This window comes from Nocardia ninae NBRC 108245 (assembly GCF_007990755.1).
GTDB classification, from domain to species: domain Bacteria; phylum Actinomycetota; class Actinomycetes; order Mycobacteriales; family Mycobacteriaceae; genus Nocardia; species Nocardia ninae.
In genome coordinates this window covers 1-57,671 of the sequence record NZ_BJXA01000026.1, presented here as the reverse complement: position 1 = coordinate 57,671, position 57,671 = coordinate 1, and the positions used below count along the sequence as shown (strand labels likewise).

At 67.3% G+C, this 57,671-nt stretch carries 53 protein-coding genes (1 of these 53 running past the window's edge); 21 read left to right on the top strand and 32 right to left on the bottom strand.

The annotated features are described in order from the left end of the window. A protein-coding gene (locus tag NN4_RS20330) for an SAM-dependent methyltransferase (RefSeq protein WP_147133604.1) crosses the window boundary here: on the bottom strand, positions 1–143 show its 5' portion. 670 nt of this gene lie to the left of the window's left edge; 143 of the gene's 813 nt are visible here — the first part of the coding sequence; the start codon lies at positions 141–143; its stop codon lies off the left edge, out of view. 195 nt (positions 144–338) lie between these two features. On the opposite strand from NN4_RS20330, the gene NN4_RS20325 reads away from it, so the two are divergent. Continuing rightward, complete coding sequence (locus tag NN4_RS20325; protein ID WP_147133601.1) at positions 339–713, top strand: VOC family protein; 375 nt, start codon at positions 339–341, stop codon at positions 711–713. On the opposite strand, the gene NN4_RS20320 is transcribed toward NN4_RS20325, so the two are convergent. Together NN4_RS20320 and NN4_RS20315 are read right to left on the bottom strand one after the other, a co-directional pair. Then, positions 700–1,827 (bottom strand): glutamate--cysteine ligase 2, encoded by a 1,128-nt coding sequence (locus tag NN4_RS20320; protein ID WP_147133598.1) that lies wholly within the window; start codon positions 1,825–1,827, stop codon positions 700–702. The genes NN4_RS20325 and NN4_RS20320 overlap by 14 nt on opposite strands. Before the next feature lie 282 nt (positions 1,828–2,109). Then, positions 2,110–3,027, bottom strand: coding sequence for an AraC family transcriptional regulator (locus NN4_RS20315; RefSeq protein ID WP_147133595.1), 918 nt, complete (start codon positions 3,025–3,027; stop codon positions 2,110–2,112). A 131-nt stretch (positions 3,028–3,158) separates the two neighbouring features. Here NN4_RS20315 and NN4_RS20310 point away from each other — a divergent pair, with 131 nt between their 5' ends. From NN4_RS20310 to NN4_RS20295, 4 genes are all read left to right on the top strand, one after another. Continuing rightward, positions 3,159–4,013 carry an alpha/beta fold hydrolase gene (locus tag NN4_RS20310; protein WP_246180974.1) on the top strand — a complete coding sequence of 285 codons (855 nt, stop codon included), beginning with the start codon at positions 3,159–3,161 and terminating at the stop codon, positions 4,011–4,013. Between the two features lie 78 nt (positions 4,014–4,091). Then, a complete protein-coding gene (locus NN4_RS20305; protein WP_147133593.1) occupies positions 4,092–5,666 on the top strand; it encodes a Na+/H+ antiporter in 1,575 nt (524 codons plus the stop codon). Positions 5,667–5,843: 177 nt separating this feature from the next. Beyond that, the gene (locus NN4_RS20300) at positions 5,844–7,121 is read left to right on the top strand and encodes a YhgE/Pip domain-containing protein (RefSeq protein ID WP_186818531.1); all 1,278 of its coding nucleotides are present in this window, start codon (positions 5,844–5,846) and stop codon (positions 7,119–7,121) included. Positions 7,122–7,269: 148 nt separating this feature from the next. After that, the gene (locus NN4_RS20295) at positions 7,270–8,397 is read left to right on the top strand and encodes an acyl-CoA dehydrogenase family protein (protein WP_147133590.1); all 1,128 of its coding nucleotides are present in this window, start codon (positions 7,270–7,272) and stop codon (positions 8,395–8,397) included. Positions 8,398–8,526: 129 nt separating this feature from the next. Here NN4_RS20295 and NN4_RS20290 read toward each other — a convergent pair whose 3' ends face one another. Next, on the bottom strand, positions 8,527–10,350 hold the full coding sequence (locus NN4_RS20290) for a glycoside hydrolase (RefSeq protein WP_147133587.1): 1,824 nt from the start codon (positions 10,348–10,350) through the stop codon (positions 8,527–8,529). Between the two features lie 229 nt (positions 10,351–10,579). On the opposite strand from NN4_RS20290, the gene NN4_RS20285 reads away from it, so the two are divergent. From NN4_RS20285 to NN4_RS20275, 3 genes are all read left to right on the top strand, one after another. After that, entirely contained in the window at positions 10,580–11,251 is a 672-nt protein-coding gene (locus tag NN4_RS20285) for a response regulator transcription factor (protein ID WP_147133584.1), read from the top strand. Next, on the top strand, positions 11,248–12,618 hold the full coding sequence (locus NN4_RS20280; RefSeq protein WP_222595113.1) for a HAMP domain-containing sensor histidine kinase: 1,371 nt from the start codon (positions 11,248–11,250) through the stop codon (positions 12,616–12,618). The genes NN4_RS20285 and NN4_RS20280 overlap by 4 nt, the downstream gene beginning before the upstream one ends. 152 nt (positions 12,619–12,770) lie before the next feature. Beyond that, the gene (locus NN4_RS20275) at positions 12,771–13,616 is read left to right on the top strand and encodes a hypothetical protein (protein WP_147133581.1); all 846 of its coding nucleotides are present in this window, start codon (positions 12,771–12,773) and stop codon (positions 13,614–13,616) included. A 57-nt stretch (positions 13,617–13,673) separates the two neighbouring features. Here NN4_RS20275 and NN4_RS20270 read toward each other — a convergent pair whose 3' ends face one another. The 4 genes from NN4_RS20270 to NN4_RS20255 form a co-directional block, all read right to left on the bottom strand. Further along, entirely contained in the window at positions 13,674–14,084 is a 411-nt protein-coding gene (locus NN4_RS20270; protein ID WP_147133578.1) for an RNHCP domain-containing protein, read from the bottom strand. A 10-nt stretch (positions 14,085–14,094) separates the two neighbouring features. Next, entirely contained in the window at positions 14,095–14,469 is a 375-nt protein-coding gene (locus NN4_RS20265; RefSeq protein WP_147133575.1) for an RNHCP domain-containing protein, read from the bottom strand. Between the two features lie 368 nt (positions 14,470–14,837). Continuing rightward, positions 14,838–16,082 (bottom strand): MFS transporter, encoded by a 1,245-nt coding sequence (locus tag NN4_RS20260; protein ID WP_147133572.1) that lies wholly within the window; start codon positions 16,080–16,082, stop codon positions 14,838–14,840. After that, positions 16,082–16,723: a GntR family transcriptional regulator gene (locus NN4_RS20255; RefSeq protein WP_147133569.1), complete on the bottom strand. Its 642-nt coding sequence runs from the start codon at positions 16,721–16,723 to the stop codon at positions 16,082–16,084. The genes NN4_RS20260 and NN4_RS20255 overlap by 1 nt, the downstream gene beginning before the upstream one ends. Positions 16,724–17,135: 412 nt before the next feature. Here NN4_RS20255 and ald point away from each other — a divergent pair, with 412 nt between their 5' ends. Then, positions 17,136–18,242 (top strand): alanine dehydrogenase, encoded by a 1,107-nt coding sequence (gene ald, locus NN4_RS20250; RefSeq protein ID WP_107656112.1) that lies wholly within the window; start codon positions 17,136–17,138, stop codon positions 18,240–18,242. A 43-nt stretch (positions 18,243–18,285) separates the two neighbouring features. On the opposite strand, the gene NN4_RS20245 is transcribed toward ald, so the two are convergent. From NN4_RS20245 to pruA, 7 genes are all read right to left on the bottom strand, one after another. Further along, positions 18,286–18,810 (bottom strand): Lrp/AsnC family transcriptional regulator, encoded by a 525-nt coding sequence (locus tag NN4_RS20245; protein ID WP_107656113.1) that lies wholly within the window; start codon positions 18,808–18,810, stop codon positions 18,286–18,288. 80 nt (positions 18,811–18,890) lie between these two features. Continuing rightward, a complete protein-coding gene (locus NN4_RS20240; RefSeq protein ID WP_371865682.1) occupies positions 18,891–19,373 on the bottom strand; it encodes a pyridoxamine 5'-phosphate oxidase family protein in 483 nt (160 codons plus the stop codon). A gap of 29 nt (positions 19,374–19,402) precedes the next feature. Further along, complete coding sequence (locus tag NN4_RS20235; protein ID WP_147133563.1) at positions 19,403–20,797, bottom strand: amidase; 1,395 nt, start codon at positions 20,795–20,797, stop codon at positions 19,403–19,405. Positions 20,798–20,992: 195 nt separating this feature from the next. Next, positions 20,993–21,787, bottom strand: a complete 795-nt coding sequence (locus NN4_RS20230) for an NAD-dependent epimerase/dehydratase family protein (RefSeq protein ID WP_186818529.1) — start codon at positions 21,785–21,787, stop codon at positions 20,993–20,995. 127 nt (positions 21,788–21,914) lie between these two features. Next, positions 21,915–23,351 (bottom strand): amino acid permease, encoded by a 1,437-nt coding sequence (locus tag NN4_RS20225; protein ID WP_147133559.1) that lies wholly within the window; start codon positions 23,349–23,351, stop codon positions 21,915–21,917. A gap of 165 nt (positions 23,352–23,516) precedes the next feature. Then, positions 23,517–24,485, bottom strand: coding sequence for a proline dehydrogenase family protein (locus NN4_RS20220; protein ID WP_147133556.1), 969 nt, complete (start codon positions 24,483–24,485; stop codon positions 23,517–23,519). Beyond that, a complete protein-coding gene (gene pruA / locus NN4_RS20215) occupies positions 24,485–26,122 on the bottom strand; it encodes an L-glutamate gamma-semialdehyde dehydrogenase (protein ID WP_147133552.1) in 1,638 nt (545 codons plus the stop codon). The genes NN4_RS20220 and pruA overlap by 1 nt, the downstream gene beginning before the upstream one ends. 127 nt (positions 26,123–26,249) lie before the next feature. Between pruA and NN4_RS20210 the strand changes: the two genes are divergently transcribed. Beyond that, entirely contained in the window at positions 26,250–27,509 is a 1,260-nt protein-coding gene (locus NN4_RS20210) for a PucR family transcriptional regulator (RefSeq protein WP_147133549.1), read from the top strand. Between the two features lie 111 nt (positions 27,510–27,620). Here the strand turns inward: NN4_RS20210 and NN4_RS20205 are convergent, their stop codons facing one another. Further along, entirely contained in the window at positions 27,621–27,920 is a 300-nt protein-coding gene (locus NN4_RS20205) for a hypothetical protein (RefSeq protein WP_147133545.1), read from the bottom strand. Positions 27,921–28,154: 234 nt separating this feature from the next. On the opposite strand from NN4_RS20205, the gene NN4_RS20200 reads away from it, so the two are divergent. Further along, positions 28,155–28,376 carry a hypothetical protein gene (locus tag NN4_RS20200; protein WP_147133542.1) on the top strand — a complete coding sequence of 74 codons (222 nt, stop codon included), beginning with the start codon at positions 28,155–28,157 and terminating at the stop codon, positions 28,374–28,376. A gap of 36 nt (positions 28,377–28,412) precedes the next feature. Here NN4_RS20200 and NN4_RS20195 read toward each other — a convergent pair whose 3' ends face one another. From NN4_RS20195 to NN4_RS20180, 4 genes are all read right to left on the bottom strand, one after another. After that, positions 28,413–29,081: a class I SAM-dependent methyltransferase gene (locus tag NN4_RS20195; protein ID WP_246180976.1), complete on the bottom strand. Its 669-nt coding sequence runs from the start codon at positions 29,079–29,081 to the stop codon at positions 28,413–28,415. A 373-nt stretch (positions 29,082–29,454) separates the two neighbouring features. Then, positions 29,455–30,852 carry an HNH endonuclease signature motif containing protein gene (locus NN4_RS20190; RefSeq protein WP_246180973.1) on the bottom strand — a complete coding sequence of 466 codons (1,398 nt, stop codon included), beginning with the start codon at positions 30,850–30,852 and terminating at the stop codon, positions 29,455–29,457. Between the two features lie 271 nt (positions 30,853–31,123). Beyond that, positions 31,124–32,128, bottom strand: coding sequence for an acyl-ACP desaturase (locus NN4_RS20185; protein WP_147133536.1), 1,005 nt, complete (start codon positions 32,126–32,128; stop codon positions 31,124–31,126). A gap of 153 nt (positions 32,129–32,281) precedes the next feature. Further along, a complete protein-coding gene (locus NN4_RS20180; protein WP_147133533.1) occupies positions 32,282–33,214 on the bottom strand; it encodes a LysR family transcriptional regulator in 933 nt (310 codons plus the stop codon). Positions 33,215–33,550: 336 nt separating this feature from the next. Between NN4_RS20180 and NN4_RS20175 the strand changes: the two genes are divergently transcribed. The 3 genes from NN4_RS20175 (at position 33,551) to NN4_RS20165 (ending at position 35,817) form a co-directional block, all read left to right on the top strand. Beyond that, on the top strand, positions 33,551–34,684 hold the full coding sequence (locus NN4_RS20175; RefSeq protein WP_147133529.1) for a BTAD domain-containing putative transcriptional regulator: 1,134 nt from the start codon (positions 33,551–33,553) through the stop codon (positions 34,682–34,684). A gap of 109 nt (positions 34,685–34,793) precedes the next feature. Continuing rightward, positions 34,794–35,498, top strand: coding sequence for a hypothetical protein (locus NN4_RS20170; protein WP_147133526.1), 705 nt, complete (start codon positions 34,794–34,796; stop codon positions 35,496–35,498). Positions 35,499–35,631: 133 nt separating this feature from the next. Further along, a complete protein-coding gene (locus NN4_RS20165; RefSeq protein WP_147133524.1) occupies positions 35,632–35,817 on the top strand; it encodes a hypothetical protein in 186 nt (61 codons plus the stop codon). Between the two features lie 790 nt (positions 35,818–36,607). Here the strand turns inward: NN4_RS20165 and NN4_RS20160 are convergent. The 7 genes from NN4_RS20160 to NN4_RS20130 form a co-directional block, all read right to left on the bottom strand. Further along, positions 36,608–37,336 (bottom strand): DUF998 domain-containing protein, encoded by a 729-nt coding sequence (locus NN4_RS20160; RefSeq protein ID WP_147133520.1) that lies wholly within the window; start codon positions 37,334–37,336, stop codon positions 36,608–36,610. After that, the gene (locus NN4_RS20155) at positions 37,333–38,505 is read right to left on the bottom strand and encodes a lipase family protein (RefSeq protein WP_246180972.1); all 1,173 of its coding nucleotides are present in this window, start codon (positions 38,503–38,505) and stop codon (positions 37,333–37,335) included. Before NN4_RS20155 ends, NN4_RS20160 begins: the two co-directional genes overlap by 4 nt. A 199-nt stretch (positions 38,506–38,704) precedes the next feature. Then, positions 38,705–39,517 (bottom strand): carbohydrate ABC transporter permease, encoded by an 813-nt coding sequence (locus tag NN4_RS20150; protein ID WP_147133513.1) that lies wholly within the window; start codon positions 39,515–39,517, stop codon positions 38,705–38,707. Continuing rightward, positions 39,507–40,466, bottom strand: coding sequence for a carbohydrate ABC transporter permease (locus NN4_RS20145; protein WP_147133510.1), 960 nt, complete (start codon positions 40,464–40,466; stop codon positions 39,507–39,509). Before NN4_RS20145 ends, NN4_RS20150 begins: the two co-directional genes overlap by 11 nt. A 3-nt stretch (positions 40,467–40,469) precedes the next feature. After that, the gene (locus NN4_RS20140; RefSeq protein ID WP_147133507.1) at positions 40,470–41,330 is read right to left on the bottom strand and encodes a metallophosphoesterase; all 861 of its coding nucleotides are present in this window, start codon (positions 41,328–41,330) and stop codon (positions 40,470–40,472) included. A 50-nt stretch (positions 41,331–41,380) separates the two neighbouring features. Next, complete coding sequence (locus NN4_RS20135; protein ID WP_147133504.1) at positions 41,381–42,754, bottom strand: ABC transporter substrate-binding protein; 1,374 nt, start codon at positions 42,752–42,754, stop codon at positions 41,381–41,383. A gap of 38 nt (positions 42,755–42,792) precedes the next feature. Continuing rightward, positions 42,793–43,926, bottom strand: coding sequence for an ABC transporter ATP-binding protein (locus NN4_RS20130; protein ID WP_147133501.1), 1,134 nt, complete (start codon positions 43,924–43,926; stop codon positions 42,793–42,795). 397 nt (positions 43,927–44,323) lie between these two features. On the opposite strand from NN4_RS20130, the gene NN4_RS20125 reads away from it, so the two are divergent. Next, entirely contained in the window at positions 44,324–45,877 is a 1,554-nt protein-coding gene (locus tag NN4_RS20125; protein ID WP_147133498.1) for a phytoene desaturase family protein, read from the top strand. A 2-nt stretch (positions 45,878–45,879) separates the two neighbouring features. On the opposite strand, the gene NN4_RS20120 is transcribed toward NN4_RS20125, so the two are convergent. Genes NN4_RS20120 through NN4_RS20110 form a run of 3 tightly spaced genes read right to left on the bottom strand, consistent with a single transcriptional unit; the run spans position 45,880 to position 47,771 of the window. Continuing rightward, a complete protein-coding gene (locus NN4_RS20120; protein WP_147133496.1) occupies positions 45,880–46,863 on the bottom strand; it encodes a zinc-binding dehydrogenase in 984 nt (327 codons plus the stop codon). A gap of 15 nt (positions 46,864–46,878) precedes the next feature. After that, entirely contained in the window at positions 46,879–47,301 is a 423-nt protein-coding gene (locus tag NN4_RS20115; RefSeq protein ID WP_107656149.1) for an organic hydroperoxide resistance protein, read from the bottom strand. A gap of 2 nt (positions 47,302–47,303) precedes the next feature. Further along, positions 47,304–47,771: a MarR family winged helix-turn-helix transcriptional regulator gene (locus NN4_RS20110; RefSeq protein WP_147133493.1), complete on the bottom strand. Its 468-nt coding sequence runs from the start codon at positions 47,769–47,771 to the stop codon at positions 47,304–47,306. Positions 47,772–48,022: 251 nt separating this feature from the next. Between NN4_RS20110 and NN4_RS20105 the strand changes: the two genes are divergently transcribed. After that, positions 48,023–48,823, top strand: a complete 801-nt coding sequence (locus NN4_RS20105; RefSeq protein ID WP_147133490.1) for an SAM-dependent methyltransferase — start codon at positions 48,023–48,025, stop codon at positions 48,821–48,823. On the opposite strand, the gene NN4_RS20100 is transcribed toward NN4_RS20105, so the two are convergent. After that, positions 48,820–49,602 carry an IclR family transcriptional regulator gene (locus NN4_RS20100; RefSeq protein ID WP_147133486.1) on the bottom strand — a complete coding sequence of 261 codons (783 nt, stop codon included), beginning with the start codon at positions 49,600–49,602 and terminating at the stop codon, positions 48,820–48,822. The two genes, NN4_RS20105 and NN4_RS20100, sit on opposite strands and share 4 nt — an antisense overlap. Before the next feature lie 87 nt (positions 49,603–49,689). Here NN4_RS20100 and hutH point away from each other — a divergent pair, with 87 nt between their 5' ends. The 5 genes from hutH (at position 49,690) to hutI (ending at position 56,648) form a co-directional block, all read left to right on the top strand. Next, complete coding sequence (gene hutH, locus NN4_RS20095; protein ID WP_147133483.1) at positions 49,690–51,249, top strand: histidine ammonia-lyase; 1,560 nt, start codon at positions 49,690–49,692, stop codon at positions 51,247–51,249. A 63-nt stretch (positions 51,250–51,312) separates the two neighbouring features. Next, positions 51,313–52,965 (top strand): urocanate hydratase, encoded by a 1,653-nt coding sequence (gene hutU, locus NN4_RS20090; protein ID WP_147133480.1) that lies wholly within the window; start codon positions 51,313–51,315, stop codon positions 52,963–52,965. Positions 52,966–53,002: 37 nt separating this feature from the next. Beyond that, the gene (locus NN4_RS20085; RefSeq protein ID WP_147133477.1) at positions 53,003–54,202 is read left to right on the top strand and encodes an allantoate amidohydrolase; all 1,200 of its coding nucleotides are present in this window, start codon (positions 53,003–53,005) and stop codon (positions 54,200–54,202) included. Further along, a complete protein-coding gene (locus NN4_RS20080) occupies positions 54,199–55,503 on the top strand; it encodes a formimidoylglutamate deiminase (RefSeq protein WP_147133474.1) in 1,305 nt (434 codons plus the stop codon). The genes NN4_RS20085 and NN4_RS20080 overlap by 4 nt, the downstream gene beginning before the upstream one ends. Further along, positions 55,491–56,648 (top strand): imidazolonepropionase, encoded by a 1,158-nt coding sequence (gene hutI / locus NN4_RS20075; RefSeq protein WP_147133471.1) that lies wholly within the window; start codon positions 55,491–55,493, stop codon positions 56,646–56,648. The genes NN4_RS20080 and hutI overlap by 13 nt, the downstream gene beginning before the upstream one ends. Before the next feature lie 256 nt (positions 56,649–56,904). Here hutI and NN4_RS20070 read toward each other — a convergent pair whose 3' ends face one another. After that, on the bottom strand, positions 56,905–57,342 hold the full coding sequence (locus tag NN4_RS20070; RefSeq protein WP_147133468.1) for a DoxX family protein: 438 nt from the start codon (positions 57,340–57,342) through the stop codon (positions 56,905–56,907). Between the last annotated feature and the right edge of the window lie 329 nt (positions 57,343–57,671).

Genomic DNA, 57,671 nt, shown 5'->3' with positions numbered 1-57,671 from the left:
GCCACCGAGCCGGGCAGGTTGTTCTTGAAGTGGTCGCCGATCGCGCGGTCGACGGCGAAGTTGTCCTTGCCGTCGAGCAGGTAGTCGTACACCCGGGCGATGCTCGGCTTGGATTGGTCGATCACGTGCGTCAGGTCGGTCATTTCGTGCCCCCTCGTCCGATGCTGTTGTCGGTCTCATCGTAGGAGTCCGGGTGCGGCGGGGTAAGGGCTTCGGCAGCGAATTGTATTTGACCACAACGTGTTTCATTCAGCGGCGGGTTGCGGGGGCATCGCCGGACGTTTGCTTGCCGGGGCGGCGGGTAGGCGATCAAGGTCCCGAATCCAAGGAGGTAACCCATGAGTTCAGACAGTTTCGTCGGTCGGCTGCGCAGTGTGGTGCTGGATTGCCCGGAGCCACGCAAGCTCGCGGAGTTCTATGTCGACCTGCTCGGCCTCGAACTGACCGACGACGAGGACGACTCGTGGGTCGTCACCGTCGACCAGGAAGGTAGGCGGATCGTTTTCCAGCGCTCGCCGGAGTACAAGCCGCCGCGGTTCCCGGATCCCGAAGCGTCGCAACAGATTCACTTCGATGTCTTGGTCGACGATATCGAGGTGGCGGAGCCGAAGGCGCTCGCGCTCGGCGCGAAACTGGTGCAGCCCAACGACGACGACCAGTTCCGCGTCTACGCCGACCCGGTGGGGCACATCTTCTGCCTCATGTGGCTGTAGCCCGCGGGGTTGAGCGGCAGCCTGCCAGGGTGGCCGACGCCAGTTCGGCCACCACATCGCCGACTTCGCGACGTTGACGAAAAGCGTTGAGCTGCCGCATCGCTCCGTTGCCTCGGGCCAGGACGGCGGTGAGGGAGTCGGTGACGAGCCTGCGGTCGCCGAGTTCGTCGAGTGCGGGGCCGACGTAGTCGACGAGCTCGGCGATGAGGTCGCGGGCGGGCACGATGCGGCCGCACATCGGGTCGAGCAGGTCGCCGTCGAGTCCGGTGCGGGCCGCCTTCCAGTAGGCCGCGCGCAGCATCTCCGCGCTGACTTCCGGCGCAGAACGGTGCTGGGCCAACGACATTCGCGCGGTCAGCACCGCCGCACGGACCAGCGTGGCGAGCAGAACGGTTTCCTCGGTCGTCGCGGGCACATCGCTGACCCGGATCTCCACGGTGGGGAAGGTGGACGAGGGGCGGACGTCCCAATAGACCATCTTCTTGTCGAGGATGCTGCCGCTGGACAGCATGATGGCGACCATGGCGTCGTAGTCGCGTGCCGACTCGAAATAGGGCGGTGGGCCCGCGCTCGGCCAGCGCCGCCACAGGATGCTGCGCCAACTGGCGAAGCCGGTGTCGGCGCCGCGATAGATGGCCGAATTGGCGGTGAGTGCCAGGAGCAGCGGCAGCCATGGCCGCAGGAAATTGCTGACCTGCAAGGCGGTATCGCGGTCGGGCACCGCCACGTGGACATGGCAGCCGCACAGTCCCTGCTCATGGGCGAGCATGCCGAAGGATTCGGCGATCCGCTGGTAGCGCGGAGTATCGGTGACCGGGAACTTGTTCGGGACGGTCGGCGGAATAGCGACCGCGAGCAGCAGTGCCCCGTTCTTCTCCGCGCAGGCGGCGACGCCGCAGCGCAGATCGCGCAGTTCCTTGGCCAGTTCGGCCGAGTCGGTGTGCACTCCGGTGCTGGTTTCTACCTGGCAGCGGGTGAGTTCGAGTTGCAGATCGATGCCGAGTTCGGCCGCGGTGTGTGCGACCTCGACGTTCTTCGCGGCGGGCGCACCGGTTTCGGGATCGGCGAGCAAGAACTCCTCTTCGACGCCGACTGTCGCCGCGGCTGCGTCCATGGCGGGGGAATACCCATCATTCGAGGTCGTACGCGTATCGCGGCGGTCGCGGAGAGCACCGCGAGACCGGGCGGTCTCGCGGGTCTCCGCAGCAGTACGTACTCGACTCGTCGGGTCAGATACCGATCACGTCTAGCATCAAACGAACCCAGTGGCTGACCATCCCGATAATCATCGGACTCTCCTTTCACCACCTCGCCGGAACTGCGTCGTAAGCACCAGATTGCCGCAGCGCGGCGCGCCCCAAACGGCGATCGACCGGACGTCCACCGGACAACTCGTTCACCGCGCTGTCAGCTTGCGCCAGCGTTGCGGGGCGTCGCCGTAGCGGCGGTGGAAGGCGCGGCTGAACGCGGCGTTGGAGGTGTAACCGACGTCGGCGGCGATGCGCGACACCGGGTCGGTAGTGGAGCGCAGCAGTTCGGCGGCGCGGTCGAGGCGGCGCTCGGTGACGTAGGCGGAGGGGGCTCGCCCGAGCAGCCGGGTGAAGCGTTCGGCGAAGGCCGAGCGGGACATGCGGGCGTCCCTGGCCAGCGTGGTGACGGTCCATGGCTTGCTCGGGTCGCGGTGGATGGCGGCCAGGACCGGGCCGAGCGCGGGGTCCATGGCCGCGGTGAGCCAGCCTGGTTCGGCGTCGTGGCCGGCGAACCAGGCGCGCAGGGTATGGATGAACAGCAGGTCGAGTACCCGCGAGATCATTACCGCGGCACCGGGATTCGGGTTGGTCACCTCGATGAGCAGCACCGGCAGAATGGCCGCGAGCCACGGCCGGTCGCCGGGATCGGCGGGAATGTGGATCGCCGGGGGCAGCACCGACAGCAGTGGGGCCGCGATGGCCTCCTGGACCGCGAATGTTCCGGTGACCCAGCGCGGCGCTTCAGGGTCGGCGAGTTCGGTGTCGAGGCGGAAGGTGTCGGAATCTTGCAGCGGTCGCGCGGTCGTGCCGGTGCCGACGTCGAGTGAATGGCCGTCGCCGCAGCCGAGCAGGACCAGGTCGCCCGGGCCGAGCAGGATCGGCGGGCGGTCGCCGACGCGCAGCCGGATGGTGCCACGTTCCACGATGTGCAGCAGGCGGATTCCGTCGGGGATGGTCACCTCGAAGGGCGGCGGTGGTGCGAAACGGACGACCGTGTCGCCGTGCAGCCGGACGGTCTCCAGGATCTCCGAGAGTGCATCGAGGTCCTCGGTCTGGGTGAACACGGTCGACACTCCTGGAGTTTCGGCAAACTATCTCGGCTTCTGAAGCATAGCTTTTGCCTGATTGTCCACCTACCGTGGAGCTTGCTCGCCGCGAGAGTCCGTAGTCCGGTTATCGAAGGGTTCGAAAAAGCATGCGTAACAACAGGTCCCGTGCTCGTGCGGCAGGTCGTGGCTGGCGCGGCACCGTACTGACGGTCGCCGCGCTCACGCTGGGTATGACCGCGACGGCGTGCACCGCCTCCGCCGAGAGCGACCCGAGTCCCGCGCCGAGCGCGAACAAGCCGGGTGTGCTGCTGGTGCACGGGGCGTTCGCCGACGGGTCGAGCTGGAGCAAGGTCGCCGCGCAGCTGCAGCGCGACGGGTATCAGGTGACGACGGCGGCGGTGCCGCTGCGCGGGCTCACCTACGACGCGGCCTACATTCGCAGCGTGCTGGACGGGTTGCCGGGCAAGACGATTCTGGTGGGTCACTCCTACGGCGGTGCCGTGATCACCAATGCCGCAACGGGTTCGGCGAAGGCGGCGGGCCTGGTGTACGTGGCGGCGTTCGCCCCGGATCAGGGCGAGCCGGTCGGTGCGCTGGACGCGAAGTTCGGCGGGCCGGCTACCAAAATCGGTGTACCGCATGAGTTTCCGCTGCCCGGCGGTGGAGTCGGTCAGGAGCTGACGGTCGCGCCGGACAAGTTCCACGACAACTTCGCGCAGGATCTGCCCGTGAGTGAGGCAGCGGTGCTGGCCGCGGCGCAGCGGCCGATCGCGGTGACCTCGTTCATGGAGCCGAGCGGGGTTCCGGCATGGAAGTCGCTGCCGAGCTGGGCGCTGGTGGCCAAGAACGATCGGATGATCCCGGCCGACGGGCAGCGGGAGATGGCCAAGCGGATGAACGCGACCACCGTCGAGCAGGCGGGCAGTCACGCGGTCGCGTTGTCGCAGCCTGCGGCGGTGACCGAGCTCATCGAGGCTGCGGCGGGCACCATCCAGCCCTGAGCGCGGGTGCGAACGCATCAGCGTTTCTCAGGGTGACGCACTCGCGTTTCTCAGGTCCGGTCAGCAGACTGCGTGGGCGTGAGTCATCTGGAGTTGCCGTTTCTCGTGCTGTTCGGCACGATCCTCGCCCAGCCGCTCGGTCGGCGGCTCGGCGTGGCCCCGGCCGTGCTGATGACGGTGTTCGGGTGTGTGCTTGCCCTGATCCCGGCGGTGCCCGATGTGCGGGTCGCGCCGGATCTCATTCTGCCGCTGCTGCTTCCGCCGCTGCTGTACGCGGCGGCTCGGCGCACCTCGTGGCGCACGTTCGCGCAGAACTGGAGTGCGATCGCCCTGCAGGCGTTCGGGCTGGTGATCGCCACCGCGGCCGTGGTTGCGGTGGTGGTGCATCTGTGGCACCCGGCGGTGCCGCTGGCCGTTGCGTTCGTGCTCGGCGCGCTGGTGGCGCCGCCGGACCCGGTGGCCGTCGGCGCGCTGGCCGGTCGGCTCGGGCTGCCGCGCAGGCTGGTCGCGGTGCTGGAGGGGGAGGGGCTGTTCAACGATGTCACCGCGATCGTGCTGTACGGGATCGCGGTGCAGGCGGTGGTCACCGGGCAGTTCTCCGCGTGGTCGGCGGCGCTGGACTTCGTGGTGTCGGCGGTGGTCGGTGTCGCGGTCGGGTTGGTGTTCGGCTGGGGTGGCAGTCGGCTGATGCGGCGGCTGGACGAGGCCGCGTGGCAGGTGGCGCTGGGTTTGGCGCTGCCGTTCGCGGCCTACCGGCTGGCCGAGGCCTGGGGTGGGTCGGCGGTGCTCGCGGTGCTGGTGTGCGCGCTGTATCTGACCGACGCGGCCAGCGACTTCGGTGACAGCGATTATCGGCTGGTCGGGGACTCGTTCTGGGCGATCATCGAAATGCTGGTCACCGGGATCGCTTTCGGGCTGATCGGACTGGAGTTGGCCACCGTGCTGCGCGATGTGGGGCCGGAGTGGCCGCGCTTCCTAGGGGTCTCCGGTGCGGTGATCGGCGCCGTCGTCGGGGTGCGGCTGGTGTGGTTGATGGGAACGTGGGCGGTGTTCGGTCGCTGGTGGCGGCGAAAGGAGGCGGACGAGCCGTATACCTGGCGGGAGACCATGGTCACCTGGTGGGCGGGGCAGCGCGGGGTGGCCACCGTGGCGTTGGCCTTGGCGGTGCCGTTGACCACCGAGTCCGGGGCGGCGTTCCCGTGGCGCAACGGAATTCTGTTCACCGCTTTCGCCTTGGTGCTGTTCACCTTGCTGATCCAGGGGCCGACGCTGTCGCTTGTGGTGCGTGCGACGGGAGTTCGGGTCGATACGGAGTCGGAGCGGTTGATGGAGCGGCAGCTGTGGACGCGGATCCTGCGTGCGGAGCTCACCCGGCTGCAACAAGTGGCGCACACCGAGGATCTGCCGGATGAGGTGTACGACCGGTTGCATGTAGGGATCGAAAGACGCTTGGCGCGCGCCGATCCCGAAGCGGCCGACGATGCGAAGGCGGCGGCCGAGGGTAGTTTCGGGCTGAACCGCAAGCTCGACCGGATCAACCAGGAGGTGCTGGCGGCGGGGCGGACCGAAGCGATGGCCGCGCGGCGGGAACCGGGGGTGCCGCCGGATCTGGTCGATCGGGTGATGCGGCGGCTCGATCTGCGCTCGCCGTAGCGGGATGATGCGACACGCGGACTTCGGCTGGTGGAGGCGTGTGGGCCGCCTTCGCATCGCTGTAGCAAACAGCCCGGCGAAGCTCCCGAACGTCGGCGCGGTCTGCTGCTACCGTCCGACACCGTGACTTCGGACAGCGTGGAAGCAGCCCGATCGGACCGTCGTCTCGGCCTGCGCATGTGGCTCCTGCCGGTGGCTGTGCTCGGCGTGTTCATGGCGCTGCTCGGCACGATGTATCTGGCATACGTGGTCGATCCGGAAGAGAACATGCACGACTTTCCGATCGCGCTGGTGAATCAGGACGTCGGCGACACGATCGGCGCGCCGGGGCAGGAGCGGCGGGTGGTCTTCGGCGATGAGGTCGCCGAAGGGCTGAAGAAGGCGGTGCCCGCGGACAAGATCGACCTGCAGATGGTCTCCGCCAATGAGGCGTCGCTGCGCATGCAGGACAACAAGGTGTACGGCACCATCCTGATTCCGAGCGACTTCAGCAAACGGCTGGGCATCCTCGGGGTCGGAAGCGTGATCCCCGGCGATATCGAGCGGCCGATCATCACGTTGCAGACCAATCCGCGCAGCGGCGCGTTCGTGACCGAGATCGTCACGCAGATCGGTACGCAGGCGCTCGATCAGGTGAACACGCAGGTCGGACAGCAACTGACCGAGCAGGTGCGGGCACAGTTGACGCCGCCACCCGGCGGGCCGCCCGCGCCCGAACTGAGTGGTGCCAGCCGGGTGGCGCTCGCCGAGCCGCTGCAGATCGTCACCGAACCGTTCCATCCGTTGCCCAGCGGCACGGGGCAGGGGCTCACGGCGTTCTTCTACGCGCTGCTGCTCCTGCTGGCCGGGCTGGTCGGCTCGATGACGATCCACACGATGATCGACGCGCAACTCGGCTTCGTACCCACCGAGTACGGGCCGTGGTTCGTGCATTTCCCGCCGACGCCGATCTCGCGTTTCCACACGCTGCTGATCAAGTGGGGCGTCATGGTGGTGACCGCGAATGTTGTTGCGGCGGTGTTCCTGCTCGTCGCGAAGGCGCTCGGCATGCCGCTCGATCATCCGCTCGGGCTTTTCCTATACAGCACGCTGGCCATCATCGCCGTCGGCGTCACCGGGCTGTCCGTGCTCGCGGCCGTCGGGTCGGCCGGCCTGCTGATCAACCTGATCTTGTTCATCATTCTCGGGCTGCCGTCCTCCGGCGGCACCGTGCCGATCGAGGCGACGCCGAAATACTTCAGCTGGCTGGCGTCTTTCGAGCCGATGCACCAGGTGTTCCTCGGGGTGCGCGCGATCCTCTACTTCGACGCGAGCGGTCCGGCGGGGCTCAGCAGGGGCGTCTGGATGTCGGCGCTCGGACTGGCCATCGGTCTCGTGCTCGGCGTGGTGATCACGCGGTGGTACGACTATAAAGGCCTGCGCCGCAGCGGAACCGGTCGTCCGGTCGCGGAGTAGCACGTCAGGCGGGGATTCCGGGCCGGCGCAGTGGTGGTGCCTGGCTTGTCCGTTCCTGCCTCGATGGGCGGGGGTTCTGCGTACCCTGGGTCGGCGAGTCGTCCGCCGACCGCAGGTCAGCCGAATCCCTTCGACCAGAGAGCGTTTCGTGACTACTGCCCAGTTTTCTTTTCCGGTCCGCGATGTCGAGCGCAAGGTGCTCGACCGAGTCGCCGAGTTGGCGGAGGGGTTTCGGGCCGTCGCGGCCGGGTACGACGAGCGGGCCGAGATCGCGGTGGCGCACCTGACGGCGCTACACGACGCGGATGTCGATCGGGCGGTATTACCGGAACACGTAGGCGGGCTCGGGCTGAGCTACTCGGCGTTCGGGCATGTGGTGTGCGTGCTCGCGAAGGCGGATCCGTCGACGGCGACGATCTGGACGATGCACGCGGGGGCCGGGGTCGCGCTCGCGGAGTTCACCGAGGAAACGCTCGGCTCGTTCTTCGCCGACGAGTTCCTCGCGGGCAAGCGCTTCGCCAACGCGCTGTCCGAACCCGCCAGTGGGAACCGGTTTCTCAATCCGCAGCAGGACGCTGTTCCGGTCGCGGGTGGTTGGTCGCTGACCGGGGCCAAGCGATTCGTCTCCGGGTGTGAGATCGCGGAGTACCTGCTGGTGAACGCGCGGGTCGACGACGTGCCCGCGTTCTTCGGGGTGGTGCCCGACGAGACGGTGTCGACCATCCCGATCTGGGACACCCTCGGTTTGCGGGCGACGCGCAGTCAGCTGTTGTCGTTCGACAACACGCTGCTGCGGGCCGAATATCGGGGCCGGGCACCAGGGTTCGGGGACTTCGCGGTGATTCCAGCTGGACTGCCCGCCATCTCGCTCGGCATCGCCGACGCGGCGCTGGACGCGCTGGTGGAGCACGCGCAGTCGCGGGTGATCCTCGGTAAGCCGCTGTCGCATCAGCAGTGGGTGCAGTACGAGGTCGCCGACGTGCAGACCAAACTGGCAGCGGCGCATGCGTTGTACGAGCGGGCGCTGCGGGAGGCCGACAACGGGATACCGAGTTTCTTCCCCAATCTGTCGCGGGCGAAGTATCTCGCCAACAAGGTCGCCGTGGATGTCGCGCAATTGGGTGTACGGGTGGGCGGTGCGTCGGGTTATCTCAAAAAGTCGCCTATCCAACGTCATCTGCGTGATGCGGAGGCGGGTCAGTTGATGGCGTACTCGACCGAGGTGATCGCCGGTGAGATCGGCAGGTCGGTGCTCGGCGTGGCGGACGGCGAGTAGCCGGGTGCGTGCGGAGACCCGGTGCCGGAGGAGCACCGGGTCTCGTGGCTTGCGCAGTTGTGTACCGCGGGTAGATATTTCGCGGGCGACCGGTTACTTCCGCCGGAGCCCAGTCGTGTCGCGGCGCAGTTATGTCCCAGGGCAGAGTCGCCTTGGTGTGGTGTCGGTCCTGAGCCGAGCGTCGACGCAACCTGCGGGAAGGTCTGCGTAGGTTTGCGTGCCGAAGTTGGCGGTGACCGTCATTGTGCCGTCACCGAATGTGCTGCGTTGCACCAGGTGATCTGCGGTGAGCCACTGGAAGTCGGTCATCGGCGCGGTGCCTGCTGTTTCGTGCAGCGGTGCGAAATACTTTTGCAAGCGGGCGATTTCGGTGCCGTGGGTGGTGAGTTGCTCCTGGTCCAGTACGAGGTTCAGCGGGGTGTTGTTCAAGATCGAAGTCAGTGCCCGCATCGTTTGTTGTTGCGGCAGTTTGTAGTACGGCAGTTCCCACCGGTCCAGGTTGATCACCGAGTCGTGCAGCACGGTTTCGTACAGCGGGACTCGGTAGGCGGGATCGAACATGGCCTTCGCGACCGCTGCGGGTAGTTCGGCGGGCTGGAAGAAGTTGCGTGGGGCACGCGCCGGGGCCCAGCCGCCCCAGGTTTCCTTGTCCCGCTCCGCCTTCCACAGCAGATCCGAGACCGGCGTCTGGGAGCCGTGGCTGTAGGCGAGCACTGTGCTCGCCCACGCGCCTGCCGACTCCGAGCCGAGCACCTGCTTGCGATCCTCGGCCAGGGCGCGCATGCGGGCCAGCCGGTTGGTGCGGTCCTGCTGCTGGTTCATCGGGTGGTCGGGGCTGTAGTCGTCGAAGAACTCGCCTGCGGCGTCGACGTCGAGGAAGTAGGTGTTCGCGCCGTTGGCTGTGATGCTCGCGTACCGGTCGTCGAGCAGGCGCGGATGCTGTGCCAGGGCTTGGGAACTGAGGTAGCAGCCGCGATTGCCGAAGCCGGTCTCCGGCTTGCCGTCCGCGTCGTGCACGCAGCCGGTCGGCCACATCGGGTCGGGCCAGCGGGAGCTCGGGTTGTCTGCGGTGGCCGGGTCTTGGGCGTTGGCGTACGAATCATAGGGTCCGGCAAGGTATCCGGCCTGCTTCGCGGCATCGATGGCGTCGCGGGTCATCGGGTCGTCGCCTGCGTCGTAGCCGAGCCACATGCGGGTCAGGCCGAGCTCGCGCATCTTGCGGATCGCGTCGGAGGTTCGGCCGTCGCCCCAGAGGTAGGCGTGGAAAGCGCCGAGCAGCTGGGAGATCGCGGGATTCTGCCGGATCTTGTCGGTCAGGGAACGGAACTGGCCGTGTTGCATGAGCCAGGCGCGGTAGTCCTTGGCTGCGGCGACCGGTGATGCGTCAGTCAGGGCGAAAGTGATTGTGTAGTCACGAGTATCGGCTCGGGCCGCGAAGTCGTGCTCGGCTGTTGCGCGGAGTCTCCCACCTACGGAGTTGACCGTCAGGGTGGTGCCGATGTCGGTGGGGGCGAGGTAGCTGACGCCGCGGTCACCGATGCGGTAGGCCCAGAACGGCATGGTCAGTCCGGAGGTCAGGTCGAGGGGGTTGTCGACGAGGGTGGCGTCGGGGGAGTTCCAGAACGGGTCGTCGACGGGGAGCGACAATCCCTCGCCGCGCGGGAGTTGGAGGGCGGCTGCGGCTGGGTCGGTGCCGGTGACCGGCCAGGCGAGGCGCTCGTCGCGGTCGCTGTACAGGACGACACGGAGGCGGCCGTCGGCGGCGTCGGCGGAGGCGGTCAAGCCCTTGTCGGGGTAGGTCCAGGTGGCCAGGTCGCCGGTGATCCGGATCGGACCCGCGGCGCCTAGGCCGGGTGCGCCTTCGGAGATGGCGATGCGCGCACCGTCGTCGACGAGTCCGGTGATCGCCAGTGATGCGGTGTCCACCTCTGCCTGGCCGCCGGCGATCGGCACGAGTACGTGGTCGCCGCGTTGCTGTGGGCGCGTGCTGTCGGGGGTTGCTGTCGCAGGCCGTGACGGTCAGGGCGGCGATCAGTAAAACGGTAGTCGAGGCGATACCTCGGTAGGTGCGTTCGATGCTCCGACGTCTCATGCCCGGCACGTTGCCGAAGCCGGATGAGAGTTCGATGAGACGACATGAGGGTCCCCGGCCTGCGCGGATCCGATCCGTAGTATCCGGAACATGCGCGTGTTGGTGGTGGACGACGAGGACGCGGTCCGGGCGGCGCTGGTGCGCGCGATGGACAGCGAGGGTTATCAGACCCGCGCTGCGGGGGACGGTGCGGCCGCGCTCGCCGAGATCCAGCGGTGGCAGCCGGAGGTGGTGCTGCTGGATGTGCTGATGCCGTTCATGGATGGGCTGACCGCGTGCAGGCAGTTGCGGGCGCGCGGGGATCGCACGCCGATCTTGATGCTCACCGCTCGTGATGCGGTCGCCGATCGGGTGGACGGGCTCGATGCCGGCGCGGACGACTATCTGGTCAAACCCTTCGACCTGGATGAACTACTGGCCAGGGTCCGCGCGTTGGTTCGGCGCACCTACCCCGAGGACGGTGCCGTGCTGTCCTGCGCTGATTTGGTGATGGACACCACTGCGCACGAGGTCCGCCGGGGCGCCCGGCTCGTGGAACTCAGCCGCACTGAGTTCGCGCTGCTGGAGGTGCTGTTGCGCAATGAAGGCCAGGCGTTGCCGCGGGAGATGCTCATCGAACGCGTCTGGGGGAGCGGGGTGGGCTCGACGTCGAATTCGCTCGAGGTCTACATACGGTATCTGCGGCGCAAGCTGGAGGCCGACAACGAACCCCGGCTGATCCACACCCTGCGCGGTATCGGCTATCGGCTGGCTCCGCCGTGAGGCTGCCCAGTTCGCTACGTGCCCGCGTCGCGTTGTTCTGCGTGGTCGCCATTGCGTGCGCGCTGGCGGGGATGGGGGTGGCGGCCTACGCCGTGGTCGTGCACGAACTCGACCGTTCGCTCGACCTCGGACTGCGCCGGGAAGCTACCCGCATCAGCCGCACGGTGGCCACCGACCCCGAGGTGGCCACCGCGTCCGGGCCGTGCCGGTATCTGACCGCCCCGAGCTGTGTACAGGTGGTCGGTGCGGACGGGCGGATCGAATCCGAGCACGACCCGAACCAGCCGCTGCCGGTCGATGCCGCTACCGCGGCGGTAGCGGCAGGCACGCGACCGGCGTACTTCAGCGATATCCGGCTGGCTGGGTATCCGCTCCGGATGTACACCGCGCCATTGCGTTCCGGTAGTGCGGTGCAGATCGCGCAGCGCGCTGATCCCGTGGATACGAGCCTTCGCCGCGTCGCCTACGCCCTGCTGGCCGCGGCGGCGGTCGGGATGTTGCTTGCCATCGGAGTCGGGTTCGCTGTCGCCCGTCGCGCTGTCGCGCCGGTCACCACGCTGACCAGGGCTGCCGAAAGGATCGCGCGGACCAGGGATCCGCGCCAGCACATCACCGTCACCGGACCCGGCGAATTGCGCAGCCTGGCAAGCAGTTTCAACACTATGCTCGACGAGCTGGATCAGGCGCTGACCGCCGAGCGGAACTCCCGTGCGGCCCAGCACCGTTTGATCGCCGACACTTCGCACGAACTGCGCACACCGCTGACGGCATTGCGCACCAATATCGATCTGCTGCGCCGGGCCGCTCGCCTCAGTGGTGGACAACTCGACGAAACAGTGTCCGCCTTGCGCATTCAGTCCGAGGAACTCTCCGGTCTGGTCACCGATCTGATCGACCTCGCGCGCGCCGACGACCCGGCCGCTGCGCCGGAATCCTTCGAGGATCTACGGCTCGACCTGCTGGTGGCGGACTGCCTGCGGACCGCTGAGCGGCACTGGCCGACACTGACATTCGAGGCCGAGCTCGAGCCCGTCACGATCGGCGGCGTGCACGCTCGGCTCGTCCGCGCCATCACCAACCTGCTCGACAATGCCGCCAAATTCAGTCCACCGCGAGGCGTTGTCCGCATTGTGTTGCGGCACAACGCATTGACTGTCCGCGACCACGGGCCGGGGATACCGCCGGAAGATTTCCCGCACATCTTCGATCGCTTCTATCGCTCCACCGCCGCGCGGGCGAAACCCGGACACGGTCTCGGCCTGGCCATTGTCCAACAGGTAGCGGCTCTGCACGGGGCCGATATCGCCGCCGAATCCGCTCCGGGCGGTGGCGCGCTCTTCCGGCTCACCTTTCCGTCGGCGGACTGACCCACCGGAGTATTTCCGTTCATTCGGAAATCCCCAGATTTGCCGCTGGCGTGCTGGGCTCGGAAGGAGAAATATAGGCGTGCAACCGCCAGCGGGAGCGGCGTTTCCGAGCCGGGCCGCGTCCGCTGTTCGCCACGAGATGGGAGCGGACTGTGCACGACGTCACCGATACCCCTGAAGCGCCGGCCGGTACGGCCGCGGATGAGCTCGCGGAGCGCTATACCTGGGAGATCGTCCATGATGGGGTGACCGTTGATTCGGGAGAGAGCCGACTAGGCGAACCACATCCGTTGACCGGGAGCACCGCGGGGCAGTACTACGAGGTCGCGTGCGGACTGTTCGAGCAAGCCTGCGACACGGTGGTGGAGGAACACCGGTACGAGGTGATGATGGCGCGCGTCGACGGGAACCCGGAACCGCGCCCGGTCACCGTGGTCACCGTGCTGCTGCGCTATGCCGACGGCAGCGTCGCGATATCCATGACGGCCCATCCGCGGCATCGGCCGATCACCGACAAGGACATGACCGAGTACCGCGAGTACCTGGAGTGGGCCGAAGAAGACCACCGGCGCTTTCTCCAGCGTAAAGCGCTGAGCGACGAAACCTTCGACCTCCCATGGGAATCCACCGAAGAGGAATGGGTTCCGGACGAAACGATCGATCAGACCGACCCGCGGCTGACTCGAATCGCCGAACTGGAAGGCGAAGCCGCCGACATTCGCGCCGAGGTCTTCGATCCCGACCACTGCCGCGAACTCCGATTCCGTGCCGAGGAGAAGCTGCGTGCGGCCCACGCCGCCGCAGTGGAGGCGGAGGCCGGCGGGGATGACGCGGCACTGGCCACGGCCGAGCGGGAAGTTCTCCGCCGCACCGAACGCCTCGCCCGGTGGACGACGCTGCTCGCCGAAACCACCGCCGCGTATCTGCAGGCCGCGGCGCTCGACGCGGAGGCCGCCCAGGTGCGGCGTGCGGTCCAAGCAGACAACGACGGCGAGTAGCCGGGCGTGCCGTGCTGTTCCGGTGCCTACCGGGCGATCGGCAGGCACCGGGCTGGTTCACAGCGCGAGCAGCGCTCGGCGGCCGATGCGTGGATCGGCCAACGGGCGCAATGCGATTCGCATCAGGGCGAGGGCGTTGTCGTCGCCTGCGATGCGGTTCGCTTTCAGGGCCCCGCAGGCGAGACACTGGTGGACCAGCTGCCATTCGCCGTTGTCGCGGGCGGACATGCTCACCGCCTCCATCCGGCCACGGCACTGCTCGGCCCGATCGCCGGGGACACGTCGGTCCACGTGGCGGCTGGACAGGCAGTGCGGGCAGTGGTTGCGGTGGGCGGTGCCCGGCGCGGTGACGGGCACCTCCATGCGGCAGCCGACGCAGCGGAACGCGTCACCGGATTCGCCTGCGCGACCGTGCAATACGTCCTTGGTGCGTTGTGGGCGGCGGACCGCCGGTTTCCTTCGTGGCATGCCGCACCCCCTACAGATCGCCGAAAACTTCGAGGGGGAACGGTGGTTCGGCGAGCGGGCGGACCGCCATGCGCATCAGGATGAGCTGGTTGTCGTCGCCGCACACGGGGTGCAGCGCCAGCTCGTGGCAGCGGGTGCAGCGGTGCACCACGGCCCATTCGCCGGTGCGCAGCACGGCAATCGACAGCGGCGCCATTCTGGCGCGGCAGTCGGAAGTGCCACCCTCGACGTGGTCGTGGGTGTGCCGTGAGTTGAGGCAGCTCGGGCAGTGGTTGCGCCAGCCGTTGTCCGGCGCGAGCGTGGCCACGACGAGGCCGCAACGCACGCAGGTGAAGGTGTCGGTACGCAGCGATGCGCTGGGACCGTGAGAGGTGTTGTCTGACACCCGGATTACTCCTTTGCTGAGGGCTTGATGCAGTTACAGCAGGAGCAGGCCGAGCGCGCCTCGGAAGTATTTAGCGGCGGTTGGCTGTGCGGGCGTGGGCGGAACCGGTACGGCTCGGCGCCACGCGGTGAGGCGCGCTCGGCGCGGTCCGGGTCATAAACACTCTTTCTTCCGTGGGCCGTCAGCCCGGGCAAAACCGATCTCTGGGGCGCTCTACCAGCGCGGCGGCAACCGTAGCAACGGGTCGGTCGCCGTCGCCACTGATTTTGCGGGCGGCCTCGCTGTCTTGTCGGCGATGGCAATGGCGATGGCGATTGCGGCCGACCGTCCGGCGACCGTGCGCGGCAACGGGGCGGGTATGGGCCAACCTATCGGGAGGTCGCCCGCGGTTCAGCGCGGTAGTTCCGGATGGCGAGCGTCAGGCTGCTTGCTGCCGCGAGCGCCGCCACGGCGAACATCGAGGGGTAGCCGAAGCCCAGCTGCTCGTGCAGGAACGACAGCAGGGCGGGCACGCCGAAGCCCAGATAGCTCACCGAGTAGAACACTGCGGTCAGTCCGGCGAGATCGGCTGGGGTGGCGATGCGTTCGATCTCCTGGAGTCCGGCGACCAGGCCGATGCCGTATCCCGCGCCGAGTACGACGGCCGTTGCCAGGGTCGCCCACAGCGTCAGTGCGGCGGAAGCCCAAGCCGCCGTGATCATTCCGCAGGTGACGAAGGCCAGTGAGACGACCGCCGCGCGTGCGGTGCCGGGTTTGTCGATCCGCCGGGCCACGGACTGGATCGCGAAACCGCAACTGAGCGTGATGACTCCGACGAGTGCCGAGAACGCGATCGGTGCGCCGTGGATATGCGGCGCCATCAAGGTGGGCATGACCGCGTACGCCGTGCCGGCGGAGGTGAACAACCACAGCGCGACCGGCAGTGCGACACAGCGGAATCTGCGGTGTCCGGCTGCGGGTACCTTCAGGTCATCGCGCAGGCGACCCGGGTTTTTCTGGGGGACTACCGTTTCCGGTACTTGCGCCACCCACAGTGCGGCGACCAGGCACAGCGCGACGTTGATCAGATAGGCGAGTGTGTTGGGCCACGGCGCCCACTGTGCGAGCACACCAGCGAATCCTGCGCCGACCGCGAAGCCGCCGGTGAGGCTCATGGCCGAGCGCCGCGCGCCGGTGCCGCCGGGCAGCGCGGGACCGAACGGTGGTTGCGCGAGTTCCTTCAGCCAGCTGCTGCCGACCGCCATGGCCAGTCCGAGCGCTATCCCGCACAGCACCCGGCCGGCGGAAAGTGCAGGCACAGAAGCGGATCCGAATGCCAGCAGTAGCGAGCCCGCCGCAGTGATCAGCGGGCCCGGACGCAGCAACGCGCGGCGGCCGTACCGGTCCGACAGCGGCCCGCCGATCAACAGTGCGGGGACGATGCCGAGGACGTAATAGAACAGCAGCAGATCCACCGTCGTGACGGGCAGGCCGTGGTTTTTGTACATCACCAGCAGCGGGGTGAATTCGTTGCCGCCCCAGGCGATGGCGAACATCGCGGCGGCGACACCCCACCACGCCTTCGTGGCGGGCTTGGTGAGGGTGGGCCGGAGCGCGGTGGTCAGCGTCGTCATCACAGCCCCCGTAGCTCTAGCTGGTGCACGCCGGAGAGGTGCTCGGCCAGTGCGGTGGCGAAGCGGTCGACCTCTCCGGTTTCGATCAGCCCGGCCAGGTGTGCGTGCTGCTCGATGATCCGGTCGATGTCGATCGGGCCGCGGCGTAGCGCGACGCTGTTCATTCGGCGCTGCCGTTCGCGCAATGAATCGTAGAAGCTCGCCAGCAGTGGGTTACCCGCAGCGATCACATACGAGCGATGGAAGTCGGTGTCCACCAGGGCGAACTGGTCGAGGTCGCCTGCCGCGGCCAGCTCGCGCTGCCGGTCGAGCGACGAACGGAACAGCGACGTCAGTGCCGTCCGGTCGGTGCCGGCCAGCGCACGGACTGCGGCCGCCTCGACGACATAGCGGGCGTAGGCGACGTGCTCGGCCTCGTCGGGCGGTATCGGTACCACCAGCGCGCCGCGCTTGGGGTAGAGCTTCATCCAGCCTTCGGTTTCCAGCCGCAGGAAGGCCTCGCGCACGGGTGTCCGCGACGTGCCGAGCTCGGCGGCTATCTCGCCTTCGCTGATGAGTTCGCCTCCGGACAAACCGCCGGTCAGGATGCGTTCCTTGACCTCGCGGTAGGCATGCTCGGCTGATGAATACGTCTTAGACACAAGTTGTATCTTAGGCAGGAATTATCGCGAACCGACTGTGAGGTTTGTTACCGCTGCGGTTGCGTGCATTCGGCGGGCCACGGATGTGCGCTCGAACTGGTCAGTGAATACGTGCGCGAGGTTCGAGGGGATGTGCGGCCGAGGGCGTGCGTGAGGTCGAGGGACGTGTGTGAGATTGCCGGGATGTGCACGCGAACCTTCAGTCGGCTGCTCTGCGGCCGGCTGGTCGAACATCTTGCGGGCGAGGGCCGTCAGCCCGGACCTGTTCCGAGGATTCAACCGCGCCTGGGCCAGTTCAAAGAATTATCTTCATATATCTAGACCTGATCTTGCATGATATTCATAATTTGACCTGTAACGGTCCATATTATGCGGATCGACTATCGACATCCATCGACATTCAGGAGCGCAGGTGAAGATCGGGGTCCCCCGCGAGGTCAAGAACCACGAGTATCGGGTTGCGATCACCCCGGCCGGTGTGCACGAGCTCGTCTCCCGTGGGCACGAGGTGTACATCGAGACCGGTGCCGGTCGCGGATCGGCGTTCGAGGACGAGGCATACACCGTCGCAGGCGCGCGGGTGCTGAACTCCGCCGACGAGGTCTGGGGCACCGCCGAACTGGTGCTCAAGGTGAAAGAGCCGGTGGCCGAGGAGTATTCACGCATGCGGGAAGGTCAGGTGCTGTTCACCTACCTGCACCTCGCGGCCTCCAAGGAGTGCACCGACGCGCTGCTGAGCTCGGGCATCACCTCGATCGCCTACGAAACGGTCACCGGCCGGGACGGATCGCTGCCGCTGCTCGCCCCGATGAGCGAGGTCGCGGGCCGGCTGGCACCGCAGGCGGGCGCCTACCACCTGATGCGCAACGGCGGTGGCCGCGGCGTGCTGATGGGCGGCGTGCCTGGCACCCCGCCCGCCAGCGTGGTGGTGATCGGCGCGGGTGTGGCGGGTGGCAACTCGATCGCCATCGCGCACGGCATGCGCGCCGAGGTGACCGTGCTCGACCTGAACATCGCCCGGCTGCGCGAGATCGACGCGCAGTACAAGGGGCAGGTGCGGACCATCATGTCCAACCGGCTCGAGGTCGAAAAGGCCGTGCGCGAAGCGGATCTGGTGATCGGCGCGGTGCTGGTGCCCGGTGCGAAGGCGCCGACGCTGGTGTCCAACGATCTGGTCGCGCAGATGAAGCCGGGCTCGGTGCTCGTCGACATCGCCATCGACCAGGGCGGCTGCTTCGCTGATTCGCGTCCGACCACGCACGCGGACCCGACCTACCGGGTGCACGAGTCGGTGTTCTACTGCGTGGCCAACATGCCCGGCGCGGTGCCTTACACCTCGACCGTCGCACTCACCAATGCCACTCTGCCGTACGTTGTTTCGCTGGCCGAGCACGGCTGGCGCGAGGCGGTGGCGGCGGATCAGGGCCTGGCGAGCGGTCTCAGTACGCATGGTGGTGTGCTGCTGTCCGCTTCCGTCGCGGCCGCGCACGGTTACGCGGCCGAAAGCCTGGTTGCGTAACACGTTTCGCAAGGGCGGCCGACCGGTGGGTCGGCCGCCCTTGTCATGTCGTGGTATTCGTCCGCGGCCGCATGTGCTCGAAGATGAGGATCGTCTCGGTGGACGCGACCGCCGGATGCTCGCTCAGGTTGTTCAGCACGAACCGGCGCAGCTCGTCGGTGTGCGAGGTGGCGACGTGGATCAGGTAGTCGTCGGCGCCCGCGATGAAGTACACGTTGAGCACCTCCTCGAACTCCGACATCTGCTCGCCGAACTGGGCCAGGTGCTGGCGGGCGCTGGCTCGCAGCCGCACCGCGATCATGGCCTGCAGGCTGCGGCCGAGCGCGGCCGGATCGATGTCGGCATGGAAGCCGCGAATGACGCCGCGCTCCACCAGGGCGCGCACTCGGCCGAGGCAGGTGGACGGCGCGATGCCCGCCGCTGCGGCGAGCGCATTGTTCGTCATCCGGCCGTCGCGCGCGAGCTGGTCGAGCAGGATCCGGTCGATATCATCGATCGGAACACCGGCGGGCGGGTGGATCGGCGGTGCGGGTGGAGTCGAGCCGCCGGGTGAATCATTCTTCCGCATTCCTCGACGGTACAGAATCTTGTTCGTAAATCCTGCCTTAGTCCTGAATTATCTTCGATAAATCTGAAATGTTACTGTGCTCACTCGCGCCACGAGGTGGCGGGGAGGCCGTTAAAGAAGTCTTTTCCGGGCAACACGCGTAGGCGCCACGGACGCAGGCGCAACAGGCTGACGCCCGGTGAATCCGGCCCGTTCCAGCCGGGGACGCCGATGCCGCCCGGGTCGTAGCCGAGCGGCGGGGGTGTGCTGCGGAAGAGCTCCCACAATCTGGTCTTCGTCTCGAGGTCGCCCACCCATTCGGCGGCGCACTCCGCCAGGCAGGTGTCGTGCGTCGGTACCCAGTAGTTGCACGACACATACGGGCTGTGCGCGAGGTGGGCCAGCTTGGCGGGGGTCTGACCGGTGAAGATCCACCCGGTCAGCTCCTGGCCGTCCCACTCCCAGATCGGATGCAGGACGCGGCTGCGCGGCCGCCCGGCCGGATCGGTCGTGGACACGGTGCACCAGACGATGCTGTGCGCGAGCTCCACGAAACGTGGTGCGATATCGCCCAATTCGGTCACATCGGCCACCATAGCCGCCGAACCGGGTTTCAGCCCAGTGGACGGGGATGTGGGCGAGCCTGTTCGAGCTGAGCGGCGACCGTGAGGATGGTCGTTTCGCCGTTGCGCGGGCCGATCAGCTGAACCGCCAGCGGCAGGCCGTCCGTGCCGACGCCCGCGGGCAGGGACGCCGCCGGGTGACCCGTCACGTTCCATAGCGCCGTGTACGCCACCATCGGGATGGATCGCAGTTGCGCGCGAACCGTATTCGCGCCGTCGAGCACACCGATGTGTGGCGGGCGGCCCGCGAGGGTGGGGGTGAGCAGCAGGTCGCAGTCGGCGAATACCCGATCGACCTTGTGCGCCACGGCTTCTCCCTGCCGGATCGCCCATTCCACGACGGGCCGCCGGGCCCACGCGCCCAGCGCGACGGTCTGGCGGGTGCGGCGTTCGAGCAACTCTGGATGCTCGACATGGTCGACTTCGGCACGAACCCCGCCGAAGAACTGCGGGAAGAAGGCGTGCAGGGACTCCGGATAGTGCGGATCCACCTCGAAGACGGAATGACCGAGATCGGCAAGGAGTGTCGCGGTGTCGAGGACCGCGCGTACATGTTCCGGGTCCGGCTTCGCCAGTGGGGAAGGCGATTTCGTGCTGTACCCGATCCGCAGACCCGTGGTGGTCTGCCGCGCGGCCTGTTCGAACGACATCACCGGGTCCGGTGCGGTGAACCGGTCGCCGGGGGTGTTGCCGCGGATCACGTCGTTGACGACCGCGGAGTCGAGCACGCCACGGGTCAACGGCCCGGTCACGCCCAGCGCCCACCAGAGATGCTCGAAGGGGGCGACCGGCACGCGTCCGCGCTGAGTTTTGAGGCCGAAGAGCCCGCAGCAAGCCGACGGGATGCGGATGGAGCCGCCACCGTCACTGCCGATCGCGACCGGAACCAGGCCCGCCGCGACCGCCGCGGCGGAGCCACCGCTGGAGCCGCCGGTGGTTCGGGTTCGATCCCACGGATTGCGGGTCACGCCATATGTACTCGACTCGGTGTACGGCCACTGGCCGAACTCGGGCATCGTGGTTTTACCGACGATGACGGCACCTGCGGCCCGCAACCGGCGCACGACTTCGGCGTCGGCCTGCACCGGGGTCGAGTTGGCGCGGGTGCCGAAGGAGGTCACCGAACCTGCGACGTCGATCTCGTCTTTGATCGCGATTGGTATGCCGTGTAGCGGGCCGACGGTGCCTGCGGCGCGCTCCCGGTCCCGCTCGATGGCCTCGGCGCGAGCCTGCTCGTGGCACACGCGGGTGAAAGCATTGAGATCCGCGGCCGCGTCGATGGCGTCCAGCGTGGCGGCGACGAGTTCATGCGTGGACAGTGCACCCTGCGCCAGCAGCGCACGCTGTTCGAGCACGCCTGCGGATACGACGTCCTGGAGATCCATCTGCCACTGCTCCTCTCGGTCACGCCGCGTCGCGTGACCAGCACGACCGAGCCGTCGTGTTGCAGCCCCGACAGTAGATAGCCGTATGACCATTTCGCAATCAATACGGATGCGAATCACAAAGAGTTCAGTGTTTCGGCGAATTGGGTGCGTGAGATGCCGGATCGGTAGCTGGACTAGCTACGGAAAGCCAGGTCAGAGCGGATTCTGTATGCCGAGCGGCGTTTCCAGGAAAGCGCCGCCGATGTGCTTCGGCGCGGTCGCACCCGCGGAGAGAATCTCCGGAGCGAACTTCTCGGCATCGTCGAGACTGCGGTAGCCGAGCTCTTCGGCCTCGCGCAGGGAGACGACCGCGCGCGAATTCTTCGAGACGCCCCACAGCACCCGGAAGCCGGGGCTGTTCGCGCTCAGGCACGCCTCGAACAATCGGGCGCAGTCGTCGGGGGACAGCCACAGCGACAGTCCGCGCACGTCATGCGGCCGCTCGAAGCACGACCCGATCCGGATGCACAGCACATCCATGCCGAACCGCGAGTGATAGAGGCTGCCCAGGGCTTCGACCGCCGCTTTGCTGAATCCGTAATAGGTGTCCGGCCGCGGTGGGGCCTCGCCGGCAATACCGTCCGGGCCTGCCTCGCCGACTACCCGGTAGCCCACCGCGTGATTGCTGGAGGCCAGCACGATGCGGGAGATACCGGCTTGTCGTGCGGCCTCCAGAACCGTATGCGTGCCATCGACATTCACCGCGAGCACACGTTCCCAGCTGTCCTCACGGCTGATCCCGCCGAGGTGGATGATCGCGTCCACGTCACGGCACGCAGCGGCCATGGTGTCGGCGTCGGTGAGTGACCCGGTGACGATCTCCACGCGCTCTTCCGGTGCGGGAGTGGGGAGTTCGGTCGAATCCAAGAGGCGCAGGATGCGATGGGGGCGACGTAGGCGCGATCGCAGCAGCGTGCCGATACCGCCACCTGCGCCGGTGACGAGAATTCGCTGAGAACTCGCGCGGCACCACCTCCGTCCGATACGTCGCCGAGAAACAAGCTGGGTGGGTGGCCATCCGGCCGACCCACCCAACCGGCCCGAGGAGCTGGCGTCGGTGCCCCTCGGAGTTCCTTCAGATCACCTCGGCCGTCTCCGCCGAACCCTTGCGCTCCAGCTTCGAGTGCGTGCGCGAGTAGGCGAAGTACACCGCCAGTCCGACGACCAGCCAGACCGCGAACCGCGCCCAGGTCTCCCACGGCAGCGACCAGATGAGGTACAGCGAGAAGCCGATGCCGATCAGCGGGACCACCGGCATGAACGGCAGCTTGAACTCGCGCGGCTCATCGGGCCTGGTGCGCCGCAGCACGATCACGGCGATCGAGACGACGATGAAGGCCATCAGGATGCCGATGTTGGTGAGCTCGGCGACCACGGTGATATCCAGCAGGCCGGCCATCACCGCGGCGCCGATGCCGACGATCCAGGTCACCCTGGTCGGCACCTTGCGCACCGGATGCGTCTTGGCGAACCACTCGGGCAGCAGCCCGTCCCGGCTCATCGCGTACCAGACGCGGGTGACGCCGAGCATGAAGGTGAGCACCACGGTGACGATGCCGACGATGGCGCCGATCGCGATGATGTTCGCGATGCCGGGCATGCCGACCGATTCGAACGCGGTGGAGAAACCGCTCGTCGGGCTGATCTCGGTGTACTTCTGCATACCCGTCAGCACCAGCGTGGCCAGCACGTACAGCACGATCGCGATGGCCAGCGAGTAGAGGATGGCCTTCGGCAGGTGCTTCTTGCCGTCCGTCGACTCCTCGGCGGCGGTGCTCATCGCGTCGTAGCCGAACACGGCGAAGAACACGGTGGCCGCGCCGGTCCACACCGCGGCGCCGCCGAACGGGAAGTACGGGGTGTAGTTCGAGCTGTCGATGTGGAAGACACCGAGCACGATGATCAGCACGACCAGGGCGACCTTGATGGCCACCGCGACGGCCTCGAACCGGCCGACGCTGCGGATGCCGCGGGACAGCAGCCACGCGGTACCGAGGCAGAACAACATTGCGAACACGTCGACCACATGGCCGTCGCCGGTACCGCTCGCACCCAGCATCCAGTTGGGCAGATCGATGTTCACCTGCTCGAGCAGGAACTTGAAGTAGCCGGAGACACCGATGGCGACCACCGCCGCCACGGCGATGTACTCCAGCAACAGATCCCAGCCGATGAACCAGCCCGCGAGCTCGCCCAGCGACACGTAGCCGTAGGTGTAGGCGGAACCCGCCTTCGGCACCATGCCGGCGAACTCGGCGTAACAGAGCGCGGCGGCGGCGCTGGCGACACCGGCGATCAGGAACGAGATCAGCACCGAGGGACCGGTGACGGAGTTGGCGACCGCGCCGGCGAGGGTGAAGATACCCGCGCCGATGATGCCGCCGACGCCGATCGCCGTGAGCTGCCACAGGCCGAGCGACCGGGCCAGCTGCTCATCGGCAGGGCTGTCGTCATCGATCTGCCCCATGGGTTTGCGGCGCAGCATTTGACTGCGCAACTCCGCAATGGACATGTGCTTCCTTTCGTCCTCCGCGCTCCGCGACGATGCGTAACGCAGATCACACTTCGAGCTGTGGTTACTAAATACGACCACAGCGCGACTGTGATCGGCGAGTTGGCCAAATATTGTTCAGCGTGGTTGGCCAACCGGACGGGCGCGGTGCGACCGCGCCGCCCGTCAGCGCTGGCTACCGGGCTTCAGCGAGCGCAAGAAGAACGCGACATTGGCCGGACGCTCGGCCAGCCTGCGCATGAAGTAGCCGTACCACTGATCGCCGTAGGGCACGTAGACGCGCAGATGGTTGCCCTCGTCGACCAGCCTGCGCTGCTCGGCGTCGCGGATGCCGTACAGCATCTGGAACTCGAACTCATCGGGTTTGCGATGCGTTGTCTCGACGCAGTTGCGTGCGGCCTCGATGAGTGCCGGGTCGTGCGTGGCGACCATCGGGTAGCCGTCGCCGAGCATCAGCAGACGCAGGCAGCGCAGGTAGGACTCGTCGACGTCGGCCCGGCTTTGGAACGCGACGGAGGCCGGTTCCTTGTAGGCGCCTTTGCACAGCCGGATTCGGGAGCCGGGGCCAGACAGGTCGCGGCAGTCGCCCTCGGTGCGGCGCAGGTACGCCTGCAGGACCGTGCCGAGAGTGGGGAAGTCGGCACGCAGTTCACCAACAATGCCGAGGGTGGAGTCGGTGGTCGTGTGGTCCTCGGCGTCGACGTTCACCCAGACGCCCGCCTCCTGCGCCGCCATGCAGATCCGGTGCGCGTGCTCCAGCGCGATCGCGTGCCCGTCGCGGGGCAACGACTGGCCGAGCGCCGACAACTTGAGCGAAACCTCTAGCGGCCGAACCGATTCCGTGTCCGCGGTGATATCGAGTCGTGCCAGTGCGGACAGCATGTGCAGGTAGTGGGTGACCGTGGTGCGGGCCTGCTCGATCTCGGTGGTGTCCTCACCGAGATAGTCGATGGTGACGTAGCGGCCGGAGCCGAGCAGGGTTTCGACCGCCGCCACCGCCTGGTCCGCGGAGTCGCCCGCGACGAACCGGTCGACCAGCTTCTTGGTCGTCGGCATCCTGGTGATGGTGCGCTCCATGCGCGGCGACCGGGACGCGGCCAGCATGGCGGGCCGCAGCAGGGCGGAGAAGGCCATCAGAGCTCCTGGTGCGGGTAGCGGTGATCGGTGGCCGGGACGAACGTTTCCTTGATGGTGCGGGCGGAGGTCCAGCGCAGCAGGTTCTGTGCCGAGCCTGCCTTGTCGTTGGTGCCGGAGGCACGCGACCCGCCGAACGGCTGCTGGCCGACGACGGCGCCGGTGGGCTTGTCGTTGATGTAGAAGTTGCCCGCCGCGAAGCGCAGGCCCTCGGTGGCGGTGGCGATCGCCGTGCGGTCGTCGGCGATGATCGCGCCGGTCAGCGCGTAGGGCGAGCCCTTGTCGACCAGGTCGAGGGTCTGCTCGAAGGAGCCGCGGACCGAGTCGTCGTAGACGTGCACGGACAGGATCGGGCCGAAGTACTCGGTGTGGAATGCCTCGTCGGTGGGGTCCTCGCCGAGCAGGACGGTCGGGTCGACGAAGTAACCGACCGAATCGTCGGCGTGCCCGCCCGCGGCGATCGACAGACCCGAGGTGGCCTTGGCGCGGGCGATGGCCTCGGCGTTCTTGTCGAAGGCGCGCTTGTCGATCAGCGCGCCGCCGTAGTGGCTGAAATCGGTGACGTCGCCGTAGCTCAGGGTGGCGACCTTGTCGAGAAAATCGCGGCCCATCTTGGCCCACACCGACTTCGGGATGAACGCGCGGGAGGCGGCCGAGCACTTCTGGCCCTGATAGTCGAACGCCCCGCGGATCAGGGCGGTGGTCAGCACTTCGGGATCGGCGGAGCTGTGCGCGACGACGAAATCCTTGCCGCCGGTCTCGCCGACCAGGCGCGGGTAGGCGTTGTAGTCGGCGATGTTCGCGGCGACCGAGCGCCACAGGTGCTGGAACGTCGCGGTGGAGCCGGTGAAGTGGATGCCGGCCAGTCGACGGTCCGCAAGGGCCACGTCCGAGACCTTCGGGCCTGCACCATTCACCAGGTTGATCACACCGGGCGGCAGGCCGGCGGCCTCGAGCAGCTTCATCGTCCAGTACGCCGCGACCGACTGGGTCATCGCCGGCTTCCAGACCACAGTGTTGCCCATCAGCGCGGGCGCGGTCGGCAGGTTGCCCGCGATGGCGGTGAAGTTGAACGGGGTGATCGCGTAGACGAAGCCGTCCAGCGGGCGGTACTCGACCTTGTTCCACACGCCGGGGGAGGAGATCGGCTGGTCGGTGAGGATCTGGCGCGCGAAATGCACGTTGAAGCGCCAGAAGTCGACGAGCTCGCACGGGCTGTCGATCTCGGCCTGGTACGCAGTCTTCGACTGGCCGAGCATGGTTGCGGCGGCGATGGTTTCGCGCCACGGCCCGGCCAGCAGATCCGCGGCCCGCAGGAACACCGCAGCCCGGTCCTCGAACGACAGCGCGCGCCAGGCGGGGGCGGCGGCGGTGGCCGCGGCGATCGCGTCCTCGACGTCGCTGGGCTTCGCGGTGGTGAGGGTGCCGAGCACGGCGGCGTGCTTGTGCGGCTGCACAACCTTGATCGTCTTGCCCGAACTGCGCCGGTGCTCACCGCCGATGACGTGGTGCACCTCGGTCTGGGTCGCGCCGAGTTCGGCCAGTTTCGCCTGCAACCGTGTACGTTCCGCACTACCGGGGGCGAAGGTGCCGACTGGCTCGTTCACCGGCCGCGGTGTGGACACGATGGCGTCCATGGTTCCTCCTGCTGGATGTCGCACTTGTGAGGTCAGCCGAAGTCAACACCGGAAAAGTGCCCGGGAAATGGGCCGAAAGGACAAAGATGGGATGAGTGTGTTGTCGAGTTGGCCGAAAGGCGTAGACGTGGCTGTTGATAGTGGGCTTGTTGCCGCGGACATCGACCTGTTCGGTTTGGCGCAGATCGTTGCGCAGAACGCGGGTGGCATGGTGTCGATCGAAGACCCGCAGTCTCATGTGCTGGCGTACTCGGCCTCCGACGAGGCGGCCGATCAGATGCGGGTGATGTCGATCCTGGGTAGGGAAGGGCCGCGCGAATACTTGGCGGTCCTGCGGAAGTGGGGAGTGTTCGACCGGCTGCGACGGACCGACGAGGTCATCGATGTGCCGGAGCACGAAGAGTTGAACATCAAGCGCAGGCTCGCGGTGAGCATCCGGCATCCCGCCGACGGCGCCGCGCGGGCGCCGCGGGTACTCGGCACGATCTGGCTGCAGCAGGGCACCCGGCCGTTCAAGCCGGACGCGGCGGAGATTCTGCGCGGTGCCTCGGCCATCGCGGGTCGCCTCATTTCGCGCAGCCTCGACGCGCCGTCCACCGAAGCGCTGCTCGTGCAACGACTTTTCGGTGAGGGCGGGTCCGTCGATGTCGTGTCCGTGGCGAGTGCGCTGAACCTGCCGATGACCGGGCCTGCCGCAGTGGTCGGCTTCGCGCTCACCGCCACCGAAAGCGCGCCCGCCACTGAGCCTTCCGCGCTGGGCAGCATGCTTCGCCTGCGCGCCAGCTCATTTCGCAATGACTCGGTGACGGCTACGCTGGGTGACCGGGTTTATGTGCTTTTGCCCAGTTATAAAGCCGCGCATGCTGTTACGGCTTGGACGCGCCAGCTGGTAGAGCAGCTCGAATCCAAACGGGGGCTGGCGCTTCGCGCGGCCATCGCTTGCCCCGTGCCTGACCTGAGCAGCGTGGCCGGAGCCAGGCGCGAGGTCGACCGGGTCCTCGACAGCACCATCGCCACCTACCCGCGCGGTCGGGTCACCACCCTCGCCGAATCACGTACCGCCGTGCTGCTCGGCGAAATCCTCGACCTCGTCGGTACCCGCTCCGAACTGCATGACCCGCGCTTGCGAACCCTCTCCGAATACGACCGTAAGCATTCCGCCAGCTTGCGCGAAAGCGTCGACATCTACCTGCGCGAACACGGCGACGTCCGCAACGCAGCCACCGCACTCCAGGTCCACCCGAACACGTTGCGCTACCGCATCCGTCGCGTCGAGGAGATCCTCCGCATCGACCTCACCGACCCCGCCGACCGGCTATTGCTGGAAATCCAGCTGGCCCTGCACCGTCGTGAACACGGTCGAGAAGGCGGGTCCTCGACTCGCTGATCGGCGGTGATTCGAAGTGTGCGAGGTGCCCCGCATGGCCTAGGGCGTCGTCGTCGTGCTTGGTGTTTCGCTGGAGTCCGAGTTGCTCGCTCATAGGGGGTCAGATCGGGGCTAGCACTTTCCCTTGGCTGCGTCCCTGATTCCGGCAATGGTTGATTGGCGGTCTGCCTCACTGAGGGTCGACCATTGCGGGGACTGGGGGAGGAGCGCGATGGTGTCCTCTGCCGTCCTGTTCGCGGACTCCTCGCTGGCCGCCTTCAACTTGCTCAACACCGGCAGGTAGTTCTCGCACGTCTTACCCCGCACCACGTCGTTCACCGCGGTCGTCGGCGCGGCATCCGTGCTTGTCGTAGAACTACACGCCGACAAAACCAGCGCAACCCCAACGGCCAGCAGGGCAATGCTTTTCATCACGATCTCCTCATCAGAATGGGGAGACCCTACCCGCCCCCATCACCCTCGTCCACGCGACAGCGAGCTTGCTTCTCGTTCAGTGTGCGACCGTCGCAGAGTGGGTCTGTCGCACGTCGAATGTTCAGGGGACAGACACCGTAGCCGCTGGTTGCCAGACTCGGGTGATTACACGACAGCGGGTCTGGGCGGCGCGGAACCACCTCTACACCCCGCGACACAGTGGGAGCGAATATGGCCGACGAGAAGATCTGGCTCGAACGCGAGATCAAGCGGTTGGAAAGCGAGTCGGCGCGGTTGGAAGGTTTCGTACGGCAACGTCGTGCCGAGGTTCATCGAGCGAGCACCTCCCGCGACAGCCAACACGCACAGGGACAGTTGGCGAAAGCGTCGGCCGACCTGCGAAACACGAAAACCGCGCTCGCGAGTTACCGGCAGAACCTGCGCCGATACTGAAAGGCCGCAGGATTTTCAGCGTGTCCCCTGCTGTGTTCAGGCCTTCAGCAAGCGATACACGATGAAGGTCGGCACTCCGACGACTCCAGCGAGTTCGTCGGGCCAACGCTCGAGCGCTTCGCTGCTCGGTTGAGGTTCGGCTACTCGGTCGACGACAAACCCGGCTCGGCTGAAGTCCGTGATGACGGCAGACAGCGGGCGGCGCCAGAAATGCTGGGTGACTTCGACGCCGTTTTTGGTCCAGGTATCGCTGACGAGTTCGGTATCGAAATACCCGCCACGTTGGGTCGGTAGCGGCGGCCCGAACGGATGATCTGCGGACAGCACCACCCAACCTCCCGGACGTAATGCAGACGCGAACGATTGCAGCGGAATCGTCCAGTCACGCAGGTAGTGCAGCGTGAGCGAGCATATGATTCCGTCGAACGAACCTGCCTCAACCGGAAGTGGTTCGGCTAGATCAGCGACAAAGAAACGACCTCCACGTCCAGCGCAGCGGCGCTCTGCTTCTTCGACCATCTGCGGACTCATGTCGATACCGGTCACTGCCGCAGCGGCATCGAGCAGCCACTCGCATTGCGCGCCGGAGCCACAGCCTGCGTCGAGTACTGCCGCCCCGTCCAAAGGGGCAGGCACCAATTCACGGACCGCCGGCCGTTCCAGTCCTCCGTTGAAGGGTCCCGTGTCGGTCGCAGATGACCACACCGGCGCCAAGCGGTCGTACTCCTCCCGAGTGTGGCGAGCATGCGCAGCTGGATCGGATGACAGAGCTGTACTGGACGACAGAGCCGGATCGCACGGCATATCCGAAGACATGGGCACATCATGACAGGCCGTCGGTAAGCCCCGGTGATCGACGAATACGACGAGATCGAACCTGCGAACTACCGAATCGAGTGCGGCTTGTCGTGGCAGTCTTCCAGGGCAGCGCCGCACGATGCTCGACGGTAGTGGAGCAAGGCGCCGAAATAGCTTGTGCTGTAGCCGGTTAAGGGTTTGTTATCGCGGGTGCCAGCCGGGCCGCCGTGACGGCCCGGTCGTCCCGGCTGGCGCCGCACTGACGCCAGCCCCGCGCGGCTTACGCAGCGCCGGTCAACCGCTGCTCTTGTCGCGTCCGCTCATGCTTTTCATTCTCCTCGTGCTGTTTTCGCTCATGGATACGCGAGAGTGCTTCGGCGAGGAGTTCGCCCGGGCGGTGACGATTGTTGATTTGGGGCTGTCCACTGGGATTGATGTGGGGTGGTCCGATCCACGCGACCCGACCGGGGTGCGTCGATTCCGGTCCGAGGACAACTGTTTTCCAGCCGCCCGGCCCGTCGTGAACCAACGCATGGCACTGGTCACAGGCCAGCGTCTCGTTGCCGATATCAGTCGGCCCACCCTTGTTCCAGTCCGTAACGTGGTGGATAGCGCACACACTCGCGGGAGCACCACAACCCGGACGCGAGCAGCCGCGTACTGCAGCGATCAACGCCAATCGCTGTGCGGCAGAAGCCAAACGCTTGGTGCGTCCTAAATGCAACGGCAGGCCGTCGGCGTCGAACACCAGCAAGAACGGCTCCGACTCCGCGGCCAGTTTCAGCGCCTCGCTGATCGGAACCATGCCTCCGGTCGCGGTGGTCGCGACCCCGGCGGCTTTCTCGACATCCGCAACGTTCATCGTCAAGATCGTCGAAACCGGAAGTCCGCGATGCGATCCCAGCTTCTCCGGCGCGACACAGTGCCGCAGCAACGCGAGAAACCCGTCATGGGTGCGTTGCGCAGCGCTGCGCGCGTCGCGCCGGGCGGCGGCAGCAAGTTGATCTTGATCCACGAACCCGTCCGCACCCGACGGACTTTCGGGATCGTCAGGGTTGTTCATGCCGGGCCGGGCAAGTTTCGCCATGACCGGGTCCAGCAGGGCACGCAGCGTCGGGGTTATTTCACCCTTGATCGGCGACATCCCGTCCGCACGCTGACGGCCGATGGTGATCCCCCGCATGCGGGCCCGGTCGGTATCGTCGGTGCGTTCCCCGTCCGGGTCCAAGTACGCAAGAATCGCCTCGCCCACCTTGGGGATGTCATCGGGCGACCCGGTCCGGGCGAAGTCTGCCAGAAGCTGTTCCGCGGCTTCGAATTCCGCATTCGCCGTCGAACCCGGTACACGCTTCATCACCGCTGCGATCTGCCGAGCATGGTCAGCCGAGATCTCCCCCTCGACTTGTGCGGCCGCGGTGCGCGGCAAGCGCGGTGCCCGCACCTCGCCAGCCATGTCATGCCAAGACCCGAGTGACAATGCCGCAGCAACCCGCGCGCCCGCCTCGGCATTGGACAGGCGCAGCGTGTGCATCAGGAACTTCTTCGCAGTGCCGGTTCCAGTCTGGTTGGGCAGGTTTCGGTCCGAGGCTTCCACAATCAACCGATGCCCGACAGTCGCCAACATCCGAGTGGCCTGCTCGACATCACGCAACAGCTCGATGATCTTGTCGTCGGACATGGCAGTCAACGGCCGTTCGAGGAGATCAGCGACAGCCCCCAGCAGCGGATCGGCGACCCGCCGCTGCTGCGTCTCCCCACTCGAACTCATGTACTAAACCCTATCGACCCCAACCATTCGAAGCCAGCAAAAACCCCATCTGATCTGCAAGTTTTCACTTCAAGAGGTGTGTGAACGCATGCAGCCTGCGATAGCTTTCCGAACTCGGGCCGACACGATGTGCAACCCGGGCTCACCTCCGACCAGCACCGAGCTCAGCCCGACACCGTAATCAGCGCAACGTAGTAGTGAGCGCCGCCGAGTCACGCTTACTGGCCTGCCGCGCCGCGATCCGATCCCGCCGCTCCTCGAACTTGAGCATGTCCCGCTCGTACTTCGCGAGATACTCGGCCAACTTTTCGCGCGTCTGCTCGCCGGCGGCGGTGAAGTCGTTGCGCTCGAAGATCTTCCAGATGCGCAGCACCGGCATCACCACGTCTTCGAGGTGCTGGCGCATGTCGTAGATGCCGTGTTTGGCCATCAGCGCCCCGTAGCGGCGGAAGTTCGGGTTCTCCGCGCCCGGCATCTGGAAGTTCATCAACGTCAACGCGATTGCCTCGATCGCCTGATCGGGCGCCAGGTCGAGGGCCGCGCCGCACATGTTGCGGTAGAAGATCATGTGCAGGTTCTCGTCGGCGGCGATACGCTGCAGCATCTTGTCCGCGATCGGGTCGTTGCACACCCGCCCGGTGTTGCGATGGCTCAGCCGGGTGGCGAGCTCCTGGAAGGTCACGTAGGCCACCCCGAGCAGGAACCCGGCGTCAGGCACCTCACTGGGATCGATGGTGCCGTACTTGGCCACGGCCAGCGGATCGAATCCGGTGGTCATCGCGATCATTCGCGCGTTTTCCAGCTCGACCGGGTCGACACCGCGGGTAACCACCAGGTAGTCGCGCATCACGATGCCGTGCCGGTTCTCCTCGGCGGTCCAGCGACCCACCCAGGTGCCCCACGCGCCGTCCTGCGAGAAGTTCTCCGCGATCACCCGGTGGTAGGAGGGCAGGTTGTCCTCGGTGAGCAGGTTGGTGATCATCGCCGCCTTGGCGACCTCGGACAACTGCGACTGGCTTGGGTCCCAGTCGACACCGCCCATCGCGGCGAAGTTGCGCCCTTCATCCCACGGCACGTAGTCGTGCGGGTGCCAGGCCTTCGCCATCGACAGATGCCGATGGACGTTCTCCTCGGCGACGGGCTCGAGCTCAGTGAGCAGCTCGAGCTGGGTGAGATTTCTCCCCATTTGCGTTACCCCTCAGACGTTTTGGCTCACCTGGCGCTGGCTCGAGCACGACCGCCAGCGCGACAACCTCCGCGAGCCTACGGATCCGTAGGTGGCAATTCAACTGGCCATCCTGGTGCCCCCAGAACTGGTGGCAGCCGGGAACCGAGCGAACTAGGCAGACAACGCGCGGGCTGGATCCAGGTGCGCGGCTTCCGGGGACCGAATGCACTCCAGGAAGAGCGAGACCGCCGGATTCGTCGCGTCCGCGCGCCATACCGCGTACAAATCCAACGTCGGCACCGGATCGAGCAGTTTGACCGCCACCGAGCTGCTACCCGGCGCACCCATTCCCATCGAAATCGCGCGCGGCAGTGAAGCGAACCCGACCAGTGGGCGCACCGACACCATATGGGCGGTCGCTCCTGGATCGTCCGCCGACTGTGCGACCGAGAGGGTGATCTCGGTATCGGCGGCCGCTCGAAAGATGGAGTCGTACATGGCCGGACACTGTTCGCGAGCGAACAGCACACACTCCTGGCCCGCCAGTTCGGCGAACGGCACCCCGGACCGCTCGGCCCACCTGTGCCGCCTGCCGACCACCGCCATCAACGGAACCCGGTGCAGCAGCCGCCGATACCGGAAATCCGGGCTGCTCGGGTGTCCGTAGACCAGCGCCAGGTCGAGCGAGCCATCGGCCAGCGCGGCCAGCTGTGGCCCGGTGCGCTTCTCCCACAGCGACACCACGATGTCGGGGTGCTGCTCGGTCATCTCGGTCAGTGCGTCCGGCAGCACATGCCTGCTGGCCGGAAGGTTGTAACCGATGTCGAGGGTACCCACCCGCCCCGCCGCGGTGGCCTTCGCAACCTGGGCGGCCCGGTCCAGCTGGGCCACGATGATCCGTGCTCGGCTCTCGAATTCCCGCCCCGCCGGGGTCAGCTTGACCTCATGCGAATTGCGGGCGACCAGCTGGACACCCAGTGACTTCTCCAGCTTCCGCAACTGGGCACTGAGACTGGGCTGGGTGAGATGTAAACGCTGCGCGGCCCGGCCGAAATGCAGCTCTTCGGCAAGCGTGATGAATGAAACCAGATGTCGGAACTCCATGTCGCCGGCTCCCTTTCCGCGTACCCGAAAGGTAAGCGGTGTCGAGTAACTCCGAATGAACCGTGGTCGCACGGCTGTTGCCGAGGCCGTTGCCGGCTGGTGAACCGGCCCCGTTCGAATGTCGGGTTGTGCTACGGCGAACCCCGCGACCACCGGCATCGGCGGTCGACCACAGAAAGCACACCCGTTACCCGGTGCGACAAAACGTTGCGTGCCAGGCATAACGCCACAGTTGAAGCGCAGGCGATTGTTGCTCATTTACCCCGCCCATCACCGAGTCCGCTGGGTACGCTCGCAGGCGACGCGTGCACGTATCGCGTCGTGAGGAGTGCCGCCATGCCCGAGGTTCGCGCCCAGTTCGGCGTACTCGGCGCGGTGGAGCTCACGATCGACGGTGCGGGTCAACCACTCGGCGGTCCGAAACAACGTGCTGTGCTCGCCTATCTGGTGTGCAACGCGAACCGTCCGGTCTCGGTGGACGCGCTGGCGCAGGCGGTGTGGGAGGACAATCCACCGCCCGACATCAGGGTGAGCCTGCACACGATCGTGTCAAATCTCCGAAAGCCGCTGCGTGACAACGGACTCGACGCACGCACTATCTTGGCCCAGGTCGGCGCGGGCTACCGGGTCGCGATGGCCGACGGCGCGAGCGACGTGCAGCGTTTCCGAGTACGCAAGGAGGCCGGGGTGCGGGCGCTGAGCGCGGGCCGCTTCCGCACGGCCAGCGAACTGCTGTCCAGCGCGCTGAGCCAGTGGCGCGGCCCGGCGCTCGCGGACCTGCGCGGGCTCGGCTTCGCCGACTCCTTCGCCGCTGCGCTCGACAACGATCGGCTCAGCGCCATCGAGGCTCGCGCGGAAGCCGATATCGCGCAGGGCCGCGCGGCCGCCGTCGTCTCCGAACTCGCACTCCTGGCGGCCGAGTATCCACTGCGAGAACCCCTGTGGGAACAGCTGATCACCGCCCTGTACGCGGACGGCCGCCAATCCGACGCCCTCGACACGGCCCGCCGCCTGCGAGCCACCCTCGCCGACGAACTCGGCATCGATCCCAGCCTGCCCATCCGCGAGTTGGAGGCACGCATCCTCCGACAGGAACCGTTGGACATACGCGCGAAGGCCGCCGTTGCCTCGTTCCGCGCCACGACCATCGTCGACCAGAGCTCCGGCGGCCCGACCGCATTGCTGCGCGAACGTGCCGGCAACACCTATGCGATCACCGGCACGATCACCCGCATCGGACGACTGCCGGACAACGACATCGTGCTCGAACACGGCAAGGTCAGCAGGCACCACGCGGCGATCCTGCACAACGGGCTTACCTACGTGATCAAGGATCTGCTGTCCTCGAACGGTGTGTTCGTAGACGGCATGCGCATCGTGGACAGCGTCGCGCTCACCGACGGCGCGATGATCCGGATCGGTGACTACGAGCTGACCTTCACCCTCGTGCCCCCGGATCCGCCGAGCTGACATCGGCCGAAGGACCTCCGTTGGTGCGTCGTTAGTGGGCCGTTGGTGGCCGCGACGACAGTGGTTCTCAGCCGAAACCGGCTGGTCAACACCTGAAAGGACCACAGATATGTTCCGCACCTCCGTACCTCGCCCCCTGCGCGTACTGCCCATCGCGCTGGGAATCGCGGCGGTGGCCGGTTTCGGCGCCCTCCTCCCCGCGCCGGCGTCCGCGCTCCCATACGGGCCGTACACCTGTCAGCAGGGATTCGTCTGGCGCGACGCCTACAACGGCGACACCGTCTGCGTACGCCCCGGCGACCGGGACACCGCGCACGCCGAGAACGCCCAGGCCGCCGCCCGCCGCTCTCCGAACGGCGGCGCCTACGGCCCGGACACCTGCAAGCAGGGATTCGTCTGGCGGGAGACCCGGCCCGCCGACCACGTCTGCGTGACACCCGACCGCCGGGACCGCGCCAGGGCCCAGAACAGCGAGGGCGCACAGCATTTCGCCGACGCGTCGCAACTGCCCGCAGGCAAAGTGCACGTGCGCACGCAGAAGCATCAGCTCGGCGGCTGGATCTTCGTGGACAGCGCCAGCGGTCTGTCGCCCAACGCTCGCCTCGAGTTCTATGCGGCTGGCGTGAACACCATCGGTCTGCGGGCCCTCGGCAACCGGCAGACCGATGGAAACGGCTACCTGCCCAGGGAAACCGCCGCGCTGGCCGATGTGCGCTGTCAGATCCCGCGGGACCGTGCGGCGACGGTTATCGTAGTCGACACCCGCACGGGGATCGCCACGTCGGCCGGCACCACCTACGCGTTCAGCTGCTGAAAGCGTTTGTCTCCCAGTCGATGACATGGCCTGCGGTCTTGCACCGCAGGCCATTCGGCGGGTAGCCGACCGAGCTCACCGCCGCGGCGTGGTGGGTGGCGGGGTGGTTTGCGTCGGTCGGGTGGGACTGGTTGTGACAGTGGGTGTTCGGGACGGGCTGGGCGTTGTCGACATGGTCGTCGAGGTAGGCAGGCAGGTTACCGGCGGACGAGTCGTCGAGCGGGTGGACTCGATCGACTGCTTCGTCGTCGATCTTGTTGTCGTGGGCGAGGTTCGGGGCGGCTTGGTCGTCGCCGATGCGGAGCTAGTCGGACGCTGAGTGGTCGGCTGCGCCGACGTGGACCGGCACGGTTCCGGCGCACGGGTAGCCGACGTTGTGGACAGCGGAGGGCAGGTAACGCACGGCACCGGCCGACCTTGGATATCGATCGTCACCTCGATCGACAGCTCCAGCGGAATCCTCGGGAATTCCGTTGTGGTCGTGGAGGTCTGCAGGTCTGTCGTGGTAGCGGGCGGCGGCTCTGTCGTCGTCGGCACCTCGGTCGTGGCCGCGGCATCCACCGGATCGGTCGGCGTCGAAGAGTCCACGGACTCGATTGGGGGAGGGTCGACAGGCTCGATCGGCGTGGAATCCACGGGCTCGATCGGCGTCGAGTCCACCGGTTCGATCGGCGCCGAGTCCAGCGGATCCGTCGACGGTTCGGAATCCAGCGGATCGAGCGCGGTCGGGTCTTCCTCCGTTGTGCCCGAACCGGTTTCGTCGAGCGTGCCACCGTCGGTCGGGCTCAGATCGATCGGCGGGAACTCGACCGATTGGTCGCTCGTCGGATCAGGCAGGGACATCGATAGTGCGGAGTCCTCCGTGGTGTCCGGTCGCGCCGTGGTGTGCGCTGCCGACCCTGAAATCATCAACCCGGCCGCTATTACCAAAGATCCAGTAATCGGGCCAGATCTCCGCATCGTTCGTGCTGTCTGCCACCACTGTCCGAACATCCACTGAAGCATGGCACGGCGGATCTCGACCGTCGCTCCCCAGTTGAATGGGGAAGATCCCTCGCGGCGTGCCGAAGTCCACGCCTCGACGATGCCATCTCACCTGAGACACCGTCTCAGCGGTTGCCCAACGATTCGCGCGTGCCGTCGTCACGATTCGAGTCCCCGCTGAACAGTCGAGGAACCGCGATGATCAGGGCAAGACCGGTGACTATTCGCCAGACAACGAAGGGATCGATGGCGAGGCGTTCGGCGGTGCCCGCGCCGAGGCCGAGGTGGTCCGGGGCAAGGCTGGCGACCATGCCGAAGACGGTGACGACGATCAGCGCGAGAGTCGCTGCGGTGTAAGCGCGGTGGGTTCGGTAGAGGCGAGCCACCACCAGCATGATCGCGAGGCCGGACAGCAGCTCCAGATAGGCGCCCGCCGGGTGCAGCACCGCGCGCAATTGGTTGCCGCCCGGCACTTCGCCCGCACTGCCGGGAAAAGTTCCGACCAGGACGATGCCGAGGCAGTTGATCACAGCCAGGTAGGGGATTGCCCGTCCTGCTGGACTTTTGGGCAGCAAGGGAAGCAGCAGCAGGGCCGCCCCGAGCACCAGCACGCCGAGCAGCACGAACTCAGCGGACATCACAACGTGCCACGGTGAGCAGATGTAGCGCGGTGTCGTGGCCCCGTATTGCGCCATGTCACCGAAGCATTCCGGCACACCGAGGTCGCTGATCATGTTCTCGGACCAGCTGTAGGAGTGCGGTTCCTGCCATCGGTTGCCGACGACGAGCTGGGCGACGTAATAGGTGACGGTCAAGATCAGCAGCGCCGCACCGGCTTTCAACCGGCCGGTCATGCGCGGCAGGTGGTCGCAGGCACGGGCGCACCCGCGAAACGGTCGTTGATCCACGCGGTCACCAGATCGCCGCGGGCCCGCCAGGCCTCGTGCCCGCCGGGCAGCACGTGGTCCACCAGGTTGATGCCGAGCCCGCACATATCGGCGACGGCCTGGTTGCCCCATGCGGTGTTGACCAGGTCATCTTTGTCGCCGCGCGAGATGAAGGTCGGAATATCGGTCGCGACCTTGGGCAGGTTCCCGGCGGCTTCGTAGTCGGCGAGTGCCTTCCGAGCCGCGTCATCGACGAACTGCGCGGCCGCGGGCGTCGCCGCCTGGCCGACGGCGAAGTCCTTCAGCGTGGATTGCCCGGTGCAGAGTCCTTCGAGCCGCGGCGCCGCGGAGAGCAGCGGTCCATGCAAAACCTTGTCGTACGAGTAGTCCGGGTCGTCGTAGCGGACGGCCGCCACCAGGTAGGGCAGCAGCAGGTACTGGCCGATGGTCAGCGTCTGCGATTCCGCGGCCAGCGCCAGTTCACTACGCAGTGCAGGGGACAGCAGCACATTGCCGAGGATCTTCAGCTCGGGAGCGTAGGCCTTCGCGGTCTCCGCCGCCGACTCGGTGGCCCGCCCACCCTGCGACAACCCGACGAGCACAACCTCCTTGGACACCGGCAGGCCCAGCTGTTGCGCGGCCCGGACCGAGTCGAGCACGTCATACCCGGAGGACTGCGCATGCAGATACGGCGCCGAGCCGGGGCCGTCGAGACCTTGATAGTTGGTCATCACCACAGCCTTGTGGGCGTCGAGCAGATTGGCGACCGTGACGTCGTTGCCGAACAGCCCGGGATCACTGGTCGGCGCGCAGCCGGTCGCAACCCCCGAGGTGCCGTGCCCGTAGGCGACCAGCGGCCAACCCCCATCCGGTGCGGTGCCCTTCGGCAGGTACACCGCACCCGACACCTCGATGGGTGTGTTGTCCGGAGAGGTCGAGACGTACCGGAAATAGGTCGCCGACTCCGCGGCCGCCGAGATCTTGGGACCACCATTGGTCAGCGGCCGCTGCGCGAGCAGCGTGCCCGGCTGCTGTGGCGCTTCGGCCGCGGTATCCGAGGAAGACCCGCAACTCGCGGCGACCAGCACCGCGGCCGCCGCCAGCGAAACCCACGTCAATGCTCTCTTCGGACGCACGTCCCATTCGCTCCTTCGACTCTGCCGCGCACCTCGTTCGATCCCCCGCATAGCCACTGGCTGTGTGCCGACGATGGGCCGGTCGACGCACCTGCCGTGACAGTCCAGCAAGATCAGGATGTCCTGTGATCGCGGTCTCCGCACCGCCGAGTGACCGGAATCTCAGTTTGCCTGGCGATTCGTTACCGACCAGCTGAAACTACTTAAGCCCCGACCGGACGAAGGCGTTCACGATGTGGCGCTGCAATAACAGGTACAGCACCAGCACGGGCAGACAGGCCAGGCTCGCCAGCGCCATCATCGGCCCCCACTGGTCACCCTCGGTACCCATGAAGCTGCGCAACCCGAGCTGGAGCACGCTGTTGGACTGCCGCAGCACCACCGCGGGCCAGAAGTACTCGTTCCACGCGTTGATGAACAGCAGGATGCCGAGCGCCGCCAGCGCGGGCCGCAGATTCGGGACCACCACGGTCCACAGGATGGACCAGGACGAGCGCCCGTCGATCTTGGCGGCGGCGACGAGCTCCTTGGGAAAACTCGCCATGTGCTGACGCAGCAGCAGCACCGCGAGCGCCGAGCACAGCGTCGGCAGCACGACGCCGATCAGCGAGTTGATCAGGCCGAGCTGAGTGAGCAGCACGTAGTTCGGCAGCATGGTCACCTGGAACGGCACGAGCCAGGTGCCGACGAACGCCATATACAGGACCTTCTGGAACGGAAACGTGTACATCGCGAATGCATAGGACGCCAGCAGCGCGACGAGCAACTGCCCCGCCGCCGACAGCGCCGCAATGATGAAGGTGTTGCCGATCAGCCCGAGCACGTCGACCTTCGCGGCGGCGTCGGTGTAGTTGGCGAACGAGATCGGCCACGGAATCGGGGACAGCGAGGTGACGTCCTCCGGCCTGCGCAGCGACGTCGCGAACAGCCAGTAGATCGGGAAAATACACACCACGGCGGTCACCGCGAGCAGCAGATGGCTGCCCGCACTGCGCAGTCGATCAATCATCATGGAAGGCAACCTTTTCCGAGATCCAGACCAGGATCCCGGCGATCACGCCGAATCCGGCGAACAACAGCACACCGGCCGCCGCGCTGAGGCCGGCGTCGAAGCTGTGGAAGGCGTAATCCCACAGCAGGTAATAGATATTCGTGGTGGCCTGCGAGGGACCGCCCTGCGTCATCGAGTCGATGAGCGGGAAAGTCAGGATGGGACTGAGCAATACGGTCGTGAGGACCAGGAACATCACCGTGGGCGACAGCAGCGGCAGGGTGATCCACCGCCGGATCTGGGCCGGACTCGCGCCGTCCACCCGCGCCGCCTCGTGGTAATCGCCACTGATACCGGCCAATCCGGCCCACACCACCAGCACCGAGAACCCGAGCAACTGCCATCCGGTGATGCCGATGATCACCAGGTGCGCGGTGCTCACGTCGTAGACCCAGTTGCGCTCCGAGCCGAGCAGCTGGTCCACGAACCCGCTGCCGGGATGCAACAACCACCGCCAAACAGCCGCTGCCGCAACGGGAGCCACCAGGAACGGCATGAAAATGAAGGCCTGATAGATCGTCCGCGCCCGTCCCCGCACCCGCTGGCTCGCCAGCGCGATGAGCACCGGAAGCAGCACGGTGAACGGCAGCATGCCCACGATCAGCGCACCGGTGCGACCGAGCGAATTCCAGAACGCCGGAAGCTCCATCAGCCGTTGGTAATTGCCGGTGCCCACCGGCTTCATCGGCGAGGTCGGCAGCAGATTCCACGAGTAGGTGGACAATTCGAACGCCTGCACCAGCGGCCGGTAGGTCCAGACGACGAGCAGGAACAGCGCGGGCGCCAGATACAGGTACGGCACCACCAGCCGCCCCGCCCGGCGGAACCGGGCGCGGCGGCGCGGCGCCGCCGGGACTGCGACCGGCGTGGCCACTTCCTCGGCGGCGCGGGGAATGTCGAGGACGAACATGACCTACCCGGCCTCCGCCGCCGCCAACGCGGCGAGCTGTTCGAGGACGTCCTGTTCCGTTCTGTCGTACAGGGTTTCGGCAGGAGTGGCCTCGATCGCGGTGGCGACCAAGGTCGAGCCGAGCAGATCGATACGGCTGTAACCGAATCCGAGCAGCCCTCGGTGCCGCCCGATGGGTGCGATCGGATCGATCCGATACGACAGCGCCGGCCCGATCCAGACGGGGATACCGCCGAGCGCGGCCGCGCCGGTCAGGTGGTTGTGCCCGCAGATGATCAGCCGCACATCCGATCCCGCGAGCACCTCGTCGAGCAGTTCCGGCTTTTCGAGCCGCAGATACTCGGTGGCCGCGATCGGCGACGGGATCGGCGGGTGGTGCAGCACGAGTAGCGTGCCGTGCCGCGCGGGCTGCCGCAGCTGCTCGGCCAGCCAGTCCAGTTGTTCGGGCTCCAGCCGCCCGTCGTGGCGGCGCGGGGTGGTGCTGTCCAGCGCGATCACCCGCAGCCCCGCGACATCGGTGACCTGATCGTGGGTGAAGTCGGGATCGCTTGTGGCGCAATAGGTATCGAGCAGTTCGGTGCCGAAGGCCGCGCGGTCGTCGTGATTGCCCATCACGTACACCGTCTGCGCGCCGAGCTCGGCGGCCACCGGCTCGACCGCGTCGCGTAGCCGCCGGTACGCCTCGGGCGACCCGTTGTCGGTCAGGTCACCCGAGAGCACCAGCGCGTCGATCCGCTGCTGCGAGGTCCTCAGCTGTTCCAGCACATAGGTGAGGTTCTGGTAGGTGTCGATCTTGCCGTGTACCCGTTCCCCGGCAGGCCGCAGATGGGTGTCGGTCAGCTGGACGATCGTCACGCGATTCATGCTGTGCCCGTGCGTAACCGGGTGGCCGGTAACTTCTGATATCCGCTCGCTCATGACGCGGGCAACAGTTTGGCGGCCTGCTCACGGGCAGCACTCAGGGTGGACTGGGGATCCTTGCCCTGGAACACGATCGCCTCGACCGCGTCCATCATGCCGTCGCGGATCTGCAGGTAGTTGGTGCCCGGCATGGAAACCCACGGCTCCATGTTCGCCAGCTGCGCGACGTTCGGGGCCAGCAGCGGATTCTTCGCCGACCACTCCTTCAGCCCGTTCGGATCGTCCATCAGCCCCGTGCGCAGCGGCAGATAGCCGATGCCCTGCGAGATCTTGGTGTAAGCGGCTTCGCTGGTGAGGAACTCGATCAGCTCCCAGGACGCCCGCTGCTTGGCCGGATCGTTGGACAGGATGTGCAGCGAGGCACCGGAATTCGTCGGCACCGTCGGCTTGTCCCCGAAGCTCGGCATCGGCGCCGAACGCAGGTCCCACTTGTCCTTGGCGCCGGTGGTGAAGGTGCCCTGGATCGCGCTGGTCTCCAGAATCATGCCGATGTCGCCGCGCGCGAACGCCTCGTAACCCTGTTTCTGGTTCAGTTTCGGCATGCTGCCCGCCTCGACGAGCTGTTGCTGCTGCCACGCGACCTCGACCACGGGCGCGTCGGCGAAGGTCAGCGTCTTGCGGTCCTCGGAGATCACCCGGCCGCCATTGGACCGGACCAGCGACTGGAAGCACCAGTCCTTGGCGGTCTTGGTCAGGCAGTCGACGTAGATGCCCCCCTTGCCGGTCTTACCGGTGATGGCCGTCGACGCCTCGGCGACCTGCTGCCAGGTGCTCGGCGGCTTGGCGGGATCGAGCCCGGCCGCGGTGAACAGCGAGGCGTTGTAGTACAGCACCGGGGTGGAGAACACGAACGGAACGCCGTAGGTGTGGCCGTCCCAATCCGCGAGGGTCCTGGCCTTCGGCGCGTACGGGTGCTTGGCCCCGTCGAAGTTGCGCTGCACCTCCTGCTGGGAGACCAGCGCGTCCAGTGGCTTGGCGCCCAGCTGATGGATGGTGTAGTCCAGGTCGCTGAAACCGAGCTGCGCGACGTCCGGCGGGGTGCCCGCGACCGTCTGGTTCTGGATGCTGGAGATGGTGTCCGTGGCCGGGTTCGGGCTGTTGCCCTGCGGCTTCTGCGCCGTCACCGTGATGTTCGGGAACTTCTTGCCGAAGTCGGCGATAAGTGTGTTGAAGGTATCGGTCCACGCGCCCGCGAGCCCGTAATTGTAGGACTCGAACACGATGGACACCTGCTGATCCGGTGTCAGGTCCGGGATCTGCGCGGTGCTGGAGTTCGAATCGGTGCTGGTGCTCCCGAGTCCGCCGCAAGCGCTGAGCGCGACGGTGGTTGCGAACACCATGCCCAAGATGGGCGCGGTGCGTTTCACGGTGTTCTCCTGATGATTGGGGGTGTCGGACGGCGTTGTCAGGCGACAGCGACAGACTCCTCGGCGCTGTCGGGTACCGAATCCAGCTGCGGTTCTTGCCAAGTCATGCGCAGGCCGGACGCGGGATCGAACAGGTGGAGGTGACCGGGGTCGACGCGCAGCCCGATGCTGTCGTCGGCATGCACGTCGGCGGGGCGCGGCGCGCGGACACAGAGCGTGTGGTCGCCGGTGGTGCAGTGGATCAGTTCCTCGCTGCCGAGGTTCTCGACCATGGTGACCCGGCCGTGAATATGCGCGGCGGTCGCGTCGATACGTAGCTGCTCGGGCCGGACGCCGGCGATCACCTCGCGGTTAGCCCCGAAGTCCGCAGTGGTGATGGCCAATTCGATATCGATGCCATCGGCCACCAAGAACAGCCGCCCGTCTCGTTCGGTGACCACGCCGGGACACAGGTTCATCGGCGGTGCGCCGAGAAACCCGGCCACAAAGGCGGACCGCGGCCGGTCGTACAACTCGGTCGGCGTGCCGACCTGCTCCACCTGCCCCTCGTTGAGCAGCGCGATCCGGTCGGCCATGGTCATCGCCTCGACCTGATCGTGGGTGACGTACAGGAACGTCGCCCCCAGCCTGCGATGCAGCGCGATCAGCTCCGCGCGGGTAGCGCTGCGCAGTTTGGCATCCAGGTTCGACAGCGGCTCGTCCATCAGGAACGCACCGGGATCACGAACCATCGCGCGGGCCAACGCGACTCGCTGCCGCTGCCCACCCGAGAGCGCGGCGGGCTTGCGCCGCAGCAACTCGTCGAGCCCGAGCACGGCGGCCACCTCGGCCACCCGCTCGGCGATCTTCGATCGCGGTGTGTGCCTGGCGCGCAGCGGGAAGCCGATGTTCTTGGCCACGGTCAGATGCGGGTAGAGCGCATAGCTCTGGAACACCATCGCCAGATCGCGCTGCTGTGGCGCGCGGTGCGTAATGTCGTTGCCGTCCAACAAGATCAGTCCGTCGGTGGGATCCTCCAGCCCCGCGATCATCCGCAGCAGCGTGGACTTGCCGCACCCACTCGGTCCCAGCAGCACCAGAAACTCCCCGTCGGCGATGTCGAGGCTCACCTCGCGCACCGCGTAGGTCGCGCCGAATTGCTTCGACACCTTGTCAATTCGCAGTCTTGCCACCAGTTCTCCTCAGCCGGGCACTTCGCCGGCGACCAGTGCGTTGGCGCACCGTCGGCCTGACGCAAGTCTGTGCGCCACCGGGGGAGTCGGGTCGGGGCGATAGTCAATGCCGATCGTGCGAATCGAATTGTGCGTTCGCCCGACACTTCGCCGCTTTCAGTCGCAGCCGACCGACGGCGCATCCGGTATCGCACGACCACTAGGGCCGCCATCGGGGCGGCGATCCAGCACTTCGTTGCGATCCACTAGGCGCCGCCGGGCCTGGTCGAGTAGGCGGCGCGGTAGACCTCCGGTTGCGTTCGCCGCGGGACACTCGACCCCGCCCGGCCTCGATCGCCGGGCGGGGTTTCGCTGTGTTGCGGGTGTCGATCTGCCGGATTCGTGCTATCGAGGACGGATGAAGCCGACTCGGGCGTCGTATGACGTGGTGGTTGTGGGTGGTGGTCACAATGGGTTGGTGGCTGCCGCGTATCTGGGGCGGGCCGGGCGGTCGGTGCTGGTGCTGGAGCGGCAGGCGCGTACGGGGGGTGCCGCGGTGTCTGCCCCGGTGTTCGACGGGGTGGATGCGCGGTTGTCCCGGTATTCGTACCTGGTGAGTTTGTTGCCGCGGCAGATCATCGATGAGCTGGGGTTGGCGTGCGTGACGCGGCGGCGGCGGATCTCGTCGTATACGCCGGTGGGGGCGGGTGGACTGTTGGTGGATACCGGCTCGGCGGGGCGTACCCGCGAGAGTTTCGTGCGGCTCACCGGTTCGGATCGGGATTTTGCTGCGTGGCAACGGCTTTACACGATGACGGGGCGGCTGGCCGAGCGAGTGTTCCCCACGTTGACGCGACCGTTGCCGTCACGTGCCGAGCTGCGCCGAGCGGTCGACGACGAATTCGCCTGGACCGCGTTGTTCGAACGGCCGCTGGGGGAGCTCATCGAGTCGGAGTTCGTCGATGACACGGTGCGCGGTGTCGTGCTCACCGACGCGTTGATCGGCACGTTCACCCAGGCGCACGATCCGACGCTGCGCCAGAATCGCTGCTTCCTGTATCACGTGATCGGTAACGGCACGGGGGACTGGGACGTGCCGGTGGGTGGCATGGGCGCACTCACCGATGCGCTCGCCGACGCGGCCCGCGCCGCGGGCGCGGAAATTGTCACCGACTGCCCGGTCATCGCGATCGAAACCGACGGCCGCGCGGCCGAAGTGAGCTATCCGGACGGGGTGGTCGGCGCGGGACACGTGCTGGTGAACGCCGCGCCGCACGAGCTGGCCCGGCTGCTCGGCGCGCCGGCGGAGCCGAAACCCGAAGGCGCGCAACTGAAAATCAACATGCTGCTGACGAGACTGCCCCGGCTGCGGGATAGTTCGGTGGATCCGAGGGCAGCGTTCGCCGGGACCTTCCACATCGGCGAGTCCTATTCACAGCTGGACCGGGCTTACGGCGAGGCCGCGATCGGCCGGATTCCGTCCGCGCCACCGTCGGAGATCTACTGTCACACACTGACCGACCCGTCGATCCTGTCACCGGAGCTGGCCGCGCAGGGCGCCCATACCCTCACCTTGTTCGGATTGCACACACCGGCAAAGCTTTTCGCCAAGGATCCAGCGGGTGTGAAGGCCGAGCTCGTGAAAGCGACCATCGCCCAGCTGGATTCGGTGCTCGCCGAGCCGATCAGCGAGTGTCTGGCTGTGGACGAGCGCGGTGCACCGTGCCTCGAGGCAAAGACCCCGCTCGACCTCGAACAGGAGGTCGGCCTACCCGGCGGCCATATCTTCCACCGCGACTTGGCATTCCCCTACCGCACCGAGGGCGACGAGACCGATCCGGCCGTGCGCTGGGGCGTTTCGACCGGACACCCCAATGTGTTCTTGTGTGGTGCGGGCGCGGTCCGAGGCGGTGGAGTCAGCGGCATCCCCGGTCACAACGCCGCCATGGCCGTCCTCGAACCGCCCGCGTAACGTCAGACCTTCGGAGCCAGCGCGATCTTCGCGCTGCGTCCCGGGCTCTCGGTGGCCACGGCCGCGTCGGCCGCCGAATCCAGCGCATAGGTGGCTTCGACATCGAGCCGCAGCACCCCCTGCGCCGCCGCGGACACGAGTTCGCCGATCAACCGCTTGCGGTCCTCAGCCGAGGTCTCCTCGATCCGCTTGGAACCCCAGAAGCCCTTGACCACAATCTGCTTGAAGATGAGTTCGCCAGGACCGAGCGTCAACGGCTGACCGGACAGCGCACCGAACGAGATCAGCTGCCCCTTGGGCGCGAGCAAGGCCATCGCATCGCTGGCCGCCCGCCCACCGACCTGATCGACCGCACGCACGATCGGCGCGCCGGAGGTTGCGGCGACAGCCTCATCCCGCCAGCCCTCGGCCTCCGTATCGAACACCGGCTCGAAGCCCGCCGACTGCAAGGCCTCGACCGATTTCGGCCCGCGCACCAGGTTGAGCACGTTGATACCGCGTTGCCGCGCAAGCACATTGACCAGCCGACCGACCGCGCCGTTCGCGGCGTTGATCGCGATCCAATCGCCCGCGGCCACCTTGAGATCCTCCAGCAGCATCAGCGCACTGAGCGGCATGGCGAGCAGCTGGGCGGCGGTCTCGTCGGACACCGCATCCGGCACCGGCACCACCTGGCCGGCCTTGACGACGAAATAGTCGGCCCAGACGTTCTGCGCGCCGGACACGGTAACCCGTTGCCCGACAGTCAATCCGGTCACCCCGGCGCCGAGCGCGTCGACCCGGCCGACCCCTTCGGTCCCCGGGATCGCGGGCAGCGGCGGCTTGTAGCCGTACACCCCGCGCACGATCGCGAGGTCGTGATTGTGGATGGGCGCGAGGACCAGCTCCAGCCGTACCTCACCCTCGCCGGGTTCGGGCAGCGGCCGTTCCGCCGTGTTCAGTACGTCTTTGGGCTCGCCGAAACTTTCGATGACTACCGCACGCATGCTCTGCTCCTTCGTTCAGTCTTCGGCGACAACGACGTCGACGTCGATGTTGCCGCGGGTGGCGTTGGAGTACGGGCACACCTGGTGTGCCTTGTCGGCGAGGGCTTGGGCTTCCTCGCGGGACAGATGCGGCAGCGACACCTCGAGGGTGACCGCGAGCGCGAACCCGCCCGCGTCGTTCGGCCCGATGCCGACCTTCGCGCCGACGGCGGAGTCGTCGATGTTCGCCTTGGCCTGCTTGCCGACCAGCCGCAGCGCCGAATGGAAGCAGGCCGCGTAGCCCGCCGCGAACAGCTGCTCGGGGTTGGTGCCCTGGCCGCTGCCGCCCATTTCCTTGGGCGCCGCCAGATCGACGTCGACCTTGCCGTCGGTGGTGCGGGCGTGGCCGTTGCGGCCGTCGCCGGTCGCCAGTGCTTCCGCGGTGTAGAGGATCTGCATGTCTATTCTCCTTCGTTCGATGAAGCCGGCAGTTCGTTCCCCGCGGCCGCCAGCGCGGCGGTGAGCCTGCGCAGGGTTTCGCGCAGCGCCAGGAACTCGTCCATGGAGAGGCCGCAGGCCGCAGCCATTTCGGCCGGTATATCGCGGGCCTGGGCCCGCAGCTCGCGCCCGCGTTCGGTGAGCTGGATATCGACGCGTCGTTCATCGGCGGCTGAGCGCCTGCGCTGCACCAGGCCCGCCGCCTCCAGCCGCTTGAGCAGCGGAGACAGCGTGCCGGAGTCCAACGCGAGCGCGTGGCACACCTCGCCGACGCTACGCCCGTCCCGTTCCCACAGGGCGAGCATCACCAGGTACTGCGGGTAGGTCAGCCCGAGCCGTTCCAGCTTCGGCCGGTAGACCGCGGTCATCGCCCGGGATGCCGCGTACAGCGGGAAGCAGATCTGCTCATCGAGGGTCAGGTGATCGGTCATGTCCAACAATGTAGTCCGCAATTATATTGTGCACAACCAATCCTGCTGTGTTCCCGGTCACCGGCTGGAACGGTGAAAGATGTAGAGTGTCGGAGCCCACTGGGCTGGCGAGAAGCGCTCTCCGCGCGTTCGGCGGAACACGCGACTCGTGTCCAATCTGACTCTTCGGTGTTTATGTCGTAATTCGCCGACGCGGGCCCTTGGACGCTTGTACAGTCAGCCGCAAGTACCACCTCTCGAGGAGCCGCATCATGGTCCGCGAAAGCGATCGGCTGATCCGCACCGATGTACCGCATTCCGCACGAATCTGGAATTACTGGCTCGGTGGTCAGGACTTTTACGAAGTCGATCGGATAGCCGGTGAGTCGGGGGAATCGGTGTATCCCGAAATCGGCACCATGGCGCGCCAATCGCGGAAGTACTTGATACGCATGGTGCGCTACCTCGCCGCCGAGTGCGGCATCCGCCAGTTCCTCGACGTGGGCACCGGGTTGCCCACCATGCAGAACACGCACGAGGTCGCACAGAGTGTCGCGCCGGAATCCAAGATCGTCTACGTGGACAACGATCCGCTCGTGCTTGCTCATGCGCGCGCGTTGTTGATCAATACCACCGACGAAGGTGTGACCGCGCTGATCGAAGCGGATTTCCACGACACCGATCAGGTGGTCACCGAAGCGCGCAATATTCTGAACTTCAACAAACCGATTGCCGTGATGTTCATGGGCGTTCTCGGCCATGCACGCACCTGGGACGACGTTATCCGGATCACCGGCGCGCTGCAGGAAGCCATTCCGTCCGGAAGCTATTTCGCGATGTACGAGGGCACCAACGAAGATCCGCGGCTGGTGCGCCTTTCGGACTACTACTCCAAAACCGGCGCCGTTCCGTACTACGTGCGCAGTGTCGACCAGGTCCGCGAAGTCTTCAAGAATCTCGAACTCGTGCCGCCCGGCATCGTGCCGGTCAACCACTGGCACCCCGACGACCCCGAGGCCGTGAACACGGAACCGCCCTCGGCCGCATGGGGCGGCGTCGGCCGCAAAACCTAGGTGGCCCGGCCGCCGATGCGCTGCGTGAGGCTGTCCGCGGTGATCCGCACCCGCCCGGCCAGCGGTGCCCAGTCGGCCGGACAGGGCGTGGCCTCGCAGTGATGGCGCAGCGTGACGCTGATCGCCGCGATCGGGCGCTGGTTGTGATCGAAGACCGGATAGGCGACCGAGGCGAAACCTGGTGTGACATGACCGTCTTCGCATGCCCACCCGCGTTTGCGCTCGGTGGCCAGGATGCTGCGCAGCGACGCCAGCGAGTTGGGTCCGCGCTCAGTGCGGCGGACGAACGACGACGCCGACGGGAACAGCGCACGGATCTGCGCGGCAGGCAGGTAGGCGAGGATCGCCCGACCGCAGGCCGTCAGGTGTGCGGGCAGGCGCACACCCACATTGGTGACCAGGGTTTCCGGCCGCGACGGGCGTTCCTTGATCAGATACAGCAATTCGTTGCCGTGCAGCACCCCGAGGTGCGCGTTGTGACCGACCTCCTCGACCAGTTCGCGCAGCAACGGCCCGGCCAGCCGCTCCAGCGGATCGTGGCGCAGATACGCGGAGCCGAGTTCGAACGCGGCGATGCCGAGCCCGTAGCGGCGCTCGCTGGGCAGCCGGGTGACGAAACGGGCCGCCTCCAGCTCGCCGAGCAGGTGGTATGTGGTGGACCGGGGCAGCCCGAGTTCGCGCGCGATCGTCGAGGCGGAGATGGGCCCGGCCCGGCCCGCGAGTAGTTGCAACACCGCCAAGCCGCGGCGCAACGCCGGGACGTCGCTGCTCGTTCCCATGCCATCTCCTCGGCGAGTCTTGGATATCAGACAGATTCGGACCGACCCTCATTCTCCACTGCCCGCCGCGACGGTGGAATGGTGCCCATGCCCGAAACTGCACAGCTACCGACCGTCGCCCTCGACGGACCGTTGACCGGGGAGCAGGTCGTCGCCGTCGCGCGACTCGGCGCCAAGGTGCACCTGAGTGCGGCCACCGAGGACCGGCTGGCCGCGGCGCGGGCGCACGTCGACGCGCTCGCCGCGGGCACCGTGCCGACCTACGGCGTGTCCACCGGCTTCGGCGCGCTGGCGACCCGCCACATCCCCGAGGAGAGCCGCACCGCCCTGCAGCGTTCGCTGATCCGTTCGCACGCGGCGGGGGCGGGTCGCCCGGTCGAGCGAGAGGTGGTTCGCGCGCTGATGGTGCTCCGGTTGCGCACCCTGGCGACCGGCCACACCGGCATCCGCCCGGAGACCGCGGCCACCCTCGCCGCGCTGATCAATGCCGACATCACCCCGATCGTGCACGAGTACGGCTCGCTCGGCTGCTCCGGTGACCTCGCGCCGCTGGCCGCGGTGGCCCTCGCGCTGATGGGCGAGGGCGAAGTCATCGATGCCGCTGGAAAGGTGTCGGACGCGGCAACGGCCTTGCGCGCCAACGGCATCAAGCCGGTGGTCCTGGCCGAGAAGGAAGGTCTGGCGCTGACCAACGGCACCGACGGCATGCTCGGCATGCTGACCCTCGCGCTCGCCGACCTGCACATGCTGCTCGACATCGCCGACCTCACCGCGGCCATGAGTGTGGAGGCGCTGCTCGGCACCGACCGGGTGTTCGCCGCCGACCTCCAGGCGCTGCGCCCACACCCGGGCCAGGCCCGCTCGGCCGCGCGGATCGCCGCCGCCCTGGCCGGTTCGGAGATCGTGGCCAGTCACCGTGGGCCGGACTGCAATCGGGTGCAGGACGCCTACTCGCTGCGCTGCGCCCCGCAGGTGCACGGTGCGGCCCGCGACACCGTCGCGCACGCCGAACTGGTCGCCGGCCGCGAATTGGCCTCCGCCGTAGACAATCCCGTGGTGCTCGCGGACGGCCGGCTGGAATCCAACGGCAACTTCCACGGCGCCCCGGTCGCCTACGTGCTCGACTTCCTCGCCATCCCGGTGGCCGACGTCGCCAGCATGGCCGAGCGCCGGACCGACCGGATGCTCGATGTCGCACGCTCGCACGGCCTTCCGGCATTCCTCGCCGCCGACCCCGGTGTCGACTCCGGGCACATGATCGCCCAGTACACCCAGGCCGCCGTGGTGAGTGAGCTCAAGCGACTGGCGGTGCCCGCGTCGGTGGACTCGATCCCGAGCAGCGCGATGCAGGAGGACCACGTGTCGATGGGCTGGTCCGCCGCCCGCAAACTGCGCACCGCGGTGGACGGCCTGACCACCGTGCTGGCCGTCGAATACCTCACGGCCGCACGGGCACTGGACTTTCGTGCGCCGCTGCGCCCGGCCCCCGCCGCCGCCGCAGCCCAAGCGCTGCTGCGCACCAAGGTCGACGGCCCGGGCCCCGACCGCCATCTCGCTCCCGAGATCGCTGCGGCTGAGACACTCATCCGCTCCGGCGAACTCACCCGCGCGGTCGCCCCGTACCTGGCGTCCTCGAACGGGTCCTGACTTTTCAGACATCTGCCGCGGCGCTGCCCCGCTCGCGGCGACATTTCATCGGAGGTTGGTTCTATGAGTCGGATAGTCCGGGCGGCGCGCGGCGCGCAGCTCACTGCCAAGAGCTGGCAGACCGAGGCGGCGATGCGGATGCTGCACAACAACCTCGATCCCGAAGTGGCCGAGCGGCCCGAGGATCTGGTGGTGTACGGCGGCACCGGCAAGGCGGCCAGGAACTGGGCCAGCTTCGACGCGATCACGCAGAGCCTGACCATGCTGGAGTCCGACGAGACGCTGCTGGTGCAGTCGGGTAAGCCGGTCGGCGTGTTCCGCACGCACGAGTGGGCGCCGCGGGTGCTGATCGCGAACTCGAATCTCGTTGGCGACTGGGCGAATTGGCCGGAGTTCCGCAGGCTCGACGCGCTCGGGCTGACCATGTACGGGCAGATGACCGCGGGCTCGTGGATCTACATCGGCACCCAGGGCATCCTGCAGGGCACCTACGAGACTTTTGCGGCGGTAGCGGACAAGCGCTTCGGCGGCACCCTCGCGGGCACCCTCACGCTGACCGCAGGACTCGGCGGCATGGGCGGCGCGCAACCGCTGGCGGTCACCATGAACGACGGTGTCGCGCTGGTCATCGAATGCGACCCGGCCCGGGCCCAGCGGCGGGTGCAGGAACGCTACCTGGACGAGATCGCGACCGACCTCGACGACGCGGTGCTGCGGGTGACGAGCGCGCGCAGGCAGCGAAAAGCATTGTCCGTCGGCCTGATCGGCAACGCGGCCGAGGTGCTGCCGCAGCTGCTCGCGCGCGGCCTCGATCCCGAGATCGTCACCGACCAGACCTCCGCGCACGATCCGCTCGCCTACCTCCCGCGCGGCATCGCGGTGGAAGACTGGACCGACTACGCGACGAAGAAGCCCGACGAGTTCACCGAGCGGGCCCGCGAATCGATGGCCGAGCACGTCGACGCCATGCTCGGCTTCCTGGACAAGGGCGCCGAGGTCTTCGACTACGGCAACTCGCTGCGCGGCGAGGCCGCACTCGGCGGCTGCGCGCGGGCCTTCGATTTCCCCGGTTTCGTCCCCGCCTACATCCGCCCGCTGTTCTGCGAGGGCAAGGGCCCGTTCCGCTGGGCGGCACTCTCGGGTGACCCGAAGGACATCGCCGCCACCGACCGCGCCATCGTCGATCTGTTCCCGGAGAACGAGTCGCTGCGCCGCTGGATCCGGATGGCGAGCGAACGTGTTGCCTTCCAAGGGCTCCCGGCCCGCATCTGCTGGCTCGGCTACGGCGAACGGCACCTGGCCGGCTTGCGCTTCAACGAAATGGTCGCCAGCGGTGAGCTTTCGGCGCCGGTGGTGATCGGGCGCGACCATCTCGACTCCGGCAGCGTCGCCTCCCCGTACCGCGAGACCGAGTCGATGGCCGACGGTTCCGACGCCATCGCGGACTGGCCGCTGCTCAACGCGCTGCTCAACACCGCGTCCGGGGCGACGTGGGTGTCCATCCATCACGGCGGCGGCGTCGGCATGGGCCGGTCCATCCACGCCGGGCAGGTCTGCGTGGCCGACGGCACCGAACTGGCCGCGCAGAAGATCGAGCGCGTGCTCACCAACGACCCGGGCACCGGGGTGATCCGGCACGTCGACGCCGGGTACGAGCGCGCCACCACCGTGGCCGCCGAGCGCGGTGTCCGCATTCCCATGCACGAGGCGCCGTGAACCACACCGGTGAGCACGGCACGACAGGAGCAACGCGGTGGGCGTAAATGAGCTGATGGGCGAGATCGCCGGCGTCGGACGGGACGCCCGGCGCGGCGGCTACTCCCGGCACGTCTACGACTACGCCGACTTCGAGCTGCGCGACTGGTTCATCGACCAGGCACTCGACAGCGGACTGGACGTCAATACCGACCGCAACGGCAATATCTGGGCTTGGTGGGGAAATCCAGGCAGCGCCGCGGTCGTCACGGGAAGCCATCTCGATTCGGTGCCCGGTGGTGGTGCCTACGACGGTCCGCTCGGCGTGGCCAGCGCCCTCGCGGCGGTGGAGATATTGCAGGGCAAGGGTTTCACCCCGGCCAAGCCGCTCGCCCTGCTGGTGTTCGCGGAGGAGGAGGGTGGCCGGTTCGGCGTGCCGTGCCTCGGTTCCCGGTTGCTCACCGGTGCCATCGACGCCGATCGGGCGCGAAACCTACGGGACACCGACGGCGTGACGCTCGCCGAAGCGGCCGTGAAGGCCGGGCACGATCCGAAGCGTTTCGGTGCCGATCCCGAATCACTGGCCCAGATCGGCTGTTTCGTGGAACTGCACGTGGAGCAGGGCCGGGGGCTCATCGAGTTGGACAGCCCGGTCGCCACTGGCAGCAGCATCATCGCGCACGGGCGCTACCGATTCTCCTTCTCCGGGCAGGGAAATCACGCGGGCGCCACCCGGCTCGCCGATCGGCACGATCCGATGCTGCCCGCCGCGACGGTCGTGGCGGCCGCGCGCCGGGCCGCCGCCGCGATGACCGACGCCCGCGCCACAGTGGGCAGGCTGGTGCCTACTCCCGGCGGCACGAATGTCATCGCGTCCACCGTCGATCTGTGGCTGGACGCCCGTGTTTCGGGGGAGGGCCGCACCGCGGCACTGGTCGAGGACATCACCGAAGCGGCGCGTGCGGCCGCCGAGGCAGAAGGATGCGAGCTCACCGTCACCGAGGAGTCCTATTCGGACGACGTCGTTTTCGACGAAACACTCCGGAGCCGAATGGACAAGGTGCTCGGCGGAGTACCCGCGCTACCGACCGGCGCGGGCCACGACGCGGGCATCCTCGCCGCGCACGTCCCCTCCGGCATGCTGTACGTGCGCAACCCGACCGGCATCAGCCACGCCCCCGAGGAGTATGCCGAACCTGCCGACATCGACAGCGGCGCACAGAGTCTCGCGCGGGTGCTCGAGGAACTGGCCGGATGACCGTCTACTGGGCCGAACACGCGTGGCTGCCGGACGGACCGGCCGCCGCGGTGGCGATCGAGGTGCACGGGGCGGTGATCCGGTCGGTGACCCGCGACGCCGACCGGACCGGCACGGTGCTGCCCGGACTGACGATCCCCGGCTTCGCCAACGCGCACTCGCATGCCTTCCATCGTGCGCTGCGCGGTCGCACGCAGCACGACCAGGGCACGTTCTGGACCTGGCGGGAACGCATGTATGCCGTTGCGGCCCAACTGAATCCCGACTCCTACTACCGGCTGGCGCGCGCGGTGTACGCCGAGATGGTGCTGGCGGGATACACCAGCGTCGGCGAATTCCACTATCTGCATCACGCTGCCGGTGGTGCGCGGTATTCGGATCCGAACGCGATGAGTGCGGCACTAGCGGCGGCCGCCGAGGACGCCGGTATCCGCCTCACCCTGCTCGATACCTGTTATCTGGCAGGGGGATTCGGTGTCGAGCTGGGGGAGCATCAGCTCCGATTCAGCGACGGCACAGTGGACGCATGGGCCGAACGTGCCGCCGCGTTCACGCCGAAACCGGAGCTGGTGCGGACCGGCGTCGCCGCGCACTCGGTGCGCGCGGTGCCCGCCGCGGCCCTGCCGGTGATCGCCGGTGCGGCCGAGGGCCGCCCGGTGCACGTCCACCTGTCCGAGCAGCCCGCCGAAAACACCGATTGCCTTGCCGCACATGGCTGCACACCGACCGCACTGTTGGCACGGGCAGGCCTGCTCGGCCCGCAGACGGTCGCAGTGCACGCCACCCACCTCACAACCGCCGACATCGCCCTGCTCGCCGACAGTGGCAGCCGCGCGTGTTTCTGCCCCACCACCGAACGCGACCTCGGCGACGGCATCGGCCCGGCCCGTGCGCTGTCGGACGCGGGCGTAGGCCTGTGCCTGGGCACCGACAGCCACGCGGTGATCGACGCCTTCGAGGAGTGGCGCGCCCTCGAACTCGATGAGCGCCTCGCCAGCCGGGCCCGCGGTCGGTTCAACCCGGCCGAGCTCTACCGCGCCGCGACCGACCACGCGTCCATCGGCTGGCCCGAGGTCGGCCGGATCGCCCCCGATGCCGCCGCCGATCTGGTCACCATCGATCTCGACTCCATTCGCACGGCGGGCACCACACCCGCCGCCGCCCTGTTCGCCGCGACCGCGAGCGACGTCCGCTCGGTGCTCGTCGCGGGCCGCCCCGTCGTGTCCGAGCGCCGGCACCTGCGAGTGGAACGCCCGGAAACCGTGTTGCGCGAAGAAATCGAGGCACTGTGTCGACCCTGATCACCGGTATCGGCGAACTCACCACCAACACCGAGGACGGCCCGCTGCACGACGCCGCGGTGGTGCTCGACGGCGACCGCTTCGCCTGGATCGGCCCGGCCGCCGCCGTGCCCGCCGCCGACGATCGGATCGATCTCGATGGCCGCGCCGCCCTGCCCGGCTGGGTCGACAGCCACACCCATCTCGTCTTCGCCGGTGACCGCACCGCCGAATTCGAGGCCAGAATGGCCGGGCGCCCGTACCGTGCGGGCGGTATCGCCACCACCGTCGCCGCCACCAGGGCCGCCTCGGACGACGAGCTGTCGGTCAACCTGGCCCGCCACATCGCCGAAGCCCGCCGCCAGGGCACCACCTGCCTGGAAACCAAAACCGGCTACGGGCTCAGCGTCGCCGACGAACTCCGCTCCGCCCGGCTCGCCGCGGCCGCCGCCGACGAGGTCACCTTCCTCGGCGCGCACCTCGTCCCGTCCGATATGGACGCCGACGCCTACGTCGATCTGGTGTGCGGGGAGATGCTCGACGCCGTCGCCCCCTACGTGCGCTGGGCCGACGTCTTCTGCGAGACAGGCGCTTTCGACCAGGACCAGTCCGAACGGGTGTTGCGCGCCGCGCACGCCCACGGCCTCGGCCTGCGCGTGCACGGTAACCAGTTGGGGGAGGGCCCCGGCGTCCAACTCGCGGTGCGCCACGGCGCGGCGAGCGTCGACCACTGCACCTACCTGACCGACGCGGACATCGAAGCACTTGCCGCCTCCGACACCGTCGCCACCGTGCTACCCGCCTGCGACCTGTCCACCAGACAGCGCCTCGCCCCCACCCGTGCCCTGCTCGACGCGGGCGCCACCGTCGCACTGGCCACCAACGCCAACCCCGGCAGCTCCTACACCACCTCGATGGCCTTCTGCGTCGCCACCGCTGTCCTGCAGATGGGACTTTCGGTCGCCGAAGCCGTGCACGCCGCCACCGCAGGCGGCGCGCGGGCACTGCGCCGCGACGACGTCGGCGTCATCCGGGTCGGTGCCCGAGCGGATCTCCAGGTCCTCGACGCCCCCTCGGTCACTCACCTGGCTTATCGTCCCGGCGTGCCATTGACCTACGCGGTGTGGCGGCTGGGCCGGGCAGTCCGCGTCCCGATGTTCGACTGAAGCGTGGCGCTGAACGCGAATCCTGTTCGTTGACAACAACTCCGGGCCCATGACCACCTCGCGTCTATCTCGCTGATTCCTGTCCGCGGTACCACGCGCACGGCCACCTGGTGCGGCGCCCGAGATTGCCCTGGGCATCGCAGACCAGATGGCCGCTGGTTCGGTCGCCGCCAACCCGACGGCGACCGAGCCGAGAACGCACGAATGGCGATCGGTGGGGTAGGCCACCGATCGCCGGTCGTGCTTTATGAATATGTCACCGCGCGAGCGAGTTACGCAGATCGGTGATCGTGGCGCGGCGCTCGTAGGCAATCCAGGCGAAGATCGCGGCGAGCACCAGCGGGAAGATCGCCATCGCCGGCTTGTCGGCGATGAACGCCTGCGTCGCGGCGGCGAGCACGGTGAGCACGGACAGACCTGCGGCAGCCAGGGCACTGAGCCGCGGCACCATCAGACCGATACCGCCCGCGACCTCCACCACGCCGATGAAGATGAGCAGCCCGAGCGGGATGGTCAGATTCTCGGGGGCGTTCTCCATCAGGGTGTTCGGGATAACGAGCTTCGGCCCGCCGGAGGCGATGATGAAGAACAGGCCGAGCAGGATCTGCAGGGTCCACAGAACGCGGTTGCGGACCTTGCCCGGACGGTAGGTGGCGTTGGCGGAGAAGTTGGCGGCGGGGTTCGCGGTGGTCATTTCTGGTCCTTCTGGTCGGTCGCGCTGGGTTGGAAGCGCGTTCAACGGATAGGACGGAGCCCCGCACGAGAACTAATCGCTGTCCGCGAAAATTTTCGCCGCCTCAGCTGAAAGCGGGCCACACCGCGCGGTTGCGCTGTGTGGCCCGCTGTATTCAGGGGCAGGTGTTCGCGTCAGCAGACGCCGCTGCCGGTGCCGTCGGAGCCCGGCGCTCCTGCGACCAAGCCCGGTCCGCCGTTGCCGCCGCTGCCGCAAGCGCCGAGGGTGCCGGTGCCGGTCTTGGCACCGCCGTTGCCGCCGTTGCCGCCTGCTCCGCCGGTTCCGACGAC

What these genes read in the sequence shown, in the direction of transcription:
- NN4_RS20325 (WP_147133601.1), top strand. Translation starts at nt 339, where the DNA reads ATGAGTTCAGACAGTTTCGTCGGTCGGCTGCGCAGTGTGGTGCTGGAT.
- NN4_RS20320 (WP_147133598.1), bottom strand. Translation starts at nt 1,827, where the DNA reads ATGGACGCAGCCGCGGCGACAGTCGGCGTCGAAGAGGAGTTCTTGCTC.
- NN4_RS20310 (WP_246180974.1), top strand. Translation starts at nt 3,159, where the DNA reads ATGCGTAACAACAGGTCCCGTGCTCGTGCGGCAGGTCGTGGCTGGCGC.
- NN4_RS20300 (WP_186818531.1), top strand. Translation starts at nt 5,844, where the DNA reads ATGTGGCTCCTGCCGGTGGCTGTGCTCGGCGTGTTCATGGCGCTGCTC.
- NN4_RS20285 (WP_147133584.1), top strand. Translation starts at nt 10,580, where the DNA reads ATGCGCGTGTTGGTGGTGGACGACGAGGACGCGGTCCGGGCGGCGCTG.
- NN4_RS20270 (WP_147133578.1), bottom strand. Translation starts at nt 14,084, where the DNA reads ATGCCACGAAGGAAACCGGCGGTCCGCCGCCCACAACGCACCAAGGAC.
- NN4_RS20260 (WP_147133572.1), bottom strand. Translation starts at nt 16,082, where the DNA reads ATGACGACGCTGACCACCGCGCTCCGGCCCACCCTCACCAAGCCCGCC.
- NN4_RS20245 (WP_107656113.1), bottom strand. Translation starts at nt 18,810, where the DNA reads ATGCGGAAGAATGATTCACCCGGCGGCTCGACTCCACCCGCACCGCCG.
- NN4_RS20235 (WP_147133563.1), bottom strand. Translation starts at nt 20,797, where the DNA reads ATGGATCTCCAGGACGTCGTATCCGCAGGCGTGCTCGAACAGCGTGCG.
- NN4_RS20225 (WP_147133559.1), bottom strand. Translation starts at nt 23,351, where the DNA reads ATGTCCATTGCGGAGTTGCGCAGTCAAATGCTGCGCCGCAAACCCATG.
- NN4_RS20220 (WP_147133556.1), bottom strand. Translation starts at nt 24,485, where the DNA reads ATGGCCTTCTCCGCCCTGCTGCGGCCCGCCATGCTGGCCGCGTCCCGG.
- pruA (WP_147133552.1), bottom strand. Translation starts at nt 26,122, where the DNA reads ATGGACGCCATCGTGTCCACACCGCGGCCGGTGAACGAGCCAGTCGGC.
- NN4_RS20205 (WP_147133545.1), bottom strand. Translation starts at nt 27,920, where the DNA reads ATGAAAAGCATTGCCCTGCTGGCCGTTGGGGTTGCGCTGGTTTTGTCG.
- NN4_RS20200 (WP_147133542.1), top strand. Translation starts at nt 28,155, where the DNA reads ATGGCCGACGAGAAGATCTGGCTCGAACGCGAGATCAAGCGGTTGGAA.
- NN4_RS20190 (WP_246180973.1), bottom strand. Translation starts at nt 30,852, where the DNA reads ATGTCCGACGACAAGATCATCGAGCTGTTGCGTGATGTCGAGCAGGCC.
- NN4_RS20185 (WP_147133536.1), bottom strand. Translation starts at nt 32,128, where the DNA reads ATGGGGAGAAATCTCACCCAGCTCGAGCTGCTCACTGAGCTCGAGCCC.
- NN4_RS20180 (WP_147133533.1), bottom strand. Translation starts at nt 33,214, where the DNA reads ATGGAGTTCCGACATCTGGTTTCATTCATCACGCTTGCCGAAGAGCTG.
- NN4_RS20175 (WP_147133529.1), top strand. Translation starts at nt 33,551, where the DNA reads ATGCCCGAGGTTCGCGCCCAGTTCGGCGTACTCGGCGCGGTGGAGCTC.
- NN4_RS20170 (WP_147133526.1), top strand. Translation starts at nt 34,794, where the DNA reads ATGTTCCGCACCTCCGTACCTCGCCCCCTGCGCGTACTGCCCATCGCG.
- NN4_RS20160 (WP_147133520.1), bottom strand. Translation starts at nt 37,336, where the DNA reads ATGACCGGCCGGTTGAAAGCCGGTGCGGCGCTGCTGATCTTGACCGTC.
- NN4_RS20150 (WP_147133513.1), bottom strand. Translation starts at nt 39,517, where the DNA reads ATGATGATTGATCGACTGCGCAGTGCGGGCAGCCATCTGCTGCTCGCG.
- NN4_RS20145 (WP_147133510.1), bottom strand. Translation starts at nt 40,466, where the DNA reads ATGTTCGTCCTCGACATTCCCCGCGCCGCCGAGGAAGTGGCCACGCCG.
- NN4_RS20140 (WP_147133507.1), bottom strand. Translation starts at nt 41,330, where the DNA reads ATGAATCGCGTGACGATCGTCCAGCTGACCGACACCCATCTGCGGCCT.
- NN4_RS20125 (WP_147133498.1), top strand. Translation starts at nt 44,324, where the DNA reads ATGAAGCCGACTCGGGCGTCGTATGACGTGGTGGTTGTGGGTGGTGGT.
- NN4_RS20120 (WP_147133496.1), bottom strand. Translation starts at nt 46,863, where the DNA reads ATGCGTGCGGTAGTCATCGAAAGTTTCGGCGAGCCCAAAGACGTACTG.
- NN4_RS20115 (WP_107656149.1), bottom strand. Translation starts at nt 47,301, where the DNA reads ATGCAGATCCTCTACACCGCGGAAGCACTGGCGACCGGCGACGGCCGC.
- NN4_RS20110 (WP_147133493.1), bottom strand. Translation starts at nt 47,771, where the DNA reads ATGACCGATCACCTGACCCTCGATGAGCAGATCTGCTTCCCGCTGTAC.
- NN4_RS20105 (WP_147133490.1), top strand. Translation starts at nt 48,023, where the DNA reads ATGGTCCGCGAAAGCGATCGGCTGATCCGCACCGATGTACCGCATTCC.
- NN4_RS20100 (WP_147133486.1), bottom strand. Translation starts at nt 49,602, where the DNA reads ATGGGAACGAGCAGCGACGTCCCGGCGTTGCGCCGCGGCTTGGCGGTG.
- hutH (WP_147133483.1), top strand. Translation starts at nt 49,690, where the DNA reads ATGCCCGAAACTGCACAGCTACCGACCGTCGCCCTCGACGGACCGTTG.
- hutU (WP_147133480.1), top strand. Translation starts at nt 51,313, where the DNA reads ATGAGTCGGATAGTCCGGGCGGCGCGCGGCGCGCAGCTCACTGCCAAG.
- NN4_RS20080 (WP_147133474.1), top strand. Translation starts at nt 54,199, where the DNA reads ATGACCGTCTACTGGGCCGAACACGCGTGGCTGCCGGACGGACCGGCC.
- NN4_RS20070 (WP_147133468.1), bottom strand. Translation starts at nt 57,342, where the DNA reads ATGACCACCGCGAACCCCGCCGCCAACTTCTCCGCCAACGCCACCTAC.